This is a genomic window from Cupriavidus basilensis OR16 (assembly GCF_000243095.1).
GTDB classification, from domain to species: domain Bacteria; phylum Pseudomonadota; class Gammaproteobacteria; order Burkholderiales; family Burkholderiaceae; genus Cupriavidus; species Cupriavidus basilensis_D.
Genome location: NZ_AHJE01000042.1, coordinates 1 through 57671 on the forward strand (window position 1 = coordinate 1; position 57671 = coordinate 57671).

At 65.9% G+C, this 57671-nt stretch carries 44 protein-coding genes, 1 tRNA gene and 9 pseudogenes (1 of these 54 running past the window's edge); 29 read left to right on the forward strand and 25 right to left on the reverse strand.

The features are described 5' to 3' along the window. From OR16_RS15470 to OR16_RS15490, 6 genes are all read left to right on the forward strand, one after another. A partial coding sequence (locus OR16_RS15470; protein WP_006158888.1) for a citrate/2-methylcitrate synthase occupies nt 1-285 on the forward strand: 285 nt, incomplete at its 5' end. 185 nt (nt 286-470) lie between these two features. Next, nucleotides 471-1010, forward strand: coding sequence for a hypothetical protein (locus OR16_RS15475; RefSeq protein WP_006158889.1), 540 nt, complete (start codon nt 471-473; stop codon nt 1008-1010). Between the two features lie 117 nt (nt 1011-1127). Further along, nucleotides 1128-2579 carry a bifunctional 2-methylcitrate dehydratase/aconitate hydratase gene (locus tag OR16_RS15480; protein WP_006158890.1) on the forward strand — a complete coding sequence of 484 codons (1452 nt, stop codon included), beginning with the start codon at nt 1128-1130 and terminating at the stop codon, nt 2577-2579. Between the two features lie 274 nt (nt 2580-2853). Continuing rightward, a complete protein-coding gene (gene acnA / locus OR16_RS15485) occupies nt 2854-5577 on the forward strand; it encodes an aconitate hydratase AcnA (RefSeq protein ID WP_006158891.1) in 2724 nt (907 codons plus the stop codon). A 273-nt stretch (nt 5578-5850) separates the two neighbouring features. After that, on the forward strand, nt 5851-5997 hold the full coding sequence (locus OR16_RS44570) for a hypothetical protein (RefSeq protein ID WP_006158892.1): 147 nt from the start codon (nt 5851-5853) through the stop codon (nt 5995-5997). Between the two features lie 132 nt (nt 5998-6129). Continuing rightward, on the forward strand, nt 6130-7332 hold the full coding sequence (locus OR16_RS15490) for a DUF2863 family protein (RefSeq protein WP_006158893.1): 1203 nt from the start codon (nt 6130-6132) through the stop codon (nt 7330-7332). 73 nt (nt 7333-7405) lie between these two features. Here the strand turns inward: OR16_RS15490 and trmB are convergent, their stop codons facing one another. Then, nucleotides 7406-8080 carry a tRNA (guanine(46)-N(7))-methyltransferase TrmB gene (gene trmB / locus OR16_RS15495; RefSeq protein WP_006158894.1) on the reverse strand — a complete coding sequence of 225 codons (675 nt, stop codon included), beginning with the start codon at nt 8078-8080 and terminating at the stop codon, nt 7406-7408. A gap of 261 nt (nt 8081-8341) precedes the next feature. On the opposite strand from trmB, the gene OR16_RS15500 reads away from it, so the two are divergent. Beyond that, on the forward strand, nt 8342-9976 hold the full coding sequence (locus OR16_RS15500; RefSeq protein ID WP_006158895.1) for an ABC transporter substrate-binding protein: 1635 nt from the start codon (nt 8342-8344) through the stop codon (nt 9974-9976). Nucleotides 9977-10058: 82 nt separating this feature from the next. On the opposite strand, the gene OR16_RS15505 is transcribed toward OR16_RS15500, so the two are convergent. Next, entirely contained in the window at nt 10059-10955 is an 897-nt protein-coding gene (locus OR16_RS15505; RefSeq protein WP_006158896.1) for a hypothetical protein, read from the reverse strand. Between the two features lie 74 nt (nt 10956-11029). Continuing rightward, a complete protein-coding gene (locus OR16_RS15510; RefSeq protein WP_043419917.1) occupies nt 11030-11764 on the reverse strand; it encodes a tetratricopeptide repeat protein in 735 nt (244 codons plus the stop codon). Nucleotides 11765-11878: 114 nt separating this feature from the next. On the opposite strand from OR16_RS15510, the pseudogene OR16_RS15515 reads away from it, so the two are divergent. After that, nucleotides 11879-12573: pseudogene (locus tag OR16_RS15515) on the forward strand (mobilization protein). 21 nt (nt 12574-12594) lie between these two features. On the opposite strand, the gene OR16_RS15520 reads toward OR16_RS15515, so the two are convergent. Further along, nucleotides 12595-13731 carry a PLP-dependent cysteine synthase family protein gene (locus OR16_RS15520; protein WP_043419950.1) on the reverse strand — a complete coding sequence of 379 codons (1137 nt, stop codon included), beginning with the start codon at nt 13729-13731 and terminating at the stop codon, nt 12595-12597. 364 nt (nt 13732-14095) lie between these two features. Here OR16_RS15520 and OR16_RS15525 point away from each other — a divergent pair, with 364 nt between their 5' ends. Then, nucleotides 14096-14788, forward strand: a complete 693-nt coding sequence (locus tag OR16_RS15525) for a dienelactone hydrolase family protein (protein ID WP_237717077.1) — start codon at nt 14096-14098, stop codon at nt 14786-14788. Between the two features lie 66 nt (nt 14789-14854). Here OR16_RS15525 and OR16_RS15530 read toward each other — a convergent pair whose 3' ends face one another. From OR16_RS15530 to OR16_RS15540, 3 genes and pseudogenes are all read right to left on the reverse strand, one after another. Continuing rightward, nucleotides 14855-15400: a DNA-deoxyinosine glycosylase gene (locus OR16_RS15530; RefSeq protein WP_006158901.1), complete on the reverse strand. Its 546-nt coding sequence runs from the start codon at nt 15398-15400 to the stop codon at nt 14855-14857. 242 nt (nt 15401-15642) lie between these two features. Further along, nucleotides 15643-17565: a molecular chaperone HtpG gene (gene htpG / locus OR16_RS15535; protein ID WP_006158902.1), complete on the reverse strand. Its 1923-nt coding sequence runs from the start codon at nt 17563-17565 to the stop codon at nt 15643-15645. A 147-nt stretch (nt 17566-17712) separates the two neighbouring features. Then, nucleotides 17713-18998: pseudogene (locus tag OR16_RS15540) on the reverse strand (PLP-dependent aminotransferase family protein). Nucleotides 18999-19196: 198 nt separating this feature from the next. On the opposite strand from OR16_RS15540, the gene OR16_RS15545 reads away from it, so the two are divergent. The 7 genes and pseudogenes from OR16_RS15545 to OR16_RS15575 all read left to right on the forward strand — a co-directional run bounded on the left by OR16_RS15545 (nt 19197) and on the right by OR16_RS15575 (nt 25027). Further along, a complete protein-coding gene (locus tag OR16_RS15545) occupies nt 19197-19880 on the forward strand; it encodes a VOC family protein (protein ID WP_006158903.1) in 684 nt (227 codons plus the stop codon). Nucleotides 19881-19951: 71 nt separating this feature from the next. Then, a pseudogene (locus tag OR16_RS15550) lies at nt 19952-20666 on the forward strand (alanyl-tRNA editing protein). 17 nt (nt 20667-20683) lie between these two features. Further along, nucleotides 20684-21322: a LysE family translocator gene (locus tag OR16_RS15555; protein ID WP_006158906.1), complete on the forward strand. Its 639-nt coding sequence runs from the start codon at nt 20684-20686 to the stop codon at nt 21320-21322. A 79-nt stretch (nt 21323-21401) separates the two neighbouring features. Then, nucleotides 21402-22338: pseudogene (locus OR16_RS15560) on the forward strand (DMT family transporter). 11 nt (nt 22339-22349) lie between these two features. Next, complete coding sequence (locus OR16_RS15565; protein WP_006158907.1) at nt 22350-22808, forward strand: RidA family protein; 459 nt, start codon at nt 22350-22352, stop codon at nt 22806-22808. Between the two features lie 230 nt (nt 22809-23038). Continuing rightward, the gene (locus OR16_RS15570; protein WP_006158908.1) at nt 23039-24226 is read left to right on the forward strand and encodes a PLP-dependent aminotransferase family protein; all 1188 of its coding nucleotides are present in this window, start codon (nt 23039-23041) and stop codon (nt 24224-24226) included. 156 nt (nt 24227-24382) lie between these two features. Further along, nucleotides 24383-25027, forward strand: coding sequence for a glutathione S-transferase family protein (locus OR16_RS15575; RefSeq protein ID WP_006158909.1), 645 nt, complete (start codon nt 24383-24385; stop codon nt 25025-25027). Nucleotides 25028-25067: 40 nt separating this feature from the next. Here the strand turns inward: OR16_RS15575 and OR16_RS15580 are convergent, their stop codons facing one another. Further along, nucleotides 25068-25721: a LysE family translocator gene (locus OR16_RS15580; protein ID WP_006158910.1), complete on the reverse strand. Its 654-nt coding sequence runs from the start codon at nt 25719-25721 to the stop codon at nt 25068-25070. 379 nt (nt 25722-26100) lie between these two features. Between OR16_RS15580 and OR16_RS15585 the strand changes: the two genes are divergently transcribed. Then, nucleotides 26101-27777 carry an L-lactate permease gene (locus OR16_RS15585; protein ID WP_006158911.1) on the forward strand — a complete coding sequence of 559 codons (1677 nt, stop codon included), beginning with the start codon at nt 26101-26103 and terminating at the stop codon, nt 27775-27777. 133 nt (nt 27778-27910) lie between these two features. On the opposite strand, the pseudogene OR16_RS15590 reads toward OR16_RS15585, so the two are convergent. From OR16_RS15590 to hutU, 5 genes and pseudogenes are all read right to left on the reverse strand, one after another. Further along, nucleotides 27911-28528, reverse strand: a pseudogene (locus tag OR16_RS15590) (arginase family protein); the annotation flags it as partial. Continuing rightward, nucleotides 28525-29832 (reverse strand): MFS transporter, encoded by a 1308-nt coding sequence (locus OR16_RS15595; protein ID WP_006158913.1) that lies wholly within the window; start codon nt 29830-29832, stop codon nt 28525-28527. The pseudogene OR16_RS15590 and the gene OR16_RS15595, both read right to left, overlap by 4 nt. Before the next feature lie 152 nt (nt 29833-29984). Next, the gene (locus tag OR16_RS15600; RefSeq protein ID WP_006158914.1) at nt 29985-31388 is read right to left on the reverse strand and encodes an amino acid permease; all 1404 of its coding nucleotides are present in this window, start codon (nt 31386-31388) and stop codon (nt 29985-29987) included. A 76-nt stretch (nt 31389-31464) separates the two neighbouring features. Beyond that, nucleotides 31465-32991 carry a histidine ammonia-lyase gene (gene hutH, locus OR16_RS15605; protein WP_006158915.1) on the reverse strand — a complete coding sequence of 509 codons (1527 nt, stop codon included), beginning with the start codon at nt 32989-32991 and terminating at the stop codon, nt 31465-31467. An 8-nt stretch (nt 32992-32999) separates the two neighbouring features. After that, entirely contained in the window at nt 33000-34685 is a 1686-nt protein-coding gene (hutU, locus tag OR16_RS15610; protein ID WP_006158916.1) for a urocanate hydratase, read from the reverse strand. A 365-nt stretch (nt 34686-35050) separates the two neighbouring features. Here hutU and OR16_RS15615 point away from each other — a divergent pair, with 365 nt between their 5' ends. Further along, nucleotides 35051-36883 (forward strand): ABC transporter ATP-binding protein, encoded by a 1833-nt coding sequence (locus OR16_RS15615; protein ID WP_006158917.1) that lies wholly within the window; start codon nt 35051-35053, stop codon nt 36881-36883. A 282-nt stretch (nt 36884-37165) separates the two neighbouring features. Here OR16_RS15615 and OR16_RS15620 read toward each other — a convergent pair whose 3' ends face one another. From OR16_RS15620 to OR16_RS15640, 5 genes and pseudogenes are all read right to left on the reverse strand, one after another. Further along, nucleotides 37166-37696 carry a chromate transporter gene (locus OR16_RS15620; RefSeq protein ID WP_006158918.1) on the reverse strand — a complete coding sequence of 177 codons (531 nt, stop codon included), beginning with the start codon at nt 37694-37696 and terminating at the stop codon, nt 37166-37168. 119 nt (nt 37697-37815) lie between these two features. After that, a pseudogene (locus tag OR16_RS15625) lies at nt 37816-38388 on the reverse strand (chromate transporter); the annotation flags it as partial. A gap of 115 nt (nt 38389-38503) precedes the next feature. Further along, a complete protein-coding gene (parC, locus tag OR16_RS15630) occupies nt 38504-40855 on the reverse strand; it encodes a DNA topoisomerase IV subunit A (protein ID WP_006158920.1) in 2352 nt (783 codons plus the stop codon). 80 nt (nt 40856-40935) lie between these two features. Continuing rightward, nucleotides 40936-41733: a lytic transglycosylase domain-containing protein gene (locus tag OR16_RS15635; RefSeq protein ID WP_043419920.1), complete on the reverse strand. Its 798-nt coding sequence runs from the start codon at nt 41731-41733 to the stop codon at nt 40936-40938. A 51-nt stretch (nt 41734-41784) separates the two neighbouring features. Beyond that, nucleotides 41785-43776: a DNA topoisomerase IV subunit B gene (locus OR16_RS15640; protein WP_006158922.1), complete on the reverse strand. Its 1992-nt coding sequence runs from the start codon at nt 43774-43776 to the stop codon at nt 41785-41787. A gap of 304 nt (nt 43777-44080) precedes the next feature. On the opposite strand from OR16_RS15640, the pseudogene OR16_RS15645 reads away from it, so the two are divergent. Both OR16_RS15645 and OR16_RS44575 read left to right on the forward strand, forming a co-directional pair. Continuing rightward, nucleotides 44081-45312: pseudogene (locus OR16_RS15645) on the forward strand (MFS transporter). Beyond that, nucleotides 45309-45455 carry a hypothetical protein gene (locus tag OR16_RS44575; RefSeq protein ID WP_006158923.1) on the forward strand — a complete coding sequence of 49 codons (147 nt, stop codon included), beginning with the start codon at nt 45309-45311 and terminating at the stop codon, nt 45453-45455. The pseudogene OR16_RS15645 and the gene OR16_RS44575 overlap by 4 nt, the downstream one beginning before the upstream one ends. Before the next feature lie 97 nt (nt 45456-45552). On the opposite strand, the gene OR16_RS15650 is transcribed toward OR16_RS44575, so the two are convergent. Then, on the reverse strand, nt 45553-47304 hold the full coding sequence (locus OR16_RS15650; protein ID WP_006158924.1) for an ATP-binding cassette domain-containing protein: 1752 nt from the start codon (nt 47302-47304) through the stop codon (nt 45553-45555). Nucleotides 47305-47817: 513 nt separating this feature from the next. Here OR16_RS15650 and OR16_RS15655 point away from each other — a divergent pair. Further along, a complete protein-coding gene (locus OR16_RS15655; protein ID WP_006158925.1) occupies nt 47818-48744 on the forward strand; it encodes an amino acid ABC transporter substrate-binding protein in 927 nt (308 codons plus the stop codon). 95 nt (nt 48745-48839) lie between these two features. After that, complete coding sequence (locus OR16_RS15660) at nt 48840-50027, forward strand: benzoate/H(+) symporter BenE family transporter (RefSeq protein ID WP_006158926.1); 1188 nt, start codon at nt 48840-48842, stop codon at nt 50025-50027. 19 nt (nt 50028-50046) lie between these two features. Here the strand turns inward: OR16_RS15660 and OR16_RS45820 are convergent. Beyond that, nucleotides 50047-50399: pseudogene (locus OR16_RS45820) on the reverse strand (hypothetical protein). 344 nt (nt 50400-50743) lie between these two features. On the opposite strand from OR16_RS45820, the gene OR16_RS15670 reads away from it, so the two are divergent. Together OR16_RS15670 and OR16_RS15675 are read left to right on the forward strand one after the other, a co-directional pair. After that, nucleotides 50744-51076, forward strand: a complete 333-nt coding sequence (locus tag OR16_RS15670) for a DMT family transporter (protein ID WP_006158928.1) — start codon at nt 50744-50746, stop codon at nt 51074-51076. Between the two features lie 194 nt (nt 51077-51270). Further along, entirely contained in the window at nt 51271-52281 is a 1011-nt protein-coding gene (locus OR16_RS15675; RefSeq protein ID WP_050982989.1) for an NAD-dependent epimerase/dehydratase family protein, read from the forward strand. A gap of 84 nt (nt 52282-52365) precedes the next feature. Here OR16_RS15675 and OR16_RS48275 read toward each other — a convergent pair whose 3' ends face one another. Beyond that, on the reverse strand, nt 52366-52626 hold the full coding sequence (locus OR16_RS48275) for an excalibur calcium-binding domain-containing protein (protein WP_085961298.1): 261 nt from the start codon (nt 52624-52626) through the stop codon (nt 52366-52368). On the opposite strand from OR16_RS48275, the gene OR16_RS15680 reads away from it, so the two are divergent. Both OR16_RS15680 and OR16_RS43520 read left to right on the forward strand, forming a co-directional pair. Continuing rightward, nucleotides 52556-53689 (forward strand): acyltransferase family protein, encoded by a 1134-nt coding sequence (locus OR16_RS15680; protein WP_006158930.1) that lies wholly within the window; start codon nt 52556-52558, stop codon nt 53687-53689. The two genes, OR16_RS48275 and OR16_RS15680, sit on opposite strands and share 71 nt — an antisense overlap. 276 nt (nt 53690-53965) lie before the next feature. Next, complete coding sequence (locus tag OR16_RS43520; RefSeq protein WP_141639877.1) at nt 53966-54211, forward strand: hypothetical protein; 246 nt, start codon at nt 53966-53968, stop codon at nt 54209-54211. A gap of 120 nt (nt 54212-54331) precedes the next feature. Here the strand turns inward: OR16_RS43520 and OR16_RS44090 are convergent, their stop codons facing one another. Then, nucleotides 54332-54505 carry a hypothetical protein gene (locus OR16_RS44090; RefSeq protein WP_158001361.1) on the reverse strand — a complete coding sequence of 58 codons (174 nt, stop codon included), beginning with the start codon at nt 54503-54505 and terminating at the stop codon, nt 54332-54334. A 192-nt stretch (nt 54506-54697) separates the two neighbouring features. Between OR16_RS44090 and OR16_RS15690 the strand changes: the two genes are divergently transcribed. Beyond that, nucleotides 54698-55453, forward strand: coding sequence for a S24 family peptidase (locus tag OR16_RS15690; protein WP_006158931.1), 756 nt, complete (start codon nt 54698-54700; stop codon nt 55451-55453). Between the two features lie 65 nt (nt 55454-55518). Then, nucleotides 55519-56076: an SHOCT domain-containing protein gene (locus OR16_RS15695; RefSeq protein ID WP_202801083.1), complete on the forward strand. Its 558-nt coding sequence runs from the start codon at nt 55519-55521 to the stop codon at nt 56074-56076. Between the two features lie 83 nt (nt 56077-56159). On the opposite strand, the gene OR16_RS15700 is transcribed toward OR16_RS15695, so the two are convergent. Further along, entirely contained in the window at nt 56160-56666 is a 507-nt protein-coding gene (locus tag OR16_RS15700) for an RcnB family protein (RefSeq protein WP_006158933.1), read from the reverse strand. 317 nt (nt 56667-56983) lie between these two features. Between OR16_RS15700 and OR16_RS15705 the strand changes: the two genes are divergently transcribed. Continuing rightward, nucleotides 56984-57439, forward strand: coding sequence for a hypothetical protein (locus tag OR16_RS15705; protein ID WP_006158934.1), 456 nt, complete (start codon nt 56984-56986; stop codon nt 57437-57439). A 47-nt stretch (nt 57440-57486) separates the two neighbouring features. On the opposite strand, the gene OR16_RS15710 is transcribed toward OR16_RS15705, so the two are convergent. Both OR16_RS15710 and OR16_RS15715 read right to left on the reverse strand, forming a co-directional pair. Then, nucleotides 57487-57561: transfer RNA gene (locus tag OR16_RS15710), tRNA-Arg, on the reverse strand. A gap of 106 nt (nt 57562-57667) precedes the next feature. Next, nucleotides 57668-57671, reverse strand: a pseudogene (locus tag OR16_RS15715) (YXWGXW repeat-containing protein) (it continues 400 nt past the right edge of the window).

The window sequence follows — 57671 nt, forward strand, 5'->3', positions numbered from 1 at the left end:
AAAGACGCCGGCTCGACCAAGATGTTCGACATCGCCGAACGGCTGGAAACGACCATGTGGGACATCAAGAAGATGTTCCCCAACCTGGACTGGTTCAGCGCGGTGAGCTACCACGTGATGGGTGTGCCGACCGCCATGTTCACGCCGCTGTTCGTGATCGCGCGGACCTCCGGCTGGGCTGCCCACATCATCGAGCAGCGCATCGACAACAAGATCATCCGCCCCAGCGCCAACTACACGGGGCCGGAGAACCTGAAGTTCGTGCCAATCGGAAAACGAAAATAGTCTGAACAGACCGGAAACCGCCCTGCCATGTTGCGAAGCCGCCCCTGGCCGCACCGAATTATGTAACCGATGGTAGGTGCACTACGCCCCGACTTTCAAATCGTAGAGAATAGCGGCGGACCTGTGACTGCCAGCGTTCCCGGCAGTCCACCGCCTTTGACCCAACTCCAGAAGGAACCCACAGAATGAAGCATCTCGTCCTCGCCGCCTGCATCGGCGCCTTTACGCTGACCACCGCCGGTGTTGCGATGGCCCAGGAACCGGCCAAAAAGGCCGCTCCCGCCAAGAAGGCTCATGTGAAAAGCACCAAGAAGGGCGCTGCGGCGGCAGCACCCGCGGCCATCCCCAACGGCGAAAAATGGCAATGTGAACTGGGCCACGTCATGTACATCGGCGGCAACATGCGGCGCGATGAAGTCATCACCGTGAACTGGGAGGGCAAGGAATACCGCCTGCCGCGCCTGTCCACCGTGACCGGCGCCGACCGCTATTTCGACGCCCGCTCCGGCCTGGACCTGGTCGTGATCCCGAGCAAGGCCATGCTGTTCAACAAGAACGCCGGCCAGCGCCTGGCCGACGAGTGCCAGACCGCGGACATGCAGGCTGGCGGTTCGGCCCCGACCCAGGCTGGCGCGCTGCGCGCTCCTGTAGCCACCCCGTTGCTGGTCGCCCCGTCGGCCCCGGCAGCCGATGCCCCCCAGGCACCTGCCGCCCCGAAGCAGTAAGCAGTAAGGCATAAGCAGTAGGTAGCAGGCGGTAAGCAGTAGCAAGGGGCCATGGCCTGGCATTGTCCGGTCATGGCCCCATGGGCATCAGGAAGCACAAATATCCGAGGAAATCCCATGTCCGCGCATATTTCGAACGTCCGCCCCGAACCGGACCCGGTCATGGTCGACATTGTCGACTACGTCACCCGGTATCAGGTCAAGAGCGCGCTTGCCTACGACACGGCCCGCAACTGCCTGATCGACACGCTCGGCTGCGGCCTGGAAGCCCTGTCGTATCCGGCCTGCACCAAGCTGCTGGGCCCGATCGTGCCCGGCACGGTGGTCCCCAACGGCGCCAAGGTGCCTGGCACCCAATTCCAGCTCGACCCGGTCCAGGCCGCCTTCAATATCGGCGCCATGATCCGCTGGCTCGATTTCAACGACACCTGGCTGGCCGCCGAATGGGGCCATCCCTCGGATAACCTCGGCGGCATCCTCGCCACCGCCGACTGGCTCTCGCGCAACAACGTGGCCATCGGGCGCAAGCCGCTGACCATGAAGGACGTGCTTACCGGCATGATCAAGGCCCATGAGATCCAGGGCTGCATCGCGCTGGAGAACGCCTTCAACAAGGTCGGCCTGGACCACGTGGTGCTGGTCAAGGTGGCCTCCGCCGCCGTGGTTGCGCAGATGCTCGGCCTGGCCCGTGATGAAATCCTCAACGCGGTGTCCCTTGCCTGGGTCGACGGGCAATCGCTGCGCACCTACCGCCACGCCCCCAACACCGGCAGCCGCAAGAGCTGGGCCGCCGGCGACGCCACCAGCCGCGCGGTACGCCTGGCGCTGATCGCCCGGACCGGCGAGATGGGCTATCCGTCGGTGCTGAGCGCCAAGGGCTGGGGCTTCTACGACGTGCTGTTCAAGGGCCAGCCCTTCAGGTTCCAGCGCCCGTATGGCACCTACGTGATGGAGAACGTGCTGTTCAAGATCGCCTTCCCGGCCGAGTTCCACTCGCAGACCGCGGTGGAGGCCGCCATGACCCTGCACGGCCAGTTGTCCGCCGCGGGCAAGACGGCGGCGGATATCAGGCAGGTCACCATCCGTACCCACGAGGCCTGCATCCGCATCATCGACAAGAAGGGCCCGCTGGCCAACCCGGCCGACCGCGACCACTGCATCCAGTACATGGCAGCAGTGCCGTTGCTGTTCGGCCGGCTGACCGCCGAGGACTATGAAGACAAAGTCGCAGCGGACCCGCGCATCGACGCCCTGCGCGACAAGATCGTGTGTGTGGAGGATCCGCAGTTCACCGCCGACTACCACGACCCCGACAAGCGTTCGATCGCCAATGCGCTGACCGTTGCGCTGAACGACGGCACGGTGCTGCCCGAAGTCGTGGTGGAATACCCGCTCGGCCACAAGCGCCGGCGCGAAGACGGCATCCCGCTGCTGGTGGAAAAATTCAAGACCAACCTGGCCCGCCGCTTCCCGGCCAGGCAGCAGCAAGCAATCCTGGCGGTGTCGCTGGATCAGGCCCGCCTGGAGGCCATGCCGGTCAATGAGTATGTCGACCTCTACGTGATCTGAGCAAAAACTGGGGCAATTCGCGTGCGGTAACACCAACGGGGGCTGACGGGGTCTGCCAGCTTGGCCTAAAATCCACGCGGCACGTACCCAGGTTTAGCGATTCAGCAACCAGGCAGCCCTGCGAGATCAACAAACAAGAAAAGCAGTACGCATGAACACGGCGCGCCACCTGCGCCGCGCGCCGCGCGGCAGTCCTGCTTCACCGGCAGCCGGCGGCGATAGACGATTTACGAGCCCAAGCAAGTCCGCACCATCCTTCGATTGGAGTAAGGCAATGCCCCACAATCTCAATAAGACTCTGAAAGAATTCAAGATCGGCCCGTCGAGCAAGGGCCAGTTCTACTCCCTGCCGCAACTGGGCAAGGCACTAGGCGTGGCCGTCGAGCGCCTGCCGGTATCGATTCGCGTCGTGCTGGAATCCGTGCTGCGCAACTGCGACGGCAAGAAGGTCACCGAGGAGCACGTCAGGCTCACCGAGGAGCACGTCAGGCAGCTCGCCCACTGGAAGCCCGTCGCCGAGCGTGTCGACGAGATCCCGTTCGTGGTCGCGCGCGTGGTGCTGCAGGATTTCACCGGCGTGCCCTTGCTGGCCGACCTGGCGGCCATGCGCAACGTGGCTGAGAAAATGGGCCAGAACCCGAAGAAGATCGAGCCGCTGGTCCCCGTGGACCTGGTCGTCGACCACTCGGTGCAGATCGACCACTTCCGCGAGAAGAAGGCGCTGGACCTGAACATGCAACTGGAATTCCAGCGCAACAACGAGCGCTACCAGTTCATGAAGTGGGGCATGCAGGCCTTTGACACCTTCGGCGTGGTGCAGCCGGGCTTTGGCATCGTGCACCAGGTCAACCTGGAGTACCTGGCCCGCGGCGTGCACAAGAAGGAAGGCGTGTACTACCCCGACACCCTGGTCGGCACCGACAGCCACACCACCATGATCAACGGCATCGGCGTGGTGGGCTGGGGCGTGGGCGGCATCGAGGCGGAAGCCGGCATGCTGGGCCAGCCGGTCTACTTCCTGACGCCAGACGTGGTCGGCGTGGAACTCAAGGGCCGCCTGCGCGAAGGCGTGACGGCGACCGACCTGGTGCTCACCATCACCGAAATGCTGCGCCGCGAGAAGGTCGTCGGCAAGTTCGTCGAGTTCTTCGGCGAAGGCACGGCCAGCCTGGCACTGCCCGACCGCGCCACCATCGGCAACATGGCGCCGGAATACGGCGCCACCATGGGCTTCTTCCCGGTCGACGAAAAAACCATCGACTACTTCAAGGGCACCGGCCGCACCGAAGAGGAAATCGCCGCCTTCGAGGGTTACTTCCGCGCCCAGAAGATGTTCGGCGTGCCCAAGGCCGGCGAGATCGACTACACCAATGTGGTCACCCTCGACCTCGGCTCCGTGGCCCCGTCGCTGGCCGGCCCCAAGCGCCCCCAGGACCGCATCGAGATCGGCAACGTCAAGTCCACCTTTGCCTCGTTGTTCGCCAAGCCGACGGCCGAGAACGGCTTCAACAAGGACATCGCCGACCTGGACCGGACCTACACCACGACCGACGGCCTCGATGTGAAGAGCGGCGATGTGCTGATCGCCGCCATCACGTCCTGCACCAACACCTCCAACCCGAGCGTGCTGCTGGCCGCTGGCCTGCTGGCCAAGAAGGCCGTGGAAGCCGGCCTCAAGGTGGCGCCGCACATCAAGACGTCGCTCGCCCCGGGCAGCCGCGTGGTGACGGAATACCTGCAAGCCGCCGGCCTGCTGCCGTACCTGGAAAAGCTTGGCTTCGGCGTGACCGCCTATGGCTGCACCACCTGCATCGGCAATGCCGGTGACCTGACGCCGGAACTGAACGAGGTCATCACCAAGAACGACCTGGTGGCCGCCGCCGTGCTGTCGGGCAACCGCAACTTCGAAGCGCGCATCCACCCGAACATCCGCGCCAACTTCCTGGCCTCGCCGCCGCTGGTGGTGGCCTATGCCATCGCCGGCAACATCACGCGTGACCTGATGACCGAGCCGGTGGGCACGGGCAAGGGCGGGCGCGAGATCTTCCTCGGCGACATCTGGCCGACCTCGGAAGAAATCCATGCGCTGATGAAGTATGCGATGGACTCGAAGGTGTTCAAGACCAACTACGAGCAGGTCAAGAAACCGAGCAAGCTGTGGGCCAAGGTCAAGGGCACCAAGGGCCAGGTCTACGACTGGCCGAAGTCCACCTATATCGCCGAGCCGCCCTTCTTCGACGGCTTCGGCATGGAACCGGCCGCCACCCAGTCGAGCGTGCGCAATGCGCGCGCGCTGGGCGTCTTCGGCGACTCCGTGACCACCGACCACATCTCGCCGGCCGGCTCGATCAAGGAATCCTCGCCCGCGGGCAAGTACCTGCTGGCCAACGGCGTGCTCAAGGCGGACTTCAACAGCTACGGCTCGCGCCGCGGCAACCATGAGGTCATGATGCGCGGCACCTTTGCCAACGTGCGCATCAAGAACCTGATGCTGCCGGTCAAGCCCGACGGCTCCCGCGTGGAAGGCGGCGTGACCCTGCACCAGCCTTCCGGCGAAGAACTGTCGATCTACGACGCGGCCATGAAGTACATCGCCGAGGGCACGCCCACCGTGGTGTTCGGCGGCGAGGAGTACGGCACCGGCTCGTCGCGCGACTGGGCGGCCAAGGGCACCCAGCTGCTCGGCGTGAAGGCCGTGATCACGCGCAGCTTCGAGCGCATCCACCGCTCCAACCTGGTCGGCATGGGCGTGCTGCCCCTGCAGTTCAAGGGCAGCGACAGCGTGCAGACGCTCGGCATCATCGGCGACGAGACCTTCGACATCGAAGGCATCGAGGGCGAGCTGAAGCCGCAGCAGGATGTGACGCTGGTGATCAAGCGCGCCAACGGCGACGTGCAGCGCGTGCAGGTGCTGCTGCGCATCGACACCCCGATCGAGGTCGACTACAACCACGGCGGCATCCTGCCGTTCGTGCTGCGCCAGTTGCTGGCGGCCTGACCGGCAAGCCCTGGGCCCTTCGGGGCCAAGGGGTGACGCCGCTGGCCCTGCGCCTCTTCCGGAGGCCATGGCCAGCGGCGTTTTTCTTTGGGGCGCCATCCGCGCTGGCCCTAAAGCGCACCAGCCGCCGCTTGTGCCGGGCTCACCCCAAGTGTTGGCCGGTGTAAGTTCCACGCAAGCCTGCCCTGCCAAACTGCCCGCTATCCACAAAGAAAACGCCTTGCGCGGGACAGCCATGCCGGCCAGCCCCGCCTGAAACGCACAGGAGACACCATGGCAAAGATTTTCATCGCATTCGTCGTTATTGCGGGCGCGGCACTCTATCTGCTGTCCAAGGGCGGCGATGTCTCGATGGGCGGCGAGCAGCACGGCGTGGAAACCCACGCGCCGGAGCCCGCGCAAGCGCCAGCGCAGAAGTAAAAGCCCGGCGGTACCGCCGCCGCGCGAAGTGCACCTGACGCAATGCAATACAGCCGCCCGGCGCCTGGCGGCTTTTTTTGTCAACGCAGCGAGTAGAATACCGTTTTACGGAAAAACGGATGATTTCGACTTATGGCAGGTTTTCGCCCCAAGGCTTCCCAACGTCTTTCGCCTGACGCCGAGCGTCTGGTGGCCGATGCGCTTGCGCTCGATGCCTCGGGCAGCCGCATGGAGGATGGCTACTGGGAGCGGCGTCTTTCGCAGCGCCTGGGCCGGCTCCTGAAGAACGGCAGCCAGTCCGCGCTCGACGCGGCGCTCGAACACCTGTTCAAGCACAACGCCGACGCCTCCGACGTGCTCGCCGAGCAAGCCGAGACCCTGGCCGAATCGGCTACCGTCGAAATCGACGGCGTCAGCTACGACGCCCTGCTGATCGCCGCGCCCATCCTGGCCCACACCCGCTACGCCATCCCGTCCGGCGCGCTCAAGCCCGAGCTGTCGCAGACGCTGGCGGTGCACATGCAGGCGCATGTGCTGGCGGCCAACACCAAGATGGCGCTGTCGCCCTACCTGTACAGCATCGACCAGCTGCCGCGCACGCACAGCGACACCTTTGCCCTGACCTACAAGCTGGTATCGGCCGCCATGGCCGGGACCACGCCCAAGGTAGACCTGCGCGACCTGCCGGAAACCGCGCCCATCCTGGCCGATCCGCGCTACCTGCTGGCGGTGGTGGTGGCGCCGCACGAGCAGGCCCTGTTCCGCTGGCAGGAAGACGCCAAGGAACACCATGCCGAGCGCAGCGTGTGCCTGGAGCAATGGCGCACCCAGGTGCAGCCCTCGATCGCGCTGCTGATGCCCGGCTGCGAGTTCGAGCTGCTGCTGCCCGACGCCTTCTTCCTGTCCTGCCGCGAATCCGACAAGAGCATCCGCCCGCTGACCGTGCGCGCCGCCGTCAACTACCTGTGCGGCACGCTGGACGTGCCCGCCGGCCAGATGGCGGCCGTGGTGGCGGCATTCGGCGAGGAAGAAGTCGAGGAATACCGCGTGGGCTTCACCATGCGCGGCGAGAAGGATGTGATCTACGGCATCGTCTGGCCAGTGTACGGCCGCGAGTCCGGCGAGATCGACGCCAGCGAGAAAGACAACCCGCTGGAACAGATCTGCGAGGAACTGCGCAACGCCGGGGTGGAAGACATCTTCCGCCACGCCGCGCTGTTCGACCCCGAGTATTGCGAAGACTGCGGCACGCCGCTCTACGCCGACCGCTCCGGCGAGATCGTCCACGCCGAGTTGCCCGAAGACGCGCCCACGCAGCAGCCGCTGTTCCACTGAGCGGTTAGCGCTGCGCTTAGCGCCTTTGCGCCACACCAGATTGACGGCCCGCCTCGCGCGGGCCGTTTTTCTTTCAGGCCGGCGCGGCCTCGCTCACGCAGCGCCACAGCGCGTGGCCGGAAGCCGCGTACTTGCGCTCGAACGGCGTGATGGCCTCGGCTGGCTGCCACAACTCGACCTGGGCCGGCCGCCCAACCAGCGCCAGGGCCTGCGCGAACTCGTCGATATAGACCTGCCAGTTGCTGCGGCATTCAAGGTATGTGCCACACGCAGCCAGCGCCGGGAACACCGCATGGCCTTGCCAGCGCCGCCCCAGGTGGCCGATCTTGGGCCAGGGGTTGGGATACAGCACGTAATGGCGATCCACGGCGATGCGATCCGCCTGCAGCATCCGCCAGACGTCGACCAGGTCCGCGCGCGCCCAGGCGAAATTGTCCGGCATCGGGCCGTCCCACCAGTCCTTGCCCCCGGCCAGCCGCTTCTCAGACTGATCCACGCCGATGACGAAATGCCCGGGGTATGCCGTGGCCAGGCGCAAGGTGCTCTCCCCTACGCCACAGCCGGCGTCCAGGATCAACGGGGCCGCCCCGGCCTGCTGCCATTGCTGCAATGCAAGATCAAGCGCGCGCCGGCTCGGCTCGCCGATGGGCTTGCGAAAAGGCTCGGCCAGGTGGCGGGCAAGGCGCGCCGCGAGATGGTCGTGGACATCGGCCTGGGCCGAGGTGATGGTGCGGGAGTTGGCAAACATGGGCGGGATTCTACCCGGCTGCCGATCGATGCGGGATCGCCCGGGCTTGCGGTCCTGGCGATGGCCGTGGACAAATGCCATCCGCTGCGGCGAGCATAAGGATATGACGTCGATGTCGCACGCAGATGTCGTTTTGACGGCACAATGCGTGCAACCGGGGTGGACAAGCGGGCTGCCCTAGCCCGTCCCGCCACCCCCATCTGAGAACCCGCCGCCGCCCATCCCCATCCTGGCGACGGCCCGTACGAGGAGCGCATCCCGATGACCGCCACACGCCGCACACGCCACCCATCCAGCCCCACCGCCATGATGCCGCGCCGCACGCTGCTACAGGCCGGCGCCGCGCTCGCGCTCGGCAGTGCCGCGCTGATGCTGTTGCCCGCCAGTGCGGCGCAGGCCGAAGACCTGCGTATCGGCCTGTCGGCCGATGTGACCTCGATGGATCCGCAGTGGAACAACGCCGGCCCCAACAACGCCATCGCGCTGCATATCTTCGAGTCGCTGGTGTTCATGGACAAGAACGCCCGCTACATCCCCGGCCTGGCGCTGTCGTGGAAGCCGGTCAACGCCATCACCTGGGAAGTCAAGCTGCGTCCCAACGTGAAATGGCATGACGGCACGCCGTTCACCAGCGAAGACGTCAAGGCCTCGCTCGAGCGGCCCGACAAGCTCACCAACAGCCCGGGCTCCTTCACCAGCTACACCAAGCCCATCGCGCGCATCGACACGCCTGACCCGCTGACCGTGCGCCTGACCATGAGCGTGCCGAACTACGCCAACCTGGCCAACGACCTGAACAGCGTGCCGATCATGCCGAAGAAGGTCGCGGCCACGCTGAGCCAGGCCGACTTCGACTCGGGCAAGGCGATGATCGGTACCGGCCCGTTCAAGTTCGTGCGCTTCGCGCGCGGGCAGGAAATCGTGATGGCCAAGAACCCCGACTACTGGGGCCCAAAGCCGGAATGGGATCGCGCGATCTTCCGCATCATCACGGACAACGGCGCGCGCAGCGCGGCGCTGCTGTCAGGTGACGTGGACGTGATCGAAAGCGTGCCGTCCGCCGACGTGGCCAAGCTCAAGCAGAACCCCAAGTTCCGCATCGAGCAGCAGGTCTCGTGGCGCACCATCTTCTGGCAGATGGACCAGCAGCGCGACAACCCGCCCTTCGTCACCGACAAGGCCGGCAAGCCGCTGGGCAAGAACCCGTTCAAGGACGTACGCGTGCGCACCGCCATCAGCCGCGCGCTGAACCGCGACGCCATCGTCAGCCGCATCATGGAAGGCCTGGCCGTGCCGGCCTCGTCGATCGTATCGCCGCAGATCTTCGGCCATCCTGGCACCAAGCCCGAAGCCTACGATCCCGAAGGCGCCAAGAAACTGCTGGCCGCGGCCGGCTATCCGGACGGCTTCGGCCTGACGCTGCACGCCACCAACAACCGCTACCTGAACGATGCCGCCGTAGCCCAGGCCACCGCCAGCATGCTCACGCGCATCGGCATCCAGACCAAGGTGGAGACACTGCCCGTAGCCGCGTACTTCACCCGTGCGCGCCAGGGTGAATTCGCGTTCGAGATGCTGGGCTGGGGCTCGGCGGCGGCCGACGTGGCACTGCGGTCTATCACTGGCACGCCGAATCCCAAGACAGGATACGGCACCTGGAACTGGGGCAAGTACAGCAACACGCAACTCGACCAGCTGATCGAGAAGTCGCTGACCACGGTGAGCAGCGACAAGGCGCGCGAGGAAAACGCACGGGCCGCCGCCAGGTTCGCGCTGGCCGATCACGCCATCATCCCCTCGCACAGCCAGCTGGCGATGTGGGCGATGCGCAAGGACCTGAAGTACGAAGCGCGCACCGACGAATGGTCGCTGGCGCAGTTCTTCCACAAGCAATAAGGAAAGCTAGCAGCCCGTTACGCCCTTGCGGCGCTGGCGTTCAAGGCCTGCGCCGCAAGGTGCACGGTGCAAGCCAGCCTCGTCAAATGCGCAGCCCATCCTCCTGCCGCGCGTTCGCCGCTTGCAACTTCTTCACCCAGTCGCGCGCCGGCAAGCCGGTGGTGTCCTCCACCACCTTGGCGCGCGCCTCCAGTACGTCCCACGACACATCGATCGCCGGCCCGTTGAAAGCCAGGGCAATGACATTGCCGTCATGCACCTCGGGAAACACCAGCACGCGGTTATCGAATGCCTCGCAGATACGCACGATGTTCTTGGGAAAGCTGTCGTGGTCGCCGAACAGGTTGATGGTCATCACGCCCGGCGCCTTCAGCACGCGGCGGCAGGCCTTGTAGAAGGCAGTGGTGTCCAGCACCGGGCCGCGCGCGGTGGCGTCATAGAGATCGACCTGCAGGACATCGAGCTCGCCGGTGTGGGCGCCGTCCATCACATAGTCCCAGGCATCCTGCTCACGCACGGTAAGGCGCTCGTCGTCCTCGCGCAGGCCGAACATGCTGCGCCCGGCCACGATCACCGAAGGATTCAGCTCCACCGCCGTCACGCGCGCGCGGCTGAACTGGCGATGACAGAACTTGGTCAGCGCGGCCGCACCCAGGCCCAGCTGCGTCACGTGGAAATCCGGCGCCGACGGCGACAGGAACAGCAGCCACGCCATCATCTGCTGCGCGTACTCCAGCTCGATGGCATCGGGCTTGCGCAGGCGCATGGCGCCCTGCACCCATTCGGTGCCGAAATGCAGGTAGCGCACGCCTTCCATTTCAGAAAAGGTCACCGGCGCGAAGCGCGGCGTCATGCGCTTTTCCTCGCGCTGGGCGGCTTGCGCGCCGCGTGCGCCTCGTGCGTCGTCAAGGCTGCGCGTGCCGCGCGCGGGACGGCGCGAGGCCACGGCTTCAATCGATTTGCGTTTGAGAAGTGTCATGATTGTCAGGAAAAATACGTGTCAGCGTGCCGCCCACCCGGACGGCACGTAAGTCGGTTCGGATCGATCCGGAATCAGGCCTTGCCGAGCGCGCCCTGGGCGCGCTGCAGCCACTCCCGGTTGTGCTCGCGGGCATGGCGCGGCCAGTGCTTGCCGTCGTGCACGATCTCCGCGTACAGCGCCTGGGCGCGCTCGCGGTCGGCCGGCTCCCCGCGCGCCGCCAGCCAGTCGGCAAACAGGCAACGCGCGGCGGCGTCGCTGGCGCAGGTCAGCGCCTGCTCGAATGCGGCGCGCGTGCCCGGCGCGTCCGACGCGGCCAGCGCGCGGGCGTACAGCAACGCAGGGTCGGCTTGCTGGCGAGCCTGTGGCTGGGCGGCGAACAAGCGCTCCAGCGCAGCCACGGCGGCGGCGTGGCCGCCGGTGGCGAACTGCGCGCGCGCCAGCCCAAGCAGCAAGGCCGGATCGGAGGCGAATGGGCCGCTGGCGGCAGCCTCGTAGTGCTCGAGCGCGGCCTTGGGCTCGCCGGCATCCAGCAAGGCGGCGCCCAGGCGCATGCGGTGATCGACGGTGGGCGCGCGGTCGAACGCGTCGCGCGCCTCGCGCACCGCGCGGTTGGGGTCGACCAGCTGGCCAATGGCGCGCTTGGCGGCCCGCGCGCCCCGCGTCTGGCGCAGGCCGGGCAGGTAGATGGCGAAGAAATACACCACGCTGCCCAGGCCCGGGAAGGCGAACAGGATCAGCAGCCAGTACATGTTCTGCTGGGTGCGCACCGCATGCACGGCGACAAAACCAATTCCTAAATACGGCATTGTCTAACTATCTACTGTCATGAACGCCACATACGGTTAGCTTGTCTTGCACCTGCCTGCCCCAAACCCGAGCCCCCTATCCAACCTGGCCCCCACGACAAAGGATCTGCAGATATGAGCTACATCCACTTCATCGGTGGTGAAAAGGCGGCGTCGGCAAATCGCTCGTCGCCCGCCTGCTAGCCCAGCATTTTATCGACCGGAGCATGCCGTTCCTGGGCTTCGACACCGACAAGTCGCACGGCGCCTTGCTGCGCTTCTATGCTGACTTTGCCGCGCCCGCCGTGCTGGACAAGCACGACAGCCTGGACCCCATTATCGAGCACGCCGTGGAAGACCCGCAGCGGCGCATCCTGGTCGACCTCGCAGCCCAGACGCAGCATTCTCTCGCGCAGTGGCTAGAAGATGCCGATGTGCTCGCACTGGCCGAGGCGCATGGCCTGACGCTCACCTGGTGGCACGTCATGGACGCGGGCCGCGATTCAGTCGACCTGCTGCGCCAGTGGCTCGACCAGTTCGGCGGCCGCATCAAGCTGGTGCTGGTCCTCAATGAAGTCCGCGGCGATCGCTTCGAGATCCTGGAAGCCTCGGGCGAACGCGCCCGCGCCCAAGCCCTGGGTGCCAGCGTGATGACGCTGCGCCACCTGCCCGATACGACGATGCAGAAAATCGACCAGCAAAGCACCAGCTTCTGGGCCGCGGTCAATCATCCGGACCGCGCCGCCACGGGGCTTGGCATGCTGGAGCGCCAGCGCGTCAAGGTCTGGCTGAACCGGGCCTATGGCGAGATGGCTACGCTGGCGTTGTGAGTGGAATCGTACCGGGCCTGGCTAGGATGCGCCCTGAATCCCCACCCCGGCAGCCTCGATCCCCGCGAGCGCCTGCTGCGTCAGCATCGGCTCGCCGTTCACCGCGCGGGCGATCAGGGCATCGGGCTGCGCGACCGGGATTCCCTGCGCCTGGTACCAGGCGTCATCGTAGTAGGTGTGGCTGTAACGATCGCCGCTATCGCACAGCAGGCTAACGATGGCCCCCTCCTCACCCGCAGCCGTCATCCGCTCGGCCAGGTACAGCACGCCGACGAAATTGGTGCCGGTCGAGCCGCCCACGCGGCGTCCGAAGCGCGCGGCCAGATAGCGCATCGCGCCAAAGGACAAGGCATCGGGCACCTTGAGCATCGCGTCGATACACGTCGGAATAAAGGAGCATTCGACGCGCGGGCGGCCGATGCCCTCGATCCTCGATCCGACGTCCAGGCTCAGGCTGCGGTCCGGATGGCCCGCCAGCGTACTTTTGAAATAGTCGAAAAATACGGAGTTCTCCGGGTCGGCGCACAGAATACGGGTGCTATGCCGGCTGTAGGCTACATAGCGTCCCAATGTGGCGACGGTCCCGCCGGTACCTCCACTGGCGACGAGCCATGTCGGAACCGGATGTTCCTCGTCAGCCATCTGCTTGAAGATCGACTCGGCGATATTGTTGTTGGCGCGCCAGTCGGTAGCACGCTCCGCATACGTAAACTGGTCCATGAAATGGCCCCCGGCCTCCGCCGCGATACGGTGCGATTCCGTATAGATGGCCGACGGATTACCGACCAGGTGGCAACGCCCGCCATAGAACTCGATGGCCTCGATTTTTGCCCGTGAGGTGCCTGCTGGAATCACCGCCACAAAGGGCAAGCCGAGCAGCCTGGCAAAGTAGGCTTCGGAGATGGCCGTTGATCCGCTGGACGCCTCCACTACCGTGCTTTTCTCATTTAGCCAGCCATTGCAAAGCGCGTAGAGAAACAGCGATCTCGCCAGGCGGTGTTTCAGGCTGCCGGTCGGATGACTGGATTCATCCTTGAAATAGAACTGGATGCGCGGATAGCCCGGCAGGTCCAGCGGAATCAGGTGCGTATCGGCGGAACGGTTGAAGTCGGCTTCGATCTTGCGAATCGCTTCACGGGTCCAGGCAGAGCGTGGCATGGGAACCCTCACAGGAATGACGGCGCCGCGGCGCGTCAATTGGCGTTGCGAGATTTCGATCATAGGCGATGAAAGCACCTCCGCCTCACAGCTTGCCGTCGCAAACCGCGGGGCGAAACACGCAGAAGTCCCGGTAACCTGGAGCGCTTTGCGCGCCGCATCAGTATATTGCTTGCGCCCGGAAATATCCTGAACAGTTTGATTGCGTTAGCATCGTGCGCACCATCGCTCCTCATGCCTCTCCATGCGTGACTTCAAGCCAATGCTATCGTGCCTGCTGGTTGCCCTGTTGGTTGCCTTGTGTGCCGCTTGCGCGCAAACAAGGCCAGTGCCCTCCAGCCGGCTCGCGTTTGACCCGGCGACGGTGGGAGCCCCCGGAAGCCATGCTCCCGCAGAGCTGTACCGGCCAGAGGGAGCCGGCCCGTTTCCGGCCATCGTCCTGCTGCACGGCTGCGACGGCGTCGGCCCGCACTACCGGACCTGGGCACGCCGGCTGACCACCTGGGGTTACGTGGTAATGCTGGTGGACAGCTTTGGTCCGCGCAATATCAAGATGGTATGCAACCGTGGCCGGGACGTGCCGCCCGAGCTGCGGGCGCAAGATGCGTTGGCCGCAGCCGACTATCTGCGCGCGCTGCCGGAAGTGCGGGCGAGCCGCATCGGCGTTATCGGTTTCTCGCACGGCGGATGGACTGTGCTCAAGAGCGTGCTCAGCAGCGATGCCGGGGTCGAGGTCGCCCACCCCTTCACTGCCGCCGTGGCCTTCTATCCCGGCTGCGAGACGCCTCGGTCCAGCTTGCTGACCGACACACTGATCCTGATCGGCGATGCCGATGATTGGACGCCCGTGGCGCGATGCGAGCGCTGGCGCGATACCGTGACGAGGCATGACCATACGGTCGATCTGATCGTGTACCACGGCGCCATGCACGGCTTTGACTCGGAGCGTCCACCACATGCCTATGCCGGGCACATGGTCGGCCAGGATTCCGCTGCGGCCAGGGAGGCCATCGCGCGGACGCGGGCCTTTTTCCAGGACCGCCTGGCAACGCCGTAGCAGCTTGCGGTCACATGCTGGGGTCTGCCTCCGACACCCTGGACGGTCGCGCCATTGCGATGTTTGCTAGTTTTTCGAATGTCGAGCCGAACGCTGCGGCTCGGGCAACCATGCGCGCAACGCTTGCCAGGCACTGAGCTTTTCCGAATACGGCAGCGTGTGCGCCGGACTGCTGGAAGGCAGCTTGAGGATCTGATGACGGTCACCATTCTGATGACGGTCACCATGCGCCTCGATCAGTTTCAATCCGATTCGTGCGGCTGTCCCACCATTGAACGCGATGGCCACTAGATTGGGCAGCGACTCGACCAAGCCAAGCAGATCGTTTCCAGCGTGACCGCGTATGTTGCTATCCAGGCTGCCTTCACGCCGCGCTTGCGCCACCACATCCCATAGGCCGACGTGGTGAGCTAGAAGCGTTCGCAGGCGCGCAGGATAGTCCATGCCTACCAGGTCTTCGCCGAGTATGTCCCCCAGCAACCGCCAGAACCGATTTTGCCGATTCGCATAGTATTGGCCCTGGGCCAACGACGCCTCGCCGGGCAAGCTGCCGAGGATCAATACGCGTGTGCCGGCGTCGACAACCGGCGGGAAACACCGCTTCAGCGTCATCCCTCACCCTCCACTACATTCCGTATCGCGGACGCAGCGCCTTCTGAGCATGCACGGCCTTGCCGCAGATCGGAGGGGGGAAAAACCGGAGGGGATGCGGGAGATGGAACTGGCATGGGTTGAGTGTACTTGACCGGGGGAGGACAGCGGCCTGCGCGGCTTATAGGCGTCAGCTTGCTGCCGGCGCCCGCCCTCCCCCGCTCCCTCTCCCACAGGTGGAAGAGGGAGCCAACCGGCTACGCTTACGCCAGCAGCTTGTTGACGCGCTGCACGTAGATCGACGGATCCTCGAGCGTGCCGCCTTCGGCCAGCAGGGCCTGGTCGAACAGCACATGCACGCGGTCGCCGAAGGCGTCGTCCGTGGGACCGGCCTCCACCAGCGCGCGCAGCTTTTTCACCAGCGCGTGGTCGGGGTTCAGCTCCAGGATGGGCTGGGCGTCGGGCGCCTTCTGGCCGGCCTGCTTCAGCAGGCGTTGCAGGTAGCCGCTCATATCGCCTTCGTCCGAGACCAGGCAGGAGGCCGACTCGGTCAGGCGCAGCGTGACGCGCACGTCCTTGGCCTTGCCGTCGAGCACGGCCTTGGCTTGTTCCAGCACTGCCTTCCAGTCGCCTTCGGCCTTTTCCTGCTCGGCCTTCTCGTCGGCGTCGGCCAGCGCGCCAAGCTCCAGGTCGCCGCGCGCCACCGAGACCAGTTCCTTGCCATCGAACTCGCGCAGGAAGGACAGCATCCATTCGTCCACGCGGTCCGTCAGCAGCAGGACTTCGATGCCCTTCTTGCGGAACACTTCCAGGTGCGGGCTCGACTTGGCCGCGGCCCAGCTATCGGCCGTGACGTAGTAGATCTTGTCCTGGCCTTCCTTCATGCGGCCCACGTAGGCGGCCAGCGCGACGCTCTGCTCGGCACTGTCCTGATGGGTGGAAGCAAAGCGCACCAGCTTGGCGATGCGCTCCAGGTTGCCGGCGTCTTCGCCCAGGCCTTCCTTGAGCGCCTGGCCGAACTGTTGCCAGAAGGTGGTGTACTTGGCGCGTTCGGCTTCATCCTCGCTGTCGGCCAGCGTTTCCAGCATCGACAGCACGCGCTTGGTGCAGCCTTCGCGGATGGCCTTCACGTCGCGGCTTTCCTGCAGCAGTTCGCGCGAGACGTTGAGCGGCAGGTCGGCGGAATCCACCACACCCTTGACGAAACGCAGGTAAGCCGGCAGCAGTTGCTCGGCATCGTCCATGATGAAGACGCGCTTCACGTAGAGCTTGAGGCCGGCCTTGTGGTTGCGGTCCCACATGTCGAATGGCGCGCGCGCCGGCACGTACAGCAGCTGGGTGTATTCGCTGCGGCCTTCGACCCGGTTATGGGTGTAGGCCAGCGGCGCTTCGTTGTCGTGCGCGATGTGCTGGTAGAACGCGGTGTACTGCTCTTCGGTGATATCCGACTTGGAGCGGGTCCACAGGGCGCTGGCCTGGTTGACGCTCTCCCACTCGCCGGTGTCCTTGTAGGCACTGGTCTCGGCATCCCAGACTTCCTTGGGCATGCGGATCGGCAGCGAGATGAGCGAGATGTGGTCGGAATACTTCTGGATGATGCCCTTGATCTTCCAGGCGGAGAGGAAATCGTCCTCGCCTTCGCGCAGGTGCAGCGTGATGGTGGAACCGCGCTCGGCGCGATCGATGGCATCGACGGTGAACTCGCCGTCGCCGGCGCTTTCCCAGCGCACGGCTTCGCTGGCGGGCAGGCCGGCGCGGCGCGTTTCCACGGTGACCTTGTCGGCCACGATGAACGCCGAGTAGAAGCCCACGCCGAACTGGCCGATCAGGGCAGCGTCCTTCTGCTGGTCGCCGGAGAGCTGCTGGAAGAATTCCTTGGTGCCCGAGCGGGCGATGGTGCCAAGGTTGCGGATCGCCTCGTCGCGGCTCATGCCGATGCCGTTGTCGGTGATCTTCAGCGTGCGGGCCTTGGCGTCGGCCTCGATGCGGATCGCCAGGTCGGCGTCGTTCTCGAGCAGGGCCGGGTTGGCAATCGCCTCGAAGCGCAGCTTGTCAGTGGCGTCGGAAGCATTCGAAACCAGCTCGCGCAGGAAAATTTCCTTGTTGCTGTACAGCGAATGGATCATCAAATGCAGCAGTTGCTTCACTTCCGCCTGGAAGCTCATCGTCTCGTGCGGTGCGGTCATGGTTCTCCTCTTAACAATCTTGGCTAACTTGGCTGATTCGGGAATCTAGGCAATGTGGCGGGCCGGCGCCCGGGGGGCTGCAGGCCGGCGCCAGGCCGGTGACCCGAAACATAGGGGCATCCGGCCGGTTTTCAAGGCATGCCCCGGCTAGCGCCGCTCCAGCTGGCGCGCCAGGAAGGCCAGCATGGCGGGGTCCTGGCTGCTGGCCACATTGAAGCGCATCCAGCCGGACGGCATCTGCGACGGCGAAAACAGGCTGCCGGGGGCAAACAGGTAGCCCTCCTCGTGCCCGGCGACGGCGATGGCGTTGGTGTCGCGCCCGGTGTCCGCCCACAGGTACATGCCCGCGTGCTGGCCCGGAAAGAGCGACAGGCCCATCCGCTCGATGGTGCGCCGCGTCTCGTCGCGGGCACGGTCGAGCCGGTTGCGCACGCGCTCCACGTGCTTGCGGTAATGGCCTTCGGTCAGCACCTTGTACAGCACGCGCTCGTTGATCTCCGGCGAGGCCAGGCCCGCCAGCAGCTTGCTGTCGGTCAGGCTGGCCACCAGCTCCGGATGGGCGGCGATAAAATCAGCAGGTCGTACTGCTCGGCGAGGCGCAGCAGCTGGAAGGCCTTGGCGGCCGAGAGCGAGGTGCCGGTGGGGTTGTGCAGCACCGAGTTGATCACCATCAGGCGTGGGCGGCGCGCCTGCAGGATGCGCTCCAGCGCCTCCAGGTCCGGGCCCTCGGCGGTGTAGGGCATGCCGATCAACTGCGCGCCCTGGGCCGCGAAGCGGCCAAACATGACGAACCACGCCGGGTCGCCCACCAGCACGGCGTCGCCCGCGCGCAGGTAGAGCCGGGCAATCAGGTCGAGCGCCTGGGTAATGCCGGAGGTGAGCACGATCTGCTCGGGGGTAGCGCCGATCTCCAGTTCGGCCAGGCGATTGCGCAGTTGCTGGCGCAGCGGCAAGAAGCCCTGCGGCGTGCCACTGGCGAGAAAGTGGCCGCCCGGCTGGCGGCCCAGCCCGCGCAACGCGCTAGCGATCAGGTCGCCGTCGAGCCAGTCGTTGGGCAGGAAGCCCATCCCGGGCGATTTATGCGGCTCGGTCGAGTGGAACATGCTGCGCAGCAGCCAGGTCACGTCGATGTTGCGCGCGCCGGTCGACACCGGGGCTACCGCCGCCACCTGCGGCGTGCGCTCGCGCACATAGAATCCCGAGCCACGGCGGGACTCGAGGTAGCCCAGCGCCACCAGCCGCTCATAGGCCTCGACCACGGTGAAGCGCGAGATGCCCTTTTCCTGCGCGAGCTGGCGGATCGAGGGCATGCGCATGCCAGCGCGGAAAACCCGCTCGTCGATGCGCAGCCGCGCCCATTCGGTCAGCTGCTCCACCAGCGTCATCTGCGCCGAGGGCACCGGGTCGGGCATGCGCTCGGTGGGGGGCGGCATGACCAGACGCAGCGAACGCACTCCCTCGCCAGCCTGGATAGCCGCGCCCTCCTGCTTGCCTGCCCCGGCTCCTTTATCCTTGAGCCCTGGCGCAACCGGTTCCCTGCTGTTCATGCCTTGCTCCCGCGACTGTACTGAGAATGTTCTGCATAACTGTATCGGTACTGTACCGACAACCTTGTCTACCATCAACACACAATGACGATAGCCCTCGACCATCTCGTGATCGCCGCCCCCACGCTTGACGCGGGGGCGCAGCATGTCGCCGACGCGTTGGGCGTCATGCCCCAGCCGGGCGGCGCCCACCCCGGCATGGGCACGCACAATCGCCTGCTCGGCCTGTTCGGCGGCATCTACCTGGAGGTGATCGCCATCGACCCCGAAGCACCCGCCCCTGCGCGGCCGCGCTGGTTTGGCCTGGACACCGAGGCGGTACAGGCCCGGTTGCGGCATGGGCCCTTCCTGATGCATTGGGTTGCCCGGGTGGAGCGGCCTACCGACCTGTCCCTGTGGCAGGCGCAGTACCCCACGCGCATCGCGCCGGTCATCCCGATGAGCCGTGGCGACCTGCGCTGGCGCATCACCGTGCCGGAGAACGGCAGCCTGCCCTCCTGGCCGGCCGACGATGCGCATGGCGCCGCGACTCCGGGTGACGGCGTCCTCCCCACGCTGATTCAATGGGATGTATCGACCCATCCATCATCGCGGCTGCCCAACCAGGGGCTGGCGCTACGCGCCCTGCGCGCACGCCATCCGCACGCGGCCAGGCTGGCCGAGGCCACGCAATGGCTGGGCGGTTGTCCGCTCACCCTGGAGGCATCCACCCTCGCGGAACTGAGCGCCGAGATAGAAACACCCGACGGCGTGCGCACGCTGCGCTGAACCGGGCGCCGCACGCCGCAAGGCACAAAGAACGCTGCAACCACAAGAACAACCGCCAAGGAGACCCTTTGATGTCCGCCACCCGCAAACGCTTCGACGACGACGCCTATCTCGGCAGCTGCACCGCCACCGTGGTAGCCGTGCACGCTGACGGCATTGAGCTCGACCAGACCGTGTGCTACGCGCGCAGCGGCGGCCAGGCGGGAGATACCGGCACGCTCAAGCTGGCCAACGGCGCCACCATCGGACTGCTGGAAACCGTGTATGCCCCGGACCGCAGCCATATCCTGCACGTGCCGGCGCCGGGTGCGGCGCTGCCGGAGGCGGGCGACATCGTTGCCGTGACGATCGACTGGGAGCGCCGCCACCGGCTGATGCGGCTGCATACCTGCCTGCACCTGCTGGGCTCGCTGATCCCGGTGCCGGTGACCGGCTGCGGCATCTCGCCCGACTCGGCGCGCATCGACTTCGACCTGCCGGAATTACCCCCACAAGGCCGTGCTCACCGAGCAGCTCAATGCGCTGATCGGCGCCGACAGCCGCGTGCAGGTGGAGCGCATCACGTCCGAGCAACTCGCCGCGCAGCCCGAGCTGGTGCGCACGGTGGGCGCCGCGCCGCCCGCGGGCAGCGGCGTCATCCGCATCATCGACATCCCCGGCGTGGACCGCCAGCCTTGCGGCGGCACCCATGTGGCGGCCACCAGCGAGATCGGCGCCGTGCTGGTGACCAAGATCGAGAAGAAGAGCCGCACCAACCGGCGCGTGGTCGTGCAGTTCGCTGCGTGAGAGGGGCAGGACGATACATGGATCCCGCTCTGCTCACCGGGCTGTCGGCCGCCCAGTTCGCCGCGCTGCTGTCGCTGATGGCAGTCGGCGCCTTCACGCCCGGCCCCAACACGACGATTGCCGCGGTCACGGGCGCCAACTTTGGCCTGCGCGCCACGCTGCCGCACTGCGTGGGCGTGGCGTTCGGCTTTGCCAGCATCCTGGCGCTGTGCGCGGCGGGCGTTGGCGCCCTGATCCTGGCCAGCCCGGCGCTAGCGCTGCTGGTGCATGCCGCCGGCGTGCTCTACCTGCTGTGGCTGGCGCTCAAGCTGGCGCGCAGCACCGTGCTGTCGGACAAGCAGGTGCCGCGCCCGCTGTCGGTGTGGCAATCGGCCGTGCTGCAGTACGCCAATATCAAGGCATGGATGCTGGCGCTGGCGACGGCCGCCTCATATATGGCCGGCGCCCAGTCGCCGGTGCATCGGGCCCTGCTGGTGTGCGTGGTGTTCGGCGCGTTTGGCTTTGTCAGCAATGGCGTGTACGGCGTGATCGGCGCCACGCTGCGGCAATGGCTGCAGGCGGGCCACCGCATCCGTTGGTTCAACCGCGCAATGGGCCTGGCGCTGGCGCTCACCGCGCTGTGGATCGCGCTGGCCGGCCGCCCCTCCCTGCACTAAATCAAACGCAAACGACATGGCTGCCAAACCCGCCCCGCTCCCGCATGTCCATGCCATCCACGCCGGCCACAGCGGCGGCATGCTGCTCGGCTTTATCGGCGTGGCCGTGTTCAGCCAGACCTTGCCCTTCACGCGCATGGCGGTGGCGGAGCTGGACGCCACCTTCGTCGCGCTCGGCCGCGCAGTGGCCGCGGCGCTGCTGGCGCTGGTACTGCTGTGGCAGCGCGGCGCGTTCGCCCGCGCGCGCTCCCCGGGGCGGGCAGTGGTGGCGCCTGGGGGTGACCTCGCTGGGCGTGGTGGTAGGTTTTCCGCTGTTTTCCTCGCTGGCCATGCGTGAAGTGCCGGCCGGCCATGGCGCCATCATCACCGGCCTGCTGCCCCTTGCCACGGCGGTCTTCGCCGCCTGGTTCGGCCGCGAGCGGCCGTCGCCGGCGTTCTGGCTGTCGGCCGCCGTCGGCAGCGCCCTGGTGATCGCCTTTGCCCTGTGGCAGGGCGCGGGCGGGCTGCAACATGCCGACTGGCTGCTGTTCGCGGCGATGGTGCTGGGCGCGCTGGGCTATGCCGAGGGCGGCAAGCTGTCGCGCGAGCTTGGCGGGCTGGAAACCATCAGCTGGGCGCTGGCGGTGGCGCTGCCGCTGCTGGTGCCGGTGGTGGCCTGGCTTGGGCTTGCGCACGCCGGCCAGATCGCCGCCGCCTCGCCACGCGCCTGGCTCGGCATGGGCTATGTTTCCGTATTCTCGATGTTCATCGGCTTCCTGTTCTGGTACGCCGGGCTCGCAAAAGGCGGCGTGGCGCGCGTCGGGCAGATACAATTGCTGCAACCGTTCCTCACACTGGCGGGCGGCGCCCTGCTGCTGGCCGAGCCGCTCGATGCCGTCACGCTCGCTTTTGCGGTGGCGGTGATCGGCGTGGTAGCCCTGGGCCGCCGCACCGCCGTGCGCAGCGCCCCCGCGAGCCCCGTGCCCGCGCCCGCCACCGAAGAACCCCACCCTGCCCCTATGGGCCGATCCCACTGACTGGAGACCCTATGTCCGTCTATGACACCCTTGCCCGCCTCGGCATCGAACTGCCAACCGCTGGCGCACCGGCCGCCGCCTACGTCATGGCCGCGCAAACCGGCAACACCGTGTTCCTTTCGGGCCACATCGCCCGCAAGGACGGCAAGCCGTGGGTAGGCAAGCTGGGCAAGGACCTGGGCACCGAAGACGGCAAGGTCGCCGCGCGCGCCATCGCCGTGGACCTGCTGGCCACGCTCAATACCCACCTTGGCGGCGACCTGAACCGCGTCACCCGCATCGTCAAGGTGATGAGCCTGGTCAACTCCACCGAGGACTTCACCGAGCAGCACCTGGTGACCAACGGCGCCTCGGAGCTGCTGGCGGAGATCTTCGGCGACGCCGGCAAGCATGCGCGCAGCGCCTTTGGCGTAGCGCAGATCCCGTTGGGCGCCTGCGTCGAGATCGAGATGATCGTCGAGGTGAAGTGACTTGAATTGAAGCAAGGCAAGGGAGCCCGCGATCCCCGCGTGCGCTCCCTGCCCTGACAAGCTGAAGGCATGTATCTTGCCGCGTGTCTTACCGATTGCTAGTGCACTAAAGGGCACACCCCGCTGTACTGGAAGGCGAGCCGCAGCGTTCGTCCACGCCGACCGGGGCGCCGCTTTTTATCGTTGACCAAGTCGAGCGCACTCGACTCCCCATACACCAAGAGAACATCATGAACTGGGCCATCTCCCGCCGGGCGCAACAGCTGACCAGCTCGGCTATCCGCGAAATCCTGAAAGTGACCGAGCGTCCGGAAGTTATTTCCTTCGCCGGTGGCCTGCCGTCGCCGGCCACATTCCCGGTAGCGGCCATGGAACAGGCGGTGGCCCGGATCTTCGCCGACAACCCGCAAGCCGCCCTGCAGTACGCCGCCACCGAGGGCTACATGCCGCTGCGCGAATTCATCGCCAAGCGCCACCATGTGGACGTGGAACGCGTGCTGATCACCACCGGCTCGCAGCAGGCGCTGGACCTGATCGCCAAGGTCCTGATCGACCCGGGCAGCCCGGTGCTGGTGGAAACCCCGAGCTACCTCGGCGCGCTGCAAGCCTTCTCGCTGTTCGAACCGGAGTTCGTCTCGGTGCCGGGCGACGACAAGAGCCTGCTGCCGGAGTCTCTCACGCCCGAGCTGACCGCCGGCGCGCGCTTCCTCTACGCCCTGCCCAACTTCCAGAACCCCACCGGACGGCGCATGCCGCTGGCGCGCCGCCAGGCCCTGGTGGCCCGCGCCCGCGAGCTCGGCGTGCTGCTGGTCGAGGACGATCCCTACGGCGAACTGAGCTATAGCGGCGACCAGTTGCCAAGCCTGCTGTCGATGAACCCCGACGGCGTGATCTACATGGGCTCGTTCTCCAAGATCCTGGCCCCCGGCCTGCGCCTGGGCTTTGTGATCGCCCCGCCCGAGTTGCACTTCAAGCTGTGCCAGGCCAAGCAGGCGTCGGACCTGCATACGCCCAGCTTCACCCAGCGCCTTGCCTATGAGGTGGTGCGCGATGGCCTGCTGGACTCGCATATCCCCACCATCCGCACGCTCTACGCGGCGCAATGCCAGGCCATGCTGGACTCGCTCAAGCGCCACATGCCGCAAGGCGTGACCTGGAATGCACCGGAAGGCGGCATGTTCATCTGGATGGAGCTGCCCGAAGGCCTGGACAGCATGGAAATCCTGCCCGAAGCTGTCAGGCGCAATGTGGCCTATGTGCCGGGCGCACCGTTCTACGCCAGCAACCCGCGCCGCAATGCGCTGCGCCTGGCCTTTGTCACGGTGGCGCCGGAGCGCATCGAACAAGGCGTCGCCATCCTCGGCACGCTGTTCCGCGAAGCCATCGCCAAGTGCGCGCCGCAAGCCAAGGCCGCTTGAGCGACACGCGTGACGCGTATACGGCGTATACGTCTCCCAGCTGATACCGGGCTGGCGGGCTTCATGGCAAGATAACGGCCATCACCTGTCAGTCCGGGCCGTGAACACTGGCGAACGCCAGCATGCGCGGCCCTTCGCCTCAAGGAGAAGGTTTTCGTGCTGCGTATCTGGGGTCGGCTCTCATCGATCAACGTGCAGAAAGTGGTCTGGTGCGCGCGCGAGCTGCACCTGGATCACGAACGCATCGACATTGGCATCAGCGAGGGCGACCTCGACACCGAGGCCTATGTCCGGCTCAATCCCGACCGCAGCATTCCAGTGATCGAGGATTTCCGCGGCACCGACGTGGGCGGCGAGCCCTTTGTGCTGTGGGAGTCCAACGCCATCGTGCGCTACCTTTGTGCGCACGACGGGGAAGACAGCCTGTGGCCTGGCAACGTCAAGGCCCGCGCGCAGGCCGACCGCTGGATGGACTGGCAGACCAATGCCTTCAGCCCGGCCATGGTCGACGCGTTCCGTCACCTGGTGCGGCTGCCCGCCGCGCAGCGCGACCCCGACCTGATCGCCCGCTCCCTGGAACGCACCGAACCGCTCGCGGCCCGGCTCGACGAAGCCCTGGCACAGCGCGAATTCATCTGCGGCGACCGCTTCACCATGGCCGACATCCCGGTTGCCTGCGCCGCCCACCGCTGGCTGGGCCTGCCGGTGACGCACCAGCCCCGGCCGCACCTCGAACGCTGGGCAGCGGCCATGCGGGCACGGCCTGCGGCCCGCACCATCCTGACGCTGCCGCTGGTCTGAGCCGCCCCCTTACGCCCTTGCTATTTATTGGCTTGCTGATTTACTTGCTGTTGTGCCCGCCCGACACCGCGGCCAGCACCCCCAGCCCGATCAGCGCGCCGCCCGTCAGGTAGCGGCCCACGGCCTGCGCCCCCCTGGCGCGCGAGAGCAGCGGCAACAACGCCGCCGCGGCCAGCACATAGCAGCAATCGGTGGTGGCCGCGATCAGGACGAAGGTGCCGCCCAGGGCCACGCTCTGCGGCAGCGCCGCGATGGCGGGATCCATGAACTGCGGCAGGAAGGCGGCGAAGAACAAGGTGGTCTTGGGGTTGAACAAGGCCACCACAAAGCCATCGCGAAACACCCGCCGCAGCCCGGCGCCGCCAGCAGCGGGGGCTGCCTGCGCGGCAGCCGCCGGCCGCGTGCGCAGCGCACGCAGCCCGAGATAGACCAGGTAGGCCGCGCCGGCGTATTTCATCACGGCAAAGGCCAGCGACGACACCGCGAACAGCGCCGCCAGCCCCAGCGCGGCCGCCAGCACATTGACCAGGTTGCCCAGTACCACCGCCGCTACCGAAGCCAGGCCAGCAAGCCTGCCTTGCGCCAGCGTGCGCGCGACGATATAGATCACAGCCGGCCCCGGCGTCACCGCGAGCAACAGGCTGGACAGCAGGAAAGCGGCAAGCACGGGACCGCCGGGCAGGATGTGATGCATGGCAATACTCCTTTGGAAGCGAAAACGCCATCCGTCATGCCAGGCTGGCCGGTTTTCCCGGGAGCGCCGGGGCACGCATGGACGACCGGCACATTCTGCCACCACAGGCCAGGCCGGCACGCATTTGCGTATCGAGTGGATTGGAGTACTCTGCCTACGAAGCGGCGAGTGCGGCAACCTGCCCCCAGGCAAACCCTGATCCATGAATCCGGCTCACGATGATGGTGACTGGATTTAGGGTAGTGCGGCGGGAACCCGTCCTTAGAATCCGGAATTTGCCGGTCGTATCGTTGCCGAGGCGCGCCCGGACATAAGACAAAACGGCAGGCCGGGCCTAATAGAAAATAAACCTGTCGCCCCAACCCGAGGAGGATTCATCGTGTGGAGTCAAGTCTATGACCCGCTAGGCAGCATGGCGTTGTCAACGCTAGCTGCCGGCATCCCTGTCGCCGTACTGCTGGCTTCGCTGGCATTCTTTCATTTGCAGGCTCACCTGGCCGCCGGGCTGGCGCTGGTGGTCGGCGTGATCATCGCTGCCGCCGTGTTCGGCATGCCGGCCGAGATGGCGGGCAAGGCCGCCGGCCTAGGCATCGTGTCGGGCCTGTTCCCGATCGGCTGGATCGTGCTGAACATCATCTTCCTGCACCGGCTGACCACGATCAACGGCTCCTTCAAGGTGCTGCAGAACTCCATCTCCGGCATCACCGAAGACCGCCGCCTGCAACTGCTGCTTGTCGCCTTCAGCTTCGGCGCCTTCTTTGAGGGTGCGGCCGGCTTCGGCACGCCGGTGGCAGTCACCGGCGCCATCCTGATCGGCTTGGGCTTCTCGCCGCTGGCCGCCTCCGGCCTGGCGCTGATCGCCAATACCGCGCCGGTGGCCTACGGCGCACTGGGCGCACCGCTGATCGGGCTGGCCTCGGTCACTGGCTTGGACCTGCTGCACCTCTCGGCGATGGTCGGCCGCCAGCTGCCATTCTTCTCGGTGCTGGTGCCGTTCTGGCTGATCTGGGCGTTCGCCGGTTTCCGCGGCATGCTGGCGATCTGGCCGGCGATCCTGGTGGCCGGCGTCACCTTTGCCGTGCCGCAGTTCCTGGTGTCGAACTATCACGGTCCCTGGCTGGTGGACGTGATTGCCGCGCTGGTCTCGATGGGCTGCCTCACGCTGTTCCTGAAGGTCTGGAAGCCCAAGGAAATCTGGACCTCCACCAGGATCCTGGGCCGCCATGACGACTCCAAGGTCGACGACCCCGCAGCCGTGGCTGCCGAAGCGCGCGCCAATGCGGCTTCCGTCGGCATCTCGGTGGTCAAGGCCTGGATGCCGTGGGTGATCCTGACAGTCTTTGTCTTCGTCTGGGGCGTCCCGGAATTCAAGAAGCTGATGGACGGCTTGTGGCAATTCAAGTACCCGATTCCCGGACTCGACAAGGCGGTGCTCAAGGTACCGCCGGTGGTGCCCAAGGAAATCGCCGAAGCCGCCGTGTTCAACTTCAACGTGCTGTCGATGGCGGGCACCGGCATCCTGGCGTCGGCCGTGCTGGGCGGCTTGCTGATGGGCTATTCGGTACCGCGCCTGATCAAGGAATACTGGGAAACCATCAAGCTGGTGAAGTACTCGCTGCTGACCATCTGCGCGATGTTCGGCATCGGCTACCTGACCCGCTACTCTGGCCTGGATGCCACGATGGGGCTGGCGTTTGCCCACACCGGCGTGCTCTACCCGCTATTCGGCACCATGCTGGGCTGGCTGGGCGTGGCGCTGACCGGCTCCGACACCGCCTCCAACGTGCTCTTTGGCGGCCTGCAGAAAACCACGGCCGAGCAACTGGGCCTATCGCCGATCCTGATGGCGTCGGCCAACAGTTCAGGCGGCGTGATGGGCAAGATGATCGATGCGCAGTCCATCGTGGTGGCATCCACCGCCACCAAGTGGTACGGGCACGAGGGCGATATCCTGCGCTATGTGTTTTTCCACTCGATCGCGCTGGCGATTCTGGTGGGGCTGTTCATTACGCTGCAAGCCTATGTGCATCCGTTCACGCAGATGGTGATTCACTAGGCGGCCATGCCGCACTGCCAAGAAAAAACCCCACCCTTCAAGCGCGGGGCGCTCCTTTGCGGCAATGACGATGACGATGACAATGACTACGGCACTCAGGCCATCAACCGGTAAGCCAGCCGCGCCGCGGCCCGAGCGCCGCAGGCGTCGCGGTCATAGAGCCCAGGCAGGCGTACTCGAAGCGCTGTCCGCGCTCGTGGCAGGCTTGCGCGATCTGGTCGAACGGCGTGCCCGAGCTGCCGGGACGGCCGGTGCGCAGGTCAAAGTGCGCATCGAGGTTGACCACCAGCACGCGGCCGTGGTCGCCACGCGCATCGAGATGCGCGCGCAGCCCTTGCCAGGTGCCCCAGGCGATCTCGTGGCCGCCGCCGAGCACCAGCGGGAAAGCGCCCCGCGCCAGTTCGGCCGCGACCGCTTGCGCCAACGCTTGCTGCGCGGCCTCGAGATCGCCATCGTCGCAGACTACGTCGCCCGCATCCTGAAAAAGGTCCAGGCCGTGGGCCGGGATGCCGGCCAGCGCGCGGCGGATTTCGCGCGGGCCGCCGGCGGCGCCGGGACGGCCCTGGTTGCGCAGCACGCCGGCGTCGCAGCAAAAGCCCAACAGCACGGGTGCGCCTGGCACGCGTTCGGCGCCTTGCGTGCGCACGACATCGAACAGCCGGCGCGTGTCACCCAGCTCGCCCGCATCGCTGCGGCCGCGCCAGACGCTGCTCGGCGCGCCGTCCTGCACTACCGGGTCCCTCGCGCTCATGACAGGCGGCGGCCGAGGGTTTCCGGCACCATCGCCAGGCCGATCAGCGAGACCAGGCCGCAGCCGATCACGTAGAACGCGGGCGCGTTGGGGTTCGCGGTGAGATGGATCAGCTCGGTCGAGAAGAACTGCGCGAAGCCGCCGAAGATCGCAATCGCCACGCAGTAGGCAATCGACAGGCCGGTGGCGCGCATGCGCTGGGGCAGCACCTCGCTCACCAGCACCATCGACGCGGGCGAGGTCATCGACATCGGCACCGAAAGGCAGCCCACCACCACCAGCAAGCGTGTCAGGCTGGGCTCGGCATTGATCAGCACGAAGGCGGGATAGATCATCAGCAGCAACGCGACGCGGGACCACAGCACCACCGGGCGGCGGCCCAGGCGGTCGCTCAGCCAGCCGGCGAACGGCGACAGCACGACCTGCACGGCAGCGGCCACGCAAGCGGCCCAGATACCCAGCGACAGCGGCATATGCAGCTGGCTGACCGCATAGTTGCTGAGGTAGTACACCACGATGTAAGTCGACGAGGCGACCCCGATCATCAGCAGGATGCTGGCCACCAGCGCGCGGCGGTGCTCGCGCAGCAGTTGCATGGTGGACCCGCTCTCCGATGCCGTGGCGGCCGGCGCGGTTTCTTCCAGGCGGCGGCGAATCACCAGGCCCACCGGAATCACCAGGATGCCGATCACGAACGCCGCGCGCCAGCCCCAGGCTTCCAGCGCGGCCGGCTCCAGCACATTACTCAGGAACAGGCCGACAAGCGCGCCGAACAGCGCCGCGAGCCCCTGGCTGAACGGCTGCCAGCTGGTGTAGAAGCCGCGGGAGCGGCCATCGGCATATTCCAGCAGCAGCGCCGTGGAAGCACCCATCTCGCCGCCGATGGCGAAGCCTTGCACCAGCCGCGCAAGCAGGATCATGATCGGCGCGAGCATGCCGACCTGGGCATAAGTTGGCGTCACCACGAAGATGATCGAGCTCAGGCCCATCAGCCAAAGCGTGAGCGCCACCGCCGGCTTGCGCCCGGCGCGGTCGGCGTACATGCCAATCAGCAGGCCGCCCAGCGGACGCATCAGGAAACCGACGCCAAAGGTCGCAAAGGACAGCAGCAACTGCCCCGTGGGATCGGACACCGGGAAGTACAGGCGGCCGATCAGCGTGGCAAAGAAGCTGTAGACCACGAAGTCGTAGAACTCCAGGCCGTTGCCGATGGTGATGGCGGCGATGGACTTGAACCTGGACAGCGGCTGGTGCGTGGCGTCTTGCACCGCGGCAACGCCGGAGACTGTGTTTTCAATGGACATGATGTAACTCCGAAGCAAGGATATCCTGGCCGTCCGCGGGCGGACGGTGGGCCGCAGCACGGCATGGCGTGGCGCGTCTGGCGCCGCAGCGGCGGTCGCCATCGCATCAAGTTGGAGAGCGGCCTGGCGACGCCAGCAGGCCAGCGCGTGCCTCAGTCAGCGGCCTGAGCCGGTGCCGCCATGCCCGGCACGTCACCGCGCGGCCGCACCCAGCACCACCACGCCACCACCAGCAACAACAGCCACACCGCCCCCACCAGCAGCGCCGCGCGGGTCTGCGGGAACCAGCCGAGCACGCCAAAGATGAAGAGCATGAAGGCGATCGCGGCGAGCGGCGCCACCGGCCAGAACGGTACGGGGAACTTCAGCGCAGCCACCTCGGCGCGGCTCATGCGTCGGCGCAAGGCGACCTGCGACAGCAGGATCATCAGCCACACCCAGACCGTTGCGAAGGTGGCGATAGAGGCAATCAGCAGAAACACGTCCTCGGGCATCAGGTAGTTCAACACCACGCCGGCCAGCAAGGCGAACGCCATCACCACCACCGTCATCCAGGGCACGCCGTTGCGCGACACGCGCGCGAACACGCGCGGCGCCTGCCGTTGCACCGCCATGCCGTACAACATGCGCCCGGCGCCGAAGATGTCGCTGTTGATGGCGGACACGGCGGCGGAGATCACCACGATGTTAAGCACGGCGGCGGCCGAGCCGATGCCCAGCCGGCTGAAGATCTGCACGAAGGGGCTGCCCTCGCTGCCGATGCGATGCCAGGGATAGAGCGACATCAGCACCGCCAGCGTCAGTACGTAGAACAGCAGGATGCGCAGCGGCACCGCGTTGATCGCGCGCGGAATCACACGCTCCGGGTCGCGCGCTTCGCCCGCCGTGATGCCGATGATCTCGATGCCGCCAAAGGCGAACATCACCACGGCGAACGAGGCGATCACGCCGGCAATGCCATTGGGCATGAAACCGCCGTGCGCCCACAGGTTGTGGATGCCGGTAGCGACGCCACCGTCAGCCATGCCGAAACCGAACAGCATGATGGCAACGCCGCCGCCGATCATCGCGACGATGGCCCCGACCTTCATCAGCGACAGCCAGAACTCCAGTTCGCCGAAGACCTTGACGCTGAGCAGGTTGAGGCCGCCGATCACGAACACGATGCCGAGCACCCAGATCCAGCGCGGCACGTCCGGAAACCAGAAGCCCATGTAGATGCCGAAGGCGGTCACATCCGCCAGGCAGACGATGATCATCTCGAAGGCGTAGGTCCAGCCAAGCAGGAAGCCCGCCAGCGGCCCCAGGCCGGTGCTGGCGTACTGGCCGAAGGAGCCAGCCACGGGGTTGCGCACGGCCATCTCCCCCAGCGCGCGCATCACCATGTAGACCGCGGCGCCGCCGATCAGGTAGGCCAGCAGCACCGCCGGGCCTGCGGCCTGGATGGCCGAGGCCGAGCCGTAGAAAAGTCCTGTGCCGATGGCGGACCCCAGCGCCATAAAGCGGATATGGCGCGCGCCGAGGCTACGCTGCAGGCCTTGCGACTGCTCTTGCATTTCTTTGTCTCCGAATCATTATTCTGTCGCGCCCGGGCGCTGGCGGCGGCCGGCCCCGGGCGTCGTGGCCACTGCCTCAGTGGCTGGGCAGCAGTCGCGCCGGCAACAGCGCATTCAGCGTGCCGCCCGCCAGCAGGCGGCTTGCCGTCTCGATATCCGGCGCGAAGAAGCGGTCCTTCTCGTAGTAGGCCACCTCCGCGCGCAGCAGGCTGCGTGCCTGCTCCAGCTTGGGCGAGCTCTTCAGCCCTTCGCGGAAGTCCAGGCCTTGGCAGGCGCCCAGCCACTCCACGGCCAGGATGCCGCGCACGTTCTCGGCCATCGGCCACAGGCGCTTGCCGGCATTCGGCGCCATCGACACGTGGTCCTCCTGGTTGGCCGAGGTCGGCAGGCTGTCGACGCTGTGCGGATGAGCCAGCGCCTTGTTGTCGCTGGCCAGCGCCGCCGCCGTGACCTGGGCAATCATGAAGCCCGAGTTGACGCCGCCGTTGGCCACCAGGAAGGGCGGCAGCTGCGACATGTGGCGATCCATCATCAGCGAGATGCGGCGCTCGGACAGCGAGCCGATCTCGGCGATCGCCAGCGCCAGGTTGTCGGCCGCCATCGCCACCGGCTCGGCGTGGAAATTACCGCCCGAAATCACGTCGCCCTCGGCGGCGAACACCAGCGGGTTGTCCGAGACCGCGTTGGCCTCCACGCCAAGGACCTCGGCGGCTTGCCGCAGCTGGGTCAGGCAGGCACCCATCACCTGCGGCTGGCAGCGCAGCGAGTAGGGATCCTGCACCTTGTCGCACTGCTCGTGCGAGCGCGCCAGTTCGCTGGTATCGGTCAGCAGATCGCGGTAGGCCGCGGCCGCGTCGATCTGGCCGCGCTGGCCACGCACCGCATGGATGCGCGCGTCGAACGGCGCGCGCGAGCCAAGCATGGCTTCCACGCTGAGGCTGCCGCAGACGGTGGCGGCGGCAAACAAGTCCTCGGCCTCGAACAGGCCGCGCAGCGCGTAGGCGGTGGACACCTGGGTGCCGTTGAGCAGGGCCAGGCCCTCCTTGGCCGCCAGGGTCAGCGGCTCCAGGCCGGCGCGGGCCAGCGCCTGGCGCGCCGGCAGCCATTCGCCCTGGTAGCGGGCACGGCTTTCGCCCAGCAGCACCAGCGACATATGCGCCAGCGGCGCCAGGTCGCCGGAGGCGCCCACCGAACCCTTGAGCGGGATATGCGGATAGACCTCGGCATTGACCAGGGCAATCAGCGCGTCGATCACCTTGCGGCGGATGCCGGAGAAGCCGCGCGCCAGGCTGTTGATCTTGAGCAGCATGATCAGCCGCACCATGGCGTCGTCGAGCGGCTCGCCCACGCCGGCGGCGTGCGACAGCACCAGCGAACGCTGCAGGTTCTCCAGGTCCTCGCGGGCGATGCGGGTCTGCGCCAGCAGGCCGAAGCCGGTATTGATGCCGTAGGCGCTGCGGCCTTCGGCGACGATGCTCTCGACGCAGGCCACGCTGGCGGCGATGGCCTCGGCGGCCCCCGCATCCAGGCTCACGCGCAGCGGCTGCAGATAGGCCTGGCGCAGTTGCGCCAGGGTCAGTTGACCGGGTTTCAGGTTAAGCATGTTCACGTTCAGGAGCCCTTCTTGGAGTTGATCATCGGCAGGTTCAGGCCCTGCTCTCGTGCACAGTCGATGGCGATGTCGTAGCCGGCATCCGCATGGCGCATCACGCCGGTGGCGGGATCGTTGTGCAGCACGCGGGCAATGCGCGCGGCGGCCTCGTCGGTGCCGTCGCACACGATCACCACGCCGGAATGCTGCGAAAAGCCCATGCCGACGCCGCCGCCATGGTGCAGCGAAACCCAGGTCGCGCCGCTCGCGGTGTTGAGCAGCGCGTTGAGCAGCGGCCAGTCGGAGACCGCATCGGAGCCGTCCTGCATGCTCTCCGTTTCGCGGTTGGGGCTGGCGACCGAGCCGGAGTCGAGGTGGTCGCGGCCGATCACCACCGGCGCCGACAATTCGCCACTGCGGACCATCTCGTTGAAGGCCAGGCCGAGCTTGGCGCGCAGGCCCAGGCCAACCCAGCAGATACGCGCCGGCAGGCCCTGGAAGCTGATGCGCTCACGCGCCATGTCCAGCCAGCGGTGCAGGTGCGCGTCGTCGGGGATCAGCTCCTTGACCTTGGCGTCGGTCTTGTAGATATCCTGCGCGTCGCCCGACAGCGCGGCCCAGCGGAACGGGCCGATGCCGCGGCAAAACAGCGGGCGGATGTAGGCCGGCACGAAGCCGGGGAAATCGAAGGCGTTCGCCACGCCCTCTTCCTTGGCCATCTGGCGGATGTTGTTGCCATAGTCGAAGGTGGGCACGCCCATCTTCTGGAAATCCAGCATGGCTTGCACATGCTGCGCCATCGACTGCTTGGCGGCCTTGACCACGCGGGCCGGCTCGGTCTGCGCGCGGTCGCGGTACTGGCCCCAGGTCCAGCCCACCGGCAGGTAGCCGTTGAGCGGATCGTGCGCGCTGGTCTGGTCGGTGACCATGTCCGGGCGCACGCCGCGGCGCACCAGTTCGGGCAGCACTTCGGCGGCGTTGGCGCACAGCGCGATGGATACGGCGCGTCCCTCGGCGGTGTACTTGGCAATGCGGGCCAGCGCGTCATCGAGGTCGGTGGCCTGCTCGTCGACATAGCGCGTGCGCAGGCGGAAATCGATGCTGACCTGCTGGCATTCGATGTTCAGCGAGCAGGCGCCGGCCAGCGTGGCGGCCAGCGGCTGCGCGCCGCCCATGCCGCCCAGGCCGGCGGTCAGCACCCAGCGGCCCTTGAGGTTGCCGTCGTAGTGCTGGCGCCCGGCTTCGACGAAGGTCTCGTAGGTGCCCTGCACGATGCCCTGGCTGCCGATATAGATCCAGCTGCCGGCGGTCATCTGGCCGTACATGGCCAGGCCCTTGGCATCGAGCTCGTTGAAGTGTTCCCAGGTGGCCCAGTGCGGCACCAGGTTGGAGTTGGCGATCAGCACGCGCGGGGCGTTGCTGTGGGTCTTGAACACGCCAACCGGTTTGCCGGACTGCACCAGCAGGGTCTCGTCGTCGTTCAGCGTCTTGAGCGTCTCGACGATCTTGTCGTAGCACGCCCAGTTGCGCGCGGCGCGGCCGATGCCGCCGTACACCACCAGTTCCTTGGGGTTCTCCGCCACTTCCGGGTCGAGGTTGTTCATCAACATGCGCAGCGGCGCTTCGGTCTGCCAGCTCTTGGCATTCAGTTGGCTACCGCGCGGGGCGCGGATCTCTACATCGCGAAAGCGGTCGGTGTTGCTCACGGGAATTCCTTGGGTCAGTAGGCCGGCTCGAACCGGTCTGTTCAGCCATGCTAGGTATGTATAGTGTTGTATATACAAGCATAGATAAATTGGGGTATTCCCGGAGACAAGCCTCAGACATGGACGAAAAAGTGCCGCCGTCATTACTTGAATGACGAAGGTGACGGAAAGTGCTTGTCGCTTCGAGCACGCCGCCAAGTACCGCGACATGGACGCCCCCCCCCCCTGCCACGGGCACGGAAATCCGCGATACGCAAGCGCGGTATCATGCTCCTGACCCGCCGCATGCCCTTGGCATCGATACGGCCCTTGCGAGCACGCCGGCGTCCCGGACGAGGCGGTCGCCGCAGAACCCCTGGACTCCCATGCTGATGCGTTTCCTGGAACGGCTGATCGACCCGTTCCGCGCCCTCCCCGACACCCAGCCGCCCGGCCAGATCTGGCGCTTCTACGCCTATTACCTGCGGGAGGTATGGCCGGTCTTTGCGCTGCTCCTGTGCGTGGGGCTGGCTGGCGCGCTGATCGAAGTCTCGCTGTTCGGCTTTCTCGGCCGCCTGGTCGACCTGGCGCAAGCAACGCCGCCCGCCGATTTCTTCGCGCGCCACCGCGTCGAGCTGGCGTGGATGGCGGTGGTGGCGCTGCTGCTGCGTCCGTTCTTCAACGGCCTGCACGACATCCTCGTGCACCAGGTCATCAACCCGAGCCTGGGCAACCTGGTGCGCTGGCAGAATCACCGCTACGTGCTCAAGCAGAGCCTGTCGTTTTTCCAGAACGACTTTGCCGGGCGCATCGCGCAGCGCATCATGCAGACCGGCTTCTCGCTGCGCGATTCAGCGGTGCAGGCCGTGGATGCAATCTGGCATGTGTTGATCTACGCGGCCAGCTCCCTCTACCTGTTCGCGCAAGCCGACTGGCGCCTGATGATTCCGCTCGTGGCGTGGATCGCCTGCTACGTGAGCGCCATGCTGTACTTCACGCCACGCGTGAAAGCGCGCTCGGTAGCCGCCACCGGCGCGCGCTCGCGGCTGATGGGGCGCATCGTCGACGGCTATACCAATATCACCACGCTCAAGCTGTTCGCCCACACGCGCCATGAAGAAGACTACGCGCGCGAAGCCATGGCCGACCTGACCGACAAGGCGCGCCTGTCCGGGCGCATGGTCAGCGCCATGGATTTCACCGTGACCTCGCTCAATGGCCTGCTGATCGCCGGCACCACCGGGCTGGCGCTGTGGCTATGGAGCCAGGGCCATGTCAGCGTCGGCGCGATTGCGCTGTCGACCGGACTAGTGATCCGCATCGTCAGCATGTCGGGCTGGATCATGTGGGTGATCAGCGGCATCTTCGAGAATATCGGCCAGGTGCAGGATGGCCTGCAGACCATCGCCGTGCCACGCACGGTCGGCGATCGCGGCAACGCGCAGGCGCTGCGCGTCACGCGCGCAGAGGTGCGCTTCGAAGGCGTGGGCTTTCACTACGGCAAGGGCTCGGGCGTGATCGAGAACATCGATCTGGTGGTGCGCCCCGGCGAGAAGATCGGCCTGGTCGGCCCGTCCGGCGCCGGCAAGTCGACGCTGGTCAACCTGCTGCTGCGGCTGTACGACGTGGAGCAAGGACGCATCCTGATCGACGGCCAGGACATCGCCGGCGTGACGCAGGAAAGCCTGCGCGCACAGATCGGCATGGTGACCCAGGATACCTCGCTGCTGCACCGATCGATCCGCGACAACCTGCGCTACGGCCGGCCCGGCGCCAGCGAGGCCGAGCTGCTTGCGGCAGCGGACGACGCGCATGCCGGCGAGTTCATTCCGCGTTTGCGCGACGCGCATGGCGCGACGGGCCTGGATGCCCAGGTGGGCGAGCGCGGCGTGAAGCTATCGGGCGGGCAGCGCCAGCGTATCGCGGTGGCGCGCGTGCTGCTGAAGAACGCGCCAATCCTGATCCTGGACGAAGCCACCTCGGCACTGGACTCCGAGGTGGAAGCCGCCATCCAGGAGAACCTGGAGACACTGATGCAGGGCAAGACCGTGATCGCCATCGCGCATAGGCTCTCGACCATCGCGCGCATGGACCGGCTGGTGGTGCTGCAGGATGGACGGATTGCCGAGAGCGGGACGCATGCGGAGTTGCTGGCGCATGGGGGGCTTTATGCACGGCTGTGGGCGCATCAGACTGGGGGGTTTGTGGGGGTGGAATAGAGCGGGTTGGTTGGGGGCTCGGGATTGATGCTGGCGGTTGTGGTTTTTGGGCCCAAGTGCCTCCATGCTCGGGTCTTTCGCTGTTTTTTTGAGCGGCGATGGCTGTTGAACCCAAGAGCCATACGACATCCCCAAAGAAAAGTGACCGGCAGCCCCCGCAGGGGGATGTCGTACGGCTCTTGGGTGCAAAAACCATCGCCGCTCAAAAAAACAGCGAAAGACCCCAGCATGGAGGCTCTTGGCCCCAACAGCCAACACCGCATCATCCATCCACTATCAGGCTCAAACCAACCCCATCACCCCCGCCCCAGCCCCCAACGCCACCAGCACCAGCGGATGCACCTTCGTCTTCAACATCAACCCGATAGTAACCACGGTCACCGCCACCGCGGTCCAGCGGTGATCCACGCTCGCGGCAAGGATCCAGCCGGTGGAAAACAGCAGGCCGATGGTCAGCGTGGCAAGGCCGCGCCGGATCAGGCCGGGCCAGCGCGCCTGCGGCGAGCGGCCGGCGAAATACTCGAAACCAAGCGCAATCACGCTGGAGGGCCCGCAAATGCCAATCATGCCGACGATGGCGCCGGCCAGACCCGCCACCTGCCAGCCGAACAGGGCAACGAACAAGATGTTTGGCCCAGGCGCGGCCTGCGAGATGGCGTACATGGCAGAGAACTGCGCGTCGCTCATCCAGGCGTTCGACTCCACCAGGAAGCGATGCATGTCGGGGATGGTGGTGCTGGCCCCGCCGATGGCAAGGAACGAGAGCAGCAGGAAATGCGTGAGCAGGCTGGAAAGCACGTTGGGCGAGCTCATTGGCGCGGCTCCTTGGCCTCGGGGGGCACGGCATCGATGCCATCATCGCTGGACGGCATGGCGGGCGCATCGATCGCAGCCGGCGCCAGTGGCGCATGCGCGCGCCGCGCCAGTTGCTCGCTGCGCCACTCCAGCACCAGGCCCATCGGCACCAGCACCGCCATCACCGGCACCAGCGGCCAGCGCAGCAGCCCGATGCCGGCAAACGCCGCGCCGCCGATCATCAACCCGCGCACGGTGCGCGGCTGGCTTTGCGCCAGCTTGAAGCCGGTCGACAACACCAGGCCCGCCGACACTGCCGTCATGCCCGTCAGCATGCGCTGCACCGCCGCCACGTCGCGGTAGTGCTCATACAGCAGCATCAGCGCCAGCACGCCCACCATCGGCACCATCACCAGCCCCGCGAAGGCCGCCAGCGCGCCGCGCAGTCCGGCAAAGCGCAGGCCCAGCATCAGCGCGAGGTTGATCACGTTGGGGCCGGGCAGCACCTGCCCGAGGCTGAGCAGCTCGACGAAATCGCGGTCGCCAAGCCAGCGGTTGCGGTCCACCACGGCGCGCCGCACGAACGGCAGCACACCGCCGAAGCCTGAGAGCCCCATGCGGGCAAATTCGATGAACAGGCGCCGCGGTGTGGGCGGGGGTGCTAGCGCTACCATCGGATCGTCGCCGGCGGGGGAAGGAGTAACTGGCATCGCTTGTAACGGGAGAGACATGGCCGCTCGGGACGGCACCCGAGCGTTGCGCCATGCGCGGTAAAGAAAAAAGCCCCGCGCATTGTCGCGCAGGGCCAGTTTGGGTTGACGCGGCTTAGTTGCCGTTTGCCGGGGGGACGATCCGCACCGGCTCGATGCTCGGCTCCTTGAGCCTGAGGTCCAGCGCGCGGCCCTTGCGAGCGCGCTTGCCCACATAAGGCAGCAGCAACTGGCCGTAGAGCTTCTGCGAGCTCGGCTTGCCGCCGCGCCCGGCGCCGGACACCAACAGGCCCGGCGCGCCCACGGCGATCGCCTGCAACAGCGTCTCCTTGGGCTCCAGCTCCATCAGGATCACGCCACGGCCACCGGCCGAGAGCGACTTGATCTCGTCGAGCGACACCAGCAGCATGCGGCCGTTGGCCGACAGGCAGGCCACGTGCGTGGCTTCCTCGCCAATCGGCGCGGGCACCAGCGGCGCATCGCCTTCGTCCAGCGTCAGGTAGGCGCGGCCGCCCTTCTGCCGGCTGACCATGTCGCCTACCTTGGTCTGGAAGCCGTTGCCGCCGCGCGTGGCGATCAGCAAGCGCTGGTCGACGCTGCCGGCGAAGGTATGGGCGATCTGGCTGCCGGGCTGCAGCTCGATGAGCGTGGTCACGGGCACGCCGTCGCCACGCCCGCCGGGCAGGCCTGCCACCGGCACTGTGTAGGCACGGCCGTTGGTGCCGAACACCAGCATCACGTCCACGCTGCGGCACTCGAAGGTGCCATAGAGCGCATCGCCCGCCTTGAAGGTGAACTGCTGCGCGTCATGGCTGTGGCCCTGGCGCGTGCGCACCCAGCCCTTTTGCGACACCACCACGGTGACGGGCTCGTCGACCACGCGCACTTCGGCGGCGGCGCGGCGCTCTTCCTGGATCAGCGTGCGGCGCGGATCCTTGTCTTCCGGGCTGTATTGCTTGGCGTCGGTCTCGATCTCCTTGATGATGCGACGGCGCATCATGGTCTCGGACTTGAGCAACACATCCAGTTCGGCCTGCTCGTCGCGCAGGCTCTTGAGCTCCTGCTCGATGCGCAGCGCCTCCAGCCTGGCCAGCTGGCGCAGGCGGATTTCGAGGATGTCCTCGGCCTGGCGGTCCGACAGGCCGAAGGCCTGCATCAGCGCCGGCTTGGGCTCGTCGCTCTCGCGGATGATGCGGATCACCTCGTCGATATTGAGCAGTACCAGCATCCGGCCTTCGAGGATGTGGATGCGGTCCTCGACCTTGCCCAGGCGATGGCGGGTACGGCGCGTCACCGTGGCGAAGCGGAAGGCGATCCACTCGCGCAGGATGTCGGCCAGGCCCTTCTGGCGCGGGCGGCCATCGGTGCCGATCATCACCAGGTTGATCGACGCGCCGGATTCCAGGCTGGTGTGCGCCAGCAGCGTCTGGATGAATTCCTGCTGCTCGATGTTCTTGCTCTTGGGCTCGAACACCAGCCGCACCGGCGCGTTCTTGCCAGACTCGTCGCGCACCGCGTCAAGCACGGCCAGCATGCCTTGCTTGAGCTGCAGCTGCTCGGGCGTGAGCGACTTCTTGCCGGTGCGCACCTTCGGGTTGGTGATTTCCTCGATCTCTTCGAGCACCTTCTGCGACGACGTGCTCGGCGGCAGTTCGGTCACCACCAGTTGCCACTGGCCGCGCGCCATTTCCTCGATGATCCAGCGCGCGCGCACCTTCAGGCTGCCGCGGCCGTTCTCGTAGATCTGCGCGATATCGGCTGCCGGCGAAATGATCTGGCCGCCGCCTGGATAGTCCGGCCCGGGCATCAGCGCCAGCAACTCGGCCAGCGTGATGTTGGGATTGCGGATCATCGCCACGGTGGCTGCCGCCACTTCGCGCAGGTTGTGCGGCGGCACTTCGGTAGCCATGCCCACGGCAATGCCCGATGCGCCGTTGAGCAGCACAAAGGGCAGGCGCGCCGGCATCAGCTTGGGCTCTTCCATCGAGCCGTCGTAGTTGGGGATGAAGTCCACCGTGCCCTGGTCGATCTCATCGAGCAGCAGGCGCGCGATCGGCGTGAGCCGGGCCTCGGTGTAGCGCATGGCCGCCGCGCCGTCGCCGTCGCGCGAGCCGAAGTTGCCCTGGCCGTCGATCAGCGGGTAGCGCAGCGAGAAGTCCTGGGCCAGGCGCACCAGCGCGTCGTAGGCGGACTGGTCACCGTGCGGGTGGAATTTACCCAGCACGTCGCCCACCACGCGCGCCGACTTGACCGGCTTGGCATCGGAGCGCAGGCCCATCTCGTGCATGGCGTACAGGATGCGGCGCTGCACCGGCTTCTGGCCGTCGGCCACTTCCGGCAGCGCGCGGCCCTTGACCACGCTGATGGCGTAGTCGAGATAGGCGCGTTCGGCATAGTGCGCCAGGGTCAGCGAGTCCGCTCCGTTGTCGGGCGAACCTGGGTCAAACGGAATGTCTTGTTGTTCCATGGATTGGCAAGAAGACGGCGCACCGCATCGTTGGCCGGGGCGCCGGTTGCATGTTGTTCGTTATGGTGTCCGGGATGGGATCAAGGCATGTTGCGGCGGCCGCCGATCACCATCTTGACGCGATTGATTCCTGCCCCGCCCACCCCCGCGGGCGCGCCGCCCGGACGGTAGAAGCGATAGAACTGCAGCACCGTGCTGACATATTGCTGGGTCTCGGGGAAAGGCGGAATCTTGTTGTTGTAGCGCTGCACCGCGCCCTCGCCCGCGTTGTACGCGGCCAGCACCAGTTCGAGGTCGTTGGGGAACAGCTCCATCAGCCAGCGCAGGTAGCGCACGCCGGCCGAGATATTGGTACGCGGATCAGCCAGCTTCTGCTCGACCGTACGCCGCGCATCGGCGCTGACGCCAAAGCGCGCGCCGGTGTCGGGAATCACCTGCATCAGCCCGATCGCGCCCTTGGGCGAGACCGCACCCGCATTGAAGCCGGACTCGACCGCCATCACGGCCTTGACCAGCTCCGGGTCCACATTCTGCGCCGCCGCGATCTGGCGGATCATGGGTTCGACCGTGGCGATATTGGGATGATTGACGACGTAGCGGTAGAGCTTGTGCGTTTCCAGGTCGATCTGCTTGCCCGCGCCTGCACCCGCACCCGCGCGGTATGGCAGCGGGCTCTTGAGCTCGCCACCGTTCTTCATGAACAGCGTGTAGCGCTCGTCCAGCTTCTGGTCCGAGAAATGCGCCACGCCGTCGTCGTCGATGTAGCCATACAGCGCCGCGTGGGCCAGCGGCATGTAGCCCAGGCTGAGGCCGGCCAGCAGCATGCCGGCGGCAATCCATTGCCGGGGACGGGTGCTGCCAGGTCTGGTCTTAGCCATCGGGACTCCTTGCGTCATGCAGGTATCGAACGGTTCGAATCGTGCCGCCTGTCAAATATCGGCGACCACCTCGTTGCCCCGCTCCTCGAGCCAGGTGCGCCGCTGCGCGGCTTCGCCCTTGCCCATCAGCATATTCATCACGCCCACGGTCTGGGGCAGGTCGAAATGTCCCAGCGCCACCGGCAACAGGCGGCGCGTATCGGGATTCATGGTGGTTTCCCACAACTGCTCGGCATTCATCTCGCCCAGGCCCTTGAAGCGCGAGATCTGCCAGCCGCCTTCCTTGATGCCATCCTTCATCAGCTTGTCCTGGATGGCCACCAGCTCACCGTCATCCAGCGCATACAGCTTCTGGGCCGGCTTCTTGCCACGTGCTGGCGCATCCACCCGGTACAGCGGCGGGCGGGCCACGCACACGTTGCCGTTATCGATCAGCCTGGGGAAATGCTTGAAGAACAGGGTCAGCAATAGCACCTGGATGTGCGCACCGTCCACGTCAGCGTCGGACAAGATACAGATCTTCCCGTAGCGCAGGTTGGACAGGTCGGGCTCATCGTTGGGGCCGTGCGGGTCCACGCCGATCGCCACCGCGATATCGTGCACTTCGTTATTGGCGAACAGGCGGTCGCGCTCGGTCTCCCAGGTGTTGAGCACCTTGCCGCGCAGCGGCAGGATGGCCTGGAACTCCTTGTCGCGCCCCATCTTGGCCGAGCCGCCGGCGGAGTCGCCCTCGACCAGGAACAGTTCGTTGCGGGTGACGTCGGTGGATTCGCAGTCGGTCAGCTTGCCCGGCAGCACGGCGACGCCAGAACCCTTCTTCTTCTCCACCTTTTGCGCCGCGCGCGTGCGCGCCTGCGCCTGGCGGATCACCAGCTCGGCCAGCTTCTTGCCGTACTCGACATGATGATTGAGCCACAACTCAAGCGCGGGACGGCTGAATGCGGACACCAGCTTCACCGCATCGCGGCTGTTCAGGCGCTCCTTGATCTGGCCCTGGAACTGCGGGTCCAGCACCTTGGCGGACAGCACGAACGAGGCACGGGCGAACACATCCTCGCTCATCAGCTTGACGCCCTTGGGCTGCAGCGCGTGCATCTCGATAAAGCTCTTGACCGCCTGGAACAGGCCTTCGCGCAGGCCGGACTCATGCGTGCCGCCGGCCGGGGTGGGAATCAGGTTGACATAGGACTCGCGCACCGGCGCGCCGTCCTCGGTCCACGCCACCACCCACGAAGCGCCCTCGCCCTCGGCGAAGCCGTCTTCAGCCGGGTTGGCGTCCGGGTCGGCGAAATGCTCGCCTTCGAACATCGGCACCACCAGCTCGGCGCCGCTGCCCTGCGCCAGCGCTTCGACCAGGTAGCCCTTGAGGCCCTGCTCATACTGCCAGGTCAGGCGCTCGCCATTCTTCTCCTGCAGCAGCGTGACCTTGACGCCTGGCAGCAGCACAGCCTTGCTGCGCAGCAAGCGCTGCAGCTCGGCCATGGGGATCGCGGCCGAATCGAAGTACTTCGCGTCGGGCCACACCTGCACCCGCGTGCCGCTCTTTTTCTCGCCGCGTTCCAGCTTGCGCGTGGCCAGCGGCACGGTAACGTCACCGCCGGAGAAGGTCAGCGTGGAGCAGTTGCCATCGCGCCATACGGTCACGTCGAGCCGGGTCGACAGCGCGTTGGTGACGGAGACGCCAACACCGTGCAGGCCACCCGAGAAGGCATAGGCGCCGCCCTTGCCCTTGTCGAACTTGCCGCCCGCGTGCAGGCGCGTGAACACGATTTCCACCACCGGGACCTGCTCTTCGGGATGGATGCCAACCGGAATGCCGCGGCCATCGTCCTCGACGCTGATGCTGCCGTCGCGGTGCAGGGTGACCATGATCTCGGAACCGTGGCCGCCCAGGGCCTCGTCGGAGGCATTGTCGATCACCTCCTGCACGATGTGCAGGGGATTGTCGGTACGGGTGTACATGCCGGGTCGTTGCTTGACCGGCTCCAGGCCCTTCAGGACCCGGATGGAAGATTCGCTGTACTGACTGATTTTGCTCGCCATGGAGTCGCTTGCTTAGTGGGATTCTCGGCCAGCCTTGGCGGGGCGCGGTTGCCGCACGCCAGCCAGGGGGGCCGGGCAGCCTGCATTGTAATGGAAGCGGGTAGCCGTCTTGATGCCAATCGTCACCAACAATGGCTGTGCACGATTCGACATATTTGATGTTGCGAGCGACGCCGGGGCCGCGCCCGACGCCCTGCCGGGATGCGCGGTACACTCGCTCGCACAGGCGCGGCCAAGGCGGTTCCGGACCGCGCCGACAAAACTAGAACAGCACTACGCACACCGAGCCAGGATGCAGGACGCCATGCAGAACACGATTCGACACACACAAAGAAAACCACTCTCCCTCACAACAGTATTGATTTGCGGTGGACTACTCGTCACCTTATCGATGGGGATCCGGCACGGCTTCGGCCTGTTCAACCTCCCGATCACGCAAACGCACGGCTGGAGCCGCGAGACCTTCGCCTTCGCGCTGGCGCTGCAAAACCTGATGTGGGGCGTGACCCAGCCGTTCACGGGCGCGCTGGCCGACAAGTTCGGCGGGTTCCGCATCATGCTCGCCGGCATCGCACTGTACGTGGTGGGCCTGGTCGTGATGGCCATGGCCACCTCGGGCACCGCCTTCGCGTCAGGCGCCGGCATCCTGATCGGCATTGCGCAGTCCGGCACCACCTACAGCGTGGTGTACGGCGTGATTGGCCGCGTGGCCAGCCCCGAGAAGCGCGTGTGGGCCATGGGCATCGCGGCGGCCGCGGGCTCGTTCGGGCAGTTCCTGATGATCCCGGTCGAGCAGACGCTGATCTCGACTGCGGGCTGGCAGAACGCGTTGTTCATCCTGGCGGTACTGGCCTGCCTGATGCTGCCGCTGGCCTTCAGCCTGCGCGAGCCGCAAGGCGCGACCCACGCACCCGGCTTCCAGCAGACCATCGGCCAGGCCGTGCGCGAAGCGTTCGGCAACCGCAACTTCCAGTTGCTCACGCTTGGCTACTTCGTCTGCGGCTTCCAGGTGGTGTTCATCGGCGTGCACCTGGCGCCGTACCTCAAGACCGGGGCCTGAGCGATCCCAAGATCGCCACGGTGGCGCTGGCGCTGATCGGGCTGTTCAATGTGTTCGGCACGTATAGTGCTGGCGCGCTCGGCCAGCGCGTGCCCAAGCGCTTCCTGCTGTCGCTGATCTACATCACCCGGTCCGTGGTGATTGCCGGCTACCTGCTGCTGCCGCTCACGGCCACCAGCACCTGGGTGTTCGCCGCGATGATGGGATTCCTGTGGCTGTCCACGGTGCCGCTGACCAACGGCATCATCGCGCAGGTGTTTGGCGTGCAGTACCTGTCGATGCTGTCGGGCGTGGTGTTTTTCTCGCACCAGATCGGCAGCTTCCTGGGGGCCTGGCTGGGCGGCTTCCTGTATGACCGTACGGGCACCTACAACACGGTGTGGATGATTGCGATCGGGTTGGGCGTCGTGGCAGCGCTGGTGAACCTGCCGATCCGCGAGCATGCGATCGCGCGGCCTCAGGCGGCGACGGCATGAGCACGGCGCGCCCCGCCGGCCTGGCGCTTCGGGCCGCCGGCTTCGCGGCGCTGGCCGGGGTGCTGGCGCTGGCCTTCATGGCCTACCTGCGGCCAGCGTTCATGGTGGATCTGACGAACATGGCGCTCGCCTGGTGCGGGTAAAGCGCGGAGAAGACCGACAGTCGCCCGTTGTCCCTCCCCTCGCCCGCGTGCGGGGGGGAGGGAGAGGGCGCCGTCGTCATGGCAGCTGGTGTTGGCCTTACTGCGCCTCGGCCTTGGTCTTGGCTTCCAGCACTTCCCAGCGTTCCAGCGCCTCCAGCAGCTCCAGGTCGATCTCGTCGTGGCGGGCCGCAAGCTGCGCGGCCTTGCCCGCGTCGCTGACATAGAGCGAGCCATCCGCCAATTGCGCGCTCACGGTCTTCTGCTCGTTTTCCAGCGAAGCGATGCGCTCCGGCAGCGTATCCAGCTCGCGCTGCTCCTTGTACGACAGCTTGACCAGGCGGTTGGCGGCGCGGGCTTCGCGCGGCTTCGTGCTGTCGGCGGCGGCCTTGGCCTCGCCGCCGCGCACGTCCTGCATGGCCGCGCTGCGCGCCGACTGGACCTGCCAGTCGGAGTAGCCGCCCACGTACTCGCGCCAGCGCCCGTCGCCTTCGGCGGCGATGGTGGAGGTCACCACATTGTCCAGGAAGGCCCGGTCGTGGGAGACCAGGAACACCGTGCCGCTATAGTCCTGCAGCAGTTCTTCGAGCAGTTCCAGCGTGTCGATGTCCAGGTCGTTGGTCGGCTCATCCAGCACCAGCACATTGGCCGGGCGCGCAAACAGGCGCGCCAGCAGAAGGCGGTTGCGCTCGCCGCCGGACAGCGACTTGACTGGCGAGCGCGCGCGCTCCGGCGCGAACAGGAAGTCGCTCAGGTAGCTCATGACGTGCTTGCGCTGGCCGTTGATCTCGACCCAGTCGCTGCCCGGGCTGATGGTATCGGCCAGCGAGCGCTCCAGGTCCAGCTGCGTGCGCATCTGGTCGAAATACGCCACCTGCATGTTGCTGCCGTTGGAAACGATCTTGCCGGAGCGCTCGCCTTGCGATACTTCCAGCCGGACGTTGCCCTGCACGTCGCGGCGGGCCGCGCGGTCGGTGCGCATCGTCTGCAGGCGCTGGATACGCGCCACGCTGCGCGTGCGGCGCGCTTCCACGCCCTTGCGGATCCAGACTTCTTCCTGCGCCAGCAGCTTGTCGAACTTGGCCTGCTCGACCTGCTCGGCGGCCAGCAGGTCAGCCTTGCGCGTCTGGTAGGCGGCGAAGTTGCCAGGGAAGGAAATCAGCCGGCCACGGTCCAGTTCGACGATGCGGGTTGCCACGCGGTCGAGGAAGGCGCGATCGTGGGTGATCAGCAGCACGCTGCCACGGAAGGCCAGCAGCAGGTCTTCCAGCCAGCGGATCGCTTCCACGTCCAGGTGGTTGGTCGGTTCGTCGAGCAGCAGGATGTCGGGTTCGGCCACGAGAGCCTGCGCCAGCGCCACGCGCTTTTGCATGCCGCCAGATAGCGCATCCACGCGCACATCGGCGCTTAGGCTGAGTTGCGCCAGCGTGGTTTCGACCCGCGTGCGCAAACCCCAGGCGCCGGCGGCGTCGACTTCCGACTGCAGGCGGTGCAGCTCGGCCAGCGAGTCCTCGTCATGGTTGTCGTCCAGCCCCGCCAGCGCCGCTTCATAGGCCACCAGCAGGTCGTGGACCTTGCCCAGGCCCTGGGACACGGCGTCGAACACGTTCACGCCGGGCTCGAACTGCGGCTCTTGCGGCACATAAGCCGAGGTCACGCCGCTCTGGCGCGCGATCAGGCCATCGTCCGGCGCGGACAGGCCAGCCACGATCTTGAGCAGCGACGACTTGCCGGAGCCGTTGCGGCCAATCAGGCCGACGCGCTCGCCGGCTTCCAGGGAAAAGTCGGCATGGTCGAGCAAGGCCACGTGCCCAAAGGCAAGCTGGGCGTCGGAAATCGAAAACAGGGCCATGGGAGCAATACGAAAGGAGACAGCGAAAGGGAGGCAATTCAAGCGGCTTGAACCCGCGGCCGCGCGCCGGCGTCGGACAGCAACCGGGTGGCGGGGTGCCAGGTAGCCGGCATTGTAGACCACCTCCGCCCGCCCTCGCCCGGAGCCGGCGCAAACCCCGCGCCCGCCGTCGCCACAAAAAAAGAAGGGCCCGCGCTCGCGCGGGCCCAAGAGTCTCTCCTCGGTGCCCTGCTCGCAAGGCACGGAACGGAGCATAGCAAGCCCCTCCGGCCGGCTCTAGTCGTACAAATCCGTAAGGGAAAGCCCCGTCAACGCCGCCTGCGGGCCGCGCTGTTGCGCGCTGCGCAACACCCCTTGCCGTAAAGATTGTCGAGCCGCTGGCACCCGTGGAACAATGGCCGACGGCCCGCAGGCCACAGCACAACGGCAGCAATACAAGAACCGGTCCAAACCGGTGAGAGGCGACCCAACGCCAATTCCGCTTGACGCCTTTTTCTTCGTACGGGGAATGCCATGATCCATCCGCGTGTGCAGCGCTTGCCGCTGCTGCCAGTGCTATCGACCCTGCTTGCACTTTCGCTCGGCATCGGCTTCGGACCGGCAGCCGCGCAGTCCGGCGGCTCGCCCGTGCTGCAACGCATCGAGCAGACCGGCGTGCTGCGCATCGCCCACCGCGAAAGCTCGGTGCCGTTTTCCTTCGTGGCCGACGGCAAGCCCTATGGCTATGCCATCGACCTCTGCCTGCGGGTGGCCGACGCCCTGCGCGGCGCGCTCCGGATGCCGGGCCTCAAGGTGGAATTCGTTGCGGTCACGCCGGCCAACCGCATCGCCGCCATCGTCGACGGCAAGGCCGATCTCGAGTGCGGGTCCACCACCAACAATCGCGAGCGGCGCGAGCAGGTTGCCTTTACCATCCCGCACTACATCGCCGGCAGCCGCATGCTGGTCAGGACCGATTCCGGCATCCGCAAACTGGGCGACCTGCGCGGCAAGACGGTCGTCTCCACGGTGGGCACCACATCCCTCGCGGTGATACGCCAGATCAACGGCTCCGGCGCGATGCAGATCCACGTGGTGGAAGCCAAGGACCACGCCGAGGCCTTCGCCATGGTCGAGCAAGGCAAGGCTGACGCCTTCGTGATGGACGACGTGCTGCTCTACGGCCTGCGCGCCAATGCGCGCGACCCGGCCCTCTACACCGTCACCAGCGAGCTGCTGACAATCGAGCCCTACGCCATCATGCTGTCGAAGCAGGACGCCGAGTTCAAGCGGCTGGTGGACAAGACCCTGGTTGCCGCCATCTATTCGCTCGATACGCAGCGGCTCTACAAGAAATGGTTCCAGTCGCCGATCCCGCCGCATGGGGTCAACCTCGACATCCCCATGAGCTACCTGCTGCGCGATTCCTTCAAGTTCCCGAGCGACAAGGTCGCCGACTAAGAGCGCATCCCGAACGGCACAACTCGTGCGAAGATGGCGGCCCAGCCGCTTTTTTGCGCATGCGTTGCGCCGAGTGCCGCCCGATGTCCCGCCCCATGTCCGCCACGCCCCTGAAGCTGACCGATCTCTCCGTCTCCGCCCTGGTCGCCGGGCTGATCGCCATGCTGACCGGCTACACCAGTTCGCTGGTACTGATGATCCAGGCCGGCCAGGCCGCCCATTTGTCGGACGCGCAAGTCGCCTCGTGGATCTGGGCGTTGTCCATCGGCATGGGAGTAACCACCATCGGGCTGTCCCTGCTGACACGCTCGCCCATTGTTGTGGCCTGGTCCACCCCTGGCGCCGCCCTGCTGATCGCCAGCCTGCCGGGCGTGCCCTACGCGCAGGCCGTCGGCGCCTTCATCATGGCGGCGGTGCTGATGACCGCCGCCGGCATGACCGGCTGGTTCGACAAACTGATGCGCGCGCTGCCGGCCAGCATTGCCTCAGCGCTCCTGGCCGGCATCCTGTTCCGCATCAGCGTCGACGTGTTCGTGCAAGCCCAGCATCAAACCCTGCTGCTGCTGGTGATGTTCGCGCTGTACCTGTTGGGCAGGCGCTTCTGGCCGCGCTACGCGGTGCCGGGCGTGCTGCTGGCGGGCGTGGCGCTGGCCGGCGCGCTTGGCCAGCTGCATTTCGAATCGTTCCATTTCGCGTTGGCCAAGCCGGTGTGGACCACGCCGGCGTTCTCGCTGCAAGCCTTCGTCAGCATCGCGGTACCGCTGTTCATCGTGGCGCTGGCGTCGCAGAATATTCCCGGCCTGGCGGTCCTGCGCGCCGACGGCTATCACATACCGGCCTCCCCGTTGATCACCGTCACCGGCATCGCCTCCGCCCTGCTCGCCCCGTTCGGCTCGCACGGCATCAACCTGGCGGCCATCACCGCGGCCATCTGCACCGGCGCGCAAGCCGATCCCGACCGCAACCGGCGCTATACGGCGGCGGTGGTTTGCGGCATCGGCTATCTGATCGCGGGGGCGTTGGCAGCCAGCATTGCCGCGCTGTTCGCGGCGTTCCCCAAAGCGTTGGTCGTGGCGGTGGCCGCGTTTGCCTTGCTCGGCTCGATCGCCAGCGGCCTGACCACGGCCATGCAGACGCCGGCCGAGCGCGAGTCCGCCCTGCTGACGTTCATGATCACCGCCTCCGGCATGACGCTGGCGGGCGTGGGGTCGGCTTTCTGGGGTGTGGTGGGCGGCATGCTGGCGTTGCTGGTCCTGCGCCCGCGCGCCGCCCCTAAGCCCTGAGGCTGGAAAGCCCGAGCGCCTACAGCAGCAGGAAAGCGATATCCGCCGCGCCGATCCCGGAAATGGAGGTGCCCTTGCGCCGCTGGAACAGGATGTGCTGCAGCACCCGGTCGCGGTGCTCGGCAAACGTGGCTGGATCGAAGCGCAGCGCGGTGAGCGCGTAATGCTCGGAGAGCAGATGCCAACCACCACGCGCGCATGCATGCCGCGGTAGCGATCCAGCTCGCCGTGCGCCTTGCGCAATTCCTCGCGCAACGCCCGCACCTCCTGCTGGAGCCTCATGTTGTGCTGCACGCCGCGCTGGATGCGCGACGCCTCTTCCAGCGCAACATCCGCCGCGGCAATCGTGTTCTGCCAGACCCCCTGACCCATCGTCTGGCCATCCACCTGCGGCCACACGATCTGAACCTCTTCCTCGCCTTTCATGGCGCCCCCCCTAGAACCTGACTCACCCGCCGCTGGCTTTATCACGTCCGCCAGCTGGTCGGGGCTACCGCGACCAACCCACTCTTTGAGACTTAGGTCTCCCGGCGCTCGAACAACGCGCTCTACTCCGATTGAAGATGGCATCCCGGTGCGGGACAACCACCTGAAAGGAGGGATCGTCAGACTGCATGGCAGCTTCAATCATGCCTTGCACTGTACACCTCGCGGGGCGAGCCTGGCAGCTATGGGAAAATGTGGCTCCAGCGACAGCCAACCGGAAGGACCTATCGATGAACGCCTACATACTGCTGGCCCTCGCCATCGCGGCCGAAGTCATTGCCACCAGCAGCCTCAAGGCCTCCGAGAGTTTCACGCGCCTGTGGCCAAGCGTGCTGGTCGTGGCCGGCTACGTCGGCGCCTTCATCCTGCTGATGCAGGTCATGAAGACCGTGCCCGTGGGCATCGCCTACGCGATCTGGTGTGGTGCGGGGATCGTGCTCGTCACACTGATCGCCAGCGTGCTGTATCAACAGATGCCGGATCTGGCAGCCTGGGCAGGGATCGGGCTGATTATTGCGGGGGTGGCAGTGATTCAGCTGTTCTCGAAGATGGGTACGCATTGAGGCATGCGCCGTGCGGCGGCAAGCCACTGCATTTCAATTGGAGGACGGTTTGACGAATCGCTGGGAACCTTAGGGTGGTCCCGCCGGCGCGCGAAGGCTGCTGAGCAGAGCGCCGGGTGACGGACAGCATCTGATTGCCGCCACCAGTTAGCTAGCCTACAACGTAAGGGCATAGCAAGCAGGAGACCGAGCCCATGGCCGAAGATCATTTTGTCCTCGCCGACAAATGCGAGGGGGGTGTCGCACTATCGGGGGCTAGCGGATTCGTTGGTAGCGTGGTGCTGAAAACTCTTGAAGCTGGCGGCGCAGAGATCACCTGCCTCTCGCGGGCAGCCCCAAGCGGCGGCGCGCGAACGACAACGAGCCGCGACCTTCTGGTGGCCGACGATTTCGCCAACCTCGAGCAGGTCTGGCCGTCTGCGCTAAGGCCACACTGCGTGATCCACCTGGCTGCGCGGGTCCATATCATGCGCGACACCGCAGCGGATGCACTGGACGCCCATCGCGCTACCAACGTCACGGGGACGATGCGCCTAGCCGAGGCCGCCGTGCGAGCCGGGGCAAAGCGCTTCATCTTTGTCAGCAGCATCAAGGCACTGGGCGAGGGCGAGGGGAATCGCGGCCGACCATTGCGCGAAGACGATGCGCCAAAACCAGTCGACCCATACGGAATATCTAAGTACGAGGCCGAACGTGCTCTGTTCGAGTTCGGCAAGCAGAACGGCCTGGAAGTGGTGGTGATTCGGCCGCCGCTGGTATACGGGCCGGGCGTTCGCGCAAACTTCTTGAGCCTGTTCAGCGCGGTAGCGAAAGGTGTGCCGCTGCCGCTTGGCTTCGCCAACGGTCCCCGCAGCCTGGTGGCCGTGGATAACTTGACTTCCGCGATCATTGAGTGCATCCACCACCCCAATGCGGCGCAGGAAGTTTTCCATGTCGCGGATGGCGAGGATGTGTCGGTGGCTCAATTGACCCGCATGATGGGGAAAGCGCTTGGTCGCCATGCGCGCTTGCTGCCAGTGCCGATTGCGCTGCTGCGTGCCGCCGGCGCGCTGACCGGCCGCAGCGAAGCGATTCAGCGTCTGGTGGAACCGTTGCGCGTGGACATCGCCAAAATCCGGACTCTCCTGGGATGGCGTCCTCCGCTATCGCTCACCGATGGCCTGGCGCAGACGGCCAAATGGTACCGCTCGACTTATGGTGCCTAGCAACGCCCACGGCCTTACCTACTGGCACGCGATCACCGCCGCCTTCAGCCGGGCGTCATACGTCGCACACTGGGCCAGCGCCCTCTACGAACACTGCCGTGGTGGCACTTCGCAAGGGATGCCATCGTGGTCGCCGTCAATCTTCACGCCAGGGCAGTTGCGCAGGTAGAAACGGGCCGTGAGAAGGCCGCCCGGAGGCGGCTGCCGCAGTGGCGGGGCGCGGAGTCCAAATAGTGGATAATCTGCGCCGCGCAGGTGAATATGAAAAAAGGTGATGCAGAAAAAGAATGAGGAAATCGAGGCCCTTCGCGGACTCGCCATTGTGGCCGTCGTGGTTTCGCACATGGGTAACCTGCTTTACTGGAACCGCGCATTCGGCGAAGTGATGCACTCGCTGAACCTCGCGGCGGGTGTCGATCTATTTTTCTGTATCTCGGGCTATGTCATCACGACAGCCTTCTACGCAAAGCTGAAGGCCGCCGCTGCAACTGGCCGCAAGGCGTTCCTGCGGGAGAGCCGGGATTTCATGATCCGTCGCATGTTCCGCATCATGCCGGCGGCATTGACGTGGGTTGGCGCCGTAGCCGTGGGCTCAGTCTGGTTCAACGAAACCGGCGCGCTTGGCACGCTGACTGGAAACCTAGGCGACGCAGTAAGCATATTGCTCAACGTCTCGAACATCCACTTTGTAAACTGCATCTTGTCTGGCAACGCATCGCCATGGTGCGGAAACAACGGTATCTACTGGAGCATCTCGCTGGAAGAGCAGTTCTACCTGCTGTTCCCACTGCTCGTGCTAGTCCGTCGCCGGTGGGTCGCCATCGGAACCATCTTGGTCGTCCTGGCGCTGCTGTTGATCGAGCGGAACCTCTACGTCTGGTACACACGCGTCGATGGTCTTCTTGCAGGCGTCTGCCTGGCGCTTGCAATCCATCACCCCTGGTATCGTCGGCTTGAGCCTCTGCGGCCCACCATGCTCTCTCGCTGGGCCGCTGTTCTGCTCACCTGCATCGCCATCGCCACAATTGCACGCACCAGCTCCGTGCTTTCGGCCGCTTGGCCCGAATTAACTACCGCTCTCTGCGCGGTTCTGGTCATGCTTGCCAGCTACAATCACGGGCACTGCTTCGCGCCCGGTTTCCCGCGGCAGATCCTGGCTTATGTAGGCAGCCGATCGTTCGCCCTGTATTTGGCACATAACCCGGTCTTCTGGGCGGCGAAGGAAGTGGCCCACCGTGTTGGTGCCCTCAATGCCGGCGATGAACCCACCAATCCAACGCTATATGCGACGCTGTCGCTGCTCGCCATGGTGATCCTCGCAGAGCTCAGCTACCGTTTGGTCGAGGTGCCTTTCCGCGGAGGTGCCTTTCCGCGACTGGGGACGGGCCTTGACGAAGCGCGCCCCTAGTGCCAAGAAGTTCACTTTGGCTGCGGCGGAGTGAACACCCAGGCGCCGCCGGCCCCCTGCATCGGTGCCCAATCGGGCCGCGGTTGGGGACTGACGACACTGACGTCAACCCGACAGCTATCTGCGTCGTCGAAGCGTGGTGATTCCCCCGTCGGGCCCTATCGGGACCGTTCAACAAAGCGCGAGTCGCCCCGCGCGCCATCTATCTGGCGCCCCCTTCAGCTGTGGAACAATCAAGACATCTGACCTTCCCAACTGCCCACCAATGGGGGATGCATGAAAGAACAAGACATCACGGCTGCTTTTGTTGCCAACGCGAAGACCGGCCTGCATTTAGAAAGTGGGTTGGTCTTGCTAGAGCTCTCCTTGGCAAACTCCCCAGAGGACGCAGCGGCCGGCAAACTCACTTCGCAGTGGTACGCGCTACCGCCCGAAGTCGCGCAGCAACTCGCTGCGCGACTCGCCGAGCAAGCTCGGTCTCTTCTGGCGTGGGATCAGGCTCAACACGGACAGAAAAACTGATTGCTCCGATGGAGAAGCGGCGCGCGACCAAACGGCTACCTCCGGAATCGCAAGGCGGTTTCATGTGCCTATCTCCGGCGGTACTGTTTCGGGTCATAGATCGCTCTCGCCGGGTCGCTTTCAGGCGGCCGCGGGATGGTCGAGGTGGGTGGCGGACTTGGAGCACGCCTTCTTCTTCGAGGGCTTCAGTTCCTCTCGGTCCGCCAGATCCACCTGATCCCAGTCAACGGCATCTGGAAATCGCGCACGCAGAAACACTACCCACGGCGAGGTATGTGGTTGCTCGTCTTCCATTGCGAAATCCGGCCCTTACCCTTACTGAGGACCTGTCTCGCTGATGACAGCCTGGAGGCCACCAAGGGCCTGGATGCGTTCGCGTGCGTTCATGCCGTTCATGCCGTTCATGCATAGAATGCTAAACTGCCACTATCAAGATCTCTAAACCCACTATGGTTTAGATTTCTAAAAATGACCCTAAGCGAACGAATGCAAGTGATCCTGGACGAGACCGGCGCCGAAGCTGTGGCGCTGGCGAAGGCCGCTGGCGTGACCAAAGGAACGGTGAGCCAGTGGCTGAGCGGCCAGATCAAATCCATCAAGCTGGAATACGCCATCGGCATCCAAGATGCATACGGCTACAACGCCTTGTGGATCGTCATGGAAAACGGTGAAAAGAAGACGGCGGCAGCTGCGGCCAATGACGGCGCCGCACAGGCGGACGAGAAACTGAAGGCATTCGCCGGCAGCGACTTCCAGCCCATGCCGAAGGGCCGACAAGTTCCGGTCGTGGGGCAAGCCCAGGGCGGCCCCGACGGATACATCGGCATCCACGACTACCCGCCGGACCAGGGTGGCGGCTGGATCAGCATGCCCACTCGCGACCCGTCGGCCTATGGCCTGCGCGTCCGCGGCGACAGCATGCGCCCCCGGATCAAGAGCGGCGAATTCGTCCTGGTTGAGCCCAGCTTCGAGGCGCAGCCCGGCGACGACGTGGTCGTCAAATTCCGGGATGGCAGCGTGGTCGCCAAAGAGCTGCTCTGGGTCCGGGATGATGAGGTTTGCCTGGGCTCCATCAACGACAGCGTGCCCCCGATGACACGGCCCCTGGAAACGGTGCAGACGATCCATCGGATCGCGGCCATCATCCCGCGCGGATCCCCCCTACACGCGATCACGCTACAACATGACGCATTTGAAGCGTCCGCGCCACCCACTGACAGTTCACACAACAGACCAGCCTGAAAATGGAAAGCCAAATAACTTCGTCTGAGCCCAGTATCCGGAAGGCCCTTTCCCACCTCGACTCCATGCTGGTCCCGAACGAGGTGGCGCAGTGTTACGCCGTGCAGCGCCGGATCTTCGCGCTTCTCCATCGCCGGGCCTTGGTGGCGGCGACCTCTGGGCGACTGATCGGCATCAGCCGGGGCCTGATCGGGGGATTCACGCCGGTAGACATCCGCTGGCAAGACGTCAAAACCGCCAATGTCAAAGCGGGAATTTTTGGCAGCGACATTACGATCACTGCCCTCACGCAGCCTGACCTAGCGAGCGGCGGGACCGTGCGCACGTTCCAATTTACCGGACTCAGGAAGGCCGACGCGCAGGCGGTATATCGTGCCTGCCAGGCGCAGGAACAAGCATGGCGTGAAAAACGAAGGCTTCGTGAGCTGGAGGAATTGCGGGCCAAGTCGGGCGGCTTCCAGACATCGTCGCCGCGCGATACGTCGTTCGGTAGCGACGAAGCAGGCTCAGGCAAGGGAGATCTGACGGCACGCCTGAAGCGCGCCAAGGAGATGCTCGACAGCGGGCTGATCAGCGATTCCGAGTACGAGACCATCAAAGCTAGGGTTATCTCAGAGATCTAACTTTGAAGGACGCGCATCGGCCACCTGCCGCGCGCGCATCCTCCGCCCAAGCCCGCTTCGGCGGGCTTTTTGTTGTCCGCAACCTAGCGCCCGATGACCACCTGGAAGACCAAGCCAGTCGGGATGGCGACCAGGAAGTAGTCTCCGCCGACGCCCACCCACTGGTATCCGCGCGGCGGAGGCGACAGTCTATAGGCGTGCCAGTCATCGATCACGTACTGACGCTGACGATATTCCGGAGGGACCCTTTCACCCTTATGCCAGCTGCCAGGCCCCGGGCGATCAGCGCGACGATCAGGGCTGGACCATCCGTCCATCCGCTCCCTGCCCCTGTCACCCTCCCAACCTCTGTCACCCTGCTGGCGGCGGTCATCGCCGCGGGCGCGGTCGCCTTCCCGGTCGCGGTCGTTGTAGCCGCGCTGGTGGTCGTTGTAGCCGCGCTGGTTATCGTGGTTTTGTCCCTGGTCATGGCCCATGGATGGCCGTCCGCGATCATCACCGCCGGGCCCCCTGTCTTGGGCGTGGCCCGCTATCGAAGTGAGAGAACACGCAGCCAGCGCCATGCCGGCGATCATCTTGATCTTCCGCATCTCGATCTCCAAAAGCCCGCGTGATTGAGGGCCTATACCGTTCAGTCTATTCCGGGCTCCCTCACCGGCCGGTAACGAAATCGTAACGCGTACTCATCACATACCCAACGCCGACCTCACCCACGCATCGATGCCCAGCCGATAGAAGGTAGCGCCCACCTCCGTCAGCTGCATCCTCCCCTTCCCTGAAGGCGCCCTTTCACACCCTTCTGGAGTAGAACACTAAACGCATCGCTTTGGTTTTATTTACTTTGCAGATTAATATTCTAAACCAAGTTCGAGCCGCTGAAGTCCGCAGCGGTTCGCCCGAGACAGAGATGCGCAAGCAAACCAAGCAGTCGTGGGAAGTGGGTCAACAGGTCAAGGTGGGGTTCCTGGTCGGCCTGACCGTCATCGCCAAGATCCCGACCCCGGGTGACTTCGCCCCGGACGCCTATGTGCTGGTGCGCGGCGAGCAGTTCTATGCCTTCGTGCCGCACAACGGCATTTCCAAGATCGACCCCCGAGATGGTTGCCGAGGGCAAGCGCCTGCGCGCGGCCGCAGAGGCCCACGCGTCGGGCCAAGCCGACCGCGTCATTGCCACCGCCAAGCTCGCCGCCGAGCTTATGGCTGCCTGAGGAACCCTGGCCATGACACCCGCCCCATCGTCCCCGGCCGCAGCTATCAAGTGCATGGCGCAGGCCTGGATCTGACCGTGCTCGCCACCAACCCGGCCGATGCCAGGCGGCCCAATGCGAACTTCGGCGGACACCAAAAGCCCGGAAAGCCTTGATTTACTTGGGAGGAGAGGACTTCAGAGAACTTCTGCGAACTTCATTATGGTCCCGCCGGCAGGAATCGAACCTGCATTTCACGCTTAGGAGGCGCGTGTTCTATCCATTGAACTACGGCGAGACGGTAGACACTCCCTGATCGGCAAGTGCGCCTTGGCGGCGCGGATCCGAGAGCAGGCCGGAGTATATCAAAATCCTCACCGCCCAAGAACCGCGCCGCGCCTGCTTCAG

Excerpts from the sequence above, each read along its gene's own strand:
- OR16_RS15475 (WP_006158889.1), top strand. The coding sequence starts at position 471 with ATGAAGCATCTCGTCCTCGCCGCCTGCATCGGCGCCTTTACGCTGACC.
- OR16_RS15480 (WP_006158890.1), top strand. The coding sequence starts at position 1,128 with ATGTCCGCGCATATTTCGAACGTCCGCCCCGAACCGGACCCGGTCATG.
- acnA (WP_006158891.1), top strand. The coding sequence starts at position 2,854 with ATGCCCCACAATCTCAATAAGACTCTGAAAGAATTCAAGATCGGCCCG.
- OR16_RS44570 (WP_006158892.1), top strand. The coding sequence starts at position 5,851 with ATGGCAAAGATTTTCATCGCATTCGTCGTTATTGCGGGCGCGGCACTC.
- OR16_RS15490 (WP_006158893.1), top strand. The coding sequence starts at position 6,130 with ATGGCAGGTTTTCGCCCCAAGGCTTCCCAACGTCTTTCGCCTGACGCC.
- trmB (WP_006158894.1), bottom strand. The coding sequence starts at position 8,080 with ATGTTTGCCAACTCCCGCACCATCACCTCGGCCCAGGCCGATGTCCAC.
- OR16_RS15500 (WP_006158895.1), top strand. The coding sequence starts at position 8,342 with ATGACCGCCACACGCCGCACACGCCACCCATCCAGCCCCACCGCCATG.
- OR16_RS15505 (WP_006158896.1), bottom strand. The coding sequence starts at position 10,955 with ATGACACTTCTCAAACGCAAATCGATTGAAGCCGTGGCCTCGCGCCGT.
- OR16_RS15510 (WP_043419917.1), bottom strand. The coding sequence starts at position 11,764 with ATGCCGTATTTAGGAATTGGTTTTGTCGCCGTGCATGCGGTGCGCACC.
- OR16_RS15520 (WP_043419950.1), bottom strand. The coding sequence starts at position 13,731 with ATGCCACGCTCTGCCTGGACCCGTGAAGCGATTCGCAAGATCGAAGCC.
- OR16_RS15530 (WP_006158901.1), bottom strand. The coding sequence starts at position 15,400 with ATGACGCTGAAGCGGTGTTTCCCGCCGGTTGTCGACGCCGGCACACGC.
- htpG (WP_006158902.1), bottom strand. The coding sequence starts at position 17,565 with ATGACCGCACCGCACGAGACGATGAGCTTCCAGGCGGAAGTGAAGCAA.
- OR16_RS15545 (WP_006158903.1), top strand. The coding sequence starts at position 19,197 with ATGACGATAGCCCTCGACCATCTCGTGATCGCCGCCCCCACGCTTGAC.
- OR16_RS15555 (WP_006158906.1), top strand. The coding sequence starts at position 20,684 with ATGGATCCCGCTCTGCTCACCGGGCTGTCGGCCGCCCAGTTCGCCGCG.
- OR16_RS15565 (WP_006158907.1), top strand. The coding sequence starts at position 22,350 with ATGTCCGTCTATGACACCCTTGCCCGCCTCGGCATCGAACTGCCAACC.
- OR16_RS15570 (WP_006158908.1), top strand. The coding sequence starts at position 23,039 with ATGAACTGGGCCATCTCCCGCCGGGCGCAACAGCTGACCAGCTCGGCT.
- OR16_RS15580 (WP_006158910.1), bottom strand. The coding sequence starts at position 25,721 with ATGCATCACATCCTGCCCGGCGGTCCCGTGCTTGCCGCTTTCCTGCTG.
- OR16_RS15595 (WP_006158913.1), bottom strand. The coding sequence starts at position 29,832 with ATGTCCATTGAAAACACAGTCTCCGGCGTTGCCGCGGTGCAAGACGCC.
- OR16_RS15600 (WP_006158914.1), bottom strand. The coding sequence starts at position 31,388 with ATGCAAGAGCAGTCGCAAGGCCTGCAGCGTAGCCTCGGCGCGCGCCAT.
- hutH (WP_006158915.1), bottom strand. The coding sequence starts at position 32,991 with ATGCTTAACCTGAAACCCGGTCAACTGACCCTGGCGCAACTGCGCCAG.
- OR16_RS15615 (WP_006158917.1), top strand. The coding sequence starts at position 35,051 with ATGCTGATGCGTTTCCTGGAACGGCTGATCGACCCGTTCCGCGCCCTC.
- OR16_RS15620 (WP_006158918.1), bottom strand. The coding sequence starts at position 37,696 with ATGAGCTCGCCCAACGTGCTTTCCAGCCTGCTCACGCATTTCCTGCTG.
- parC (WP_006158920.1), bottom strand. The coding sequence starts at position 40,855 with ATGGAACAACAAGACATTCCGTTTGACCCAGGTTCGCCCGACAACGGA.
- OR16_RS15635 (WP_043419920.1), bottom strand. The coding sequence starts at position 41,733 with ATGGCTAAGACCAGACCTGGCAGCACCCGTCCCCGGCAATGGATTGCC.
- OR16_RS15640 (WP_006158922.1), bottom strand. The coding sequence starts at position 43,776 with ATGGCGAGCAAAATCAGTCAGTACAGCGAATCTTCCATCCGGGTCCTG.
- OR16_RS44575 (WP_006158923.1), top strand. The coding sequence starts at position 45,309 with ATGAGCACGGCGCGCCCCGCCGGCCTGGCGCTTCGGGCCGCCGGCTTC.
- OR16_RS15650 (WP_006158924.1), bottom strand. The coding sequence starts at position 47,304 with ATGGCCCTGTTTTCGATTTCCGACGCCCAGCTTGCCTTTGGGCACGTG.
- OR16_RS15655 (WP_006158925.1), top strand. The coding sequence starts at position 47,818 with ATGATCCATCCGCGTGTGCAGCGCTTGCCGCTGCTGCCAGTGCTATCG.
- OR16_RS15660 (WP_006158926.1), top strand. The coding sequence starts at position 48,840 with ATGTCCGCCACGCCCCTGAAGCTGACCGATCTCTCCGTCTCCGCCCTG.
- OR16_RS15670 (WP_006158928.1), top strand. The coding sequence starts at position 50,744 with ATGAACGCCTACATACTGCTGGCCCTCGCCATCGCGGCCGAAGTCATT.
- OR16_RS15675 (WP_050982989.1), top strand. The coding sequence starts at position 51,271 with ATGGCCGAAGATCATTTTGTCCTCGCCGACAAATGCGAGGGGGGTGTC.
- OR16_RS15680 (WP_006158930.1), top strand. The coding sequence starts at position 52,556 with ATGCAGAAAAAGAATGAGGAAATCGAGGCCCTTCGCGGACTCGCCATT.
- OR16_RS48275 (WP_085961298.1), bottom strand. The coding sequence starts at position 52,626 with ATGTGCGAAACCACGACGGCCACAATGGCGAGTCCGCGAAGGGCCTCG.
- OR16_RS43520 (WP_141639877.1), top strand. The coding sequence starts at position 53,966 with ATGAAAGAACAAGACATCACGGCTGCTTTTGTTGCCAACGCGAAGACC.
- OR16_RS44090 (WP_158001361.1), bottom strand. The coding sequence starts at position 54,505 with ATGGAAGACGAGCAACCACATACCTCGCCGTGGGTAGTGTTTCTGCGT.
- OR16_RS15690 (WP_006158931.1), top strand. The coding sequence starts at position 54,698 with ATGCAAGTGATCCTGGACGAGACCGGCGCCGAAGCTGTGGCGCTGGCG.
- OR16_RS15695 (WP_202801083.1), top strand. The coding sequence starts at position 55,519 with ATGCTGGTCCCGAACGAGGTGGCGCAGTGTTACGCCGTGCAGCGCCGG.
- OR16_RS15700 (WP_006158933.1), bottom strand. The coding sequence starts at position 56,666 with ATGCGGAAGATCAAGATGATCGCCGGCATGGCGCTGGCTGCGTGTTCT.
- OR16_RS15705 (WP_006158934.1), top strand. The coding sequence starts at position 56,984 with ATGCGCAAGCAAACCAAGCAGTCGTGGGAAGTGGGTCAACAGGTCAAG.